Source organism: Actinomadura harenae, assembly GCF_003696215.1.
In the GTDB taxonomy this organism is placed as follows: domain Bacteria; phylum Actinomycetota; class Actinomycetes; order Streptosporangiales; family Streptosporangiaceae; genus Spirillospora; species Spirillospora harenae.
This window is the reverse complement of the sequence record NZ_RFFG01000001.1, coordinates 1-57,307: the sequence shown is the minus strand read 5'-3', so window position 1 is coordinate 57,307 and position 57,307 is coordinate 1. Positions and strand designations below refer to the sequence as shown.

Annotated in this window: 50 protein-coding genes and 2 pseudogenes (1 of these 52 cut by a window edge); 28 read left to right on the top strand and 24 right to left on the bottom strand. The window is 73.1% G+C overall.

From position 1 onward, the window contains the following. Together EBO15_RS00255 and EBO15_RS00250 are read right to left on the bottom strand one after the other, a co-directional pair. A protein-coding gene (locus tag EBO15_RS00255; protein WP_233615823.1) for a GNAT family N-acetyltransferase crosses the window boundary here: on the bottom strand, window positions 1-296 show its 5' portion. 334 nt of this gene lie to the left of the window's left edge; 296 of the gene's 630 nt are visible here — the first part of the coding sequence; the start codon lies at window positions 294-296; its stop codon lies beyond the left edge, outside the window. A 148-nt stretch (window positions 297-444) separates the two neighbouring features. Then, window positions 445-2,808: a DEAD/DEAH box helicase gene (locus EBO15_RS00250; RefSeq protein ID WP_122192227.1), complete on the bottom strand. Its 2,364-nt coding sequence runs from the start codon at window positions 2,806-2,808 to the stop codon at window positions 445-447. Window positions 2,809-3,064: 256 nt separating this feature from the next. Here EBO15_RS00250 and EBO15_RS00245 point away from each other — a divergent pair, with 256 nt between their 5' ends. Together EBO15_RS00245 and EBO15_RS00240 are read left to right on the top strand one after the other, a co-directional pair. After that, complete coding sequence (locus EBO15_RS00245) at window positions 3,065-3,418, top strand: STAS domain-containing protein (protein WP_026412268.1); 354 nt, start codon at window positions 3,065-3,067, stop codon at window positions 3,416-3,418. 16 nt (window positions 3,419-3,434) lie between these two features. Continuing rightward, entirely contained in the window at window positions 3,435-3,881 is a 447-nt protein-coding gene (locus EBO15_RS00240; protein WP_122192226.1) for an ATP-binding protein, read from the top strand. 125 nt (window positions 3,882-4,006) lie between these two features. On the opposite strand, the gene EBO15_RS00235 is transcribed toward EBO15_RS00240, so the two are convergent. From EBO15_RS00235 to EBO15_RS00220, 4 genes are read right to left on the bottom strand one after another with little or no spacing between them, the layout of a single operon-like run. Next, window positions 4,007-5,272, bottom strand: coding sequence for an ABC transporter permease (locus tag EBO15_RS00235; protein WP_122192225.1), 1,266 nt, complete (start codon window positions 5,270-5,272; stop codon window positions 4,007-4,009). Further along, entirely contained in the window at window positions 5,269-6,081 is an 813-nt protein-coding gene (locus EBO15_RS00230; protein WP_122192224.1) for an ABC transporter ATP-binding protein, read from the bottom strand. The genes EBO15_RS00235 and EBO15_RS00230 overlap by 4 nt, the downstream gene beginning before the upstream one ends. Continuing rightward, window positions 6,078-7,214: a peptidoglycan-binding protein gene (locus EBO15_RS46695; RefSeq protein WP_199744244.1), complete on the bottom strand. Its 1,137-nt coding sequence runs from the start codon at window positions 7,212-7,214 to the stop codon at window positions 6,078-6,080. The genes EBO15_RS00230 and EBO15_RS46695 overlap by 4 nt, the downstream gene beginning before the upstream one ends. Continuing rightward, window positions 7,211-7,735 (bottom strand): hypothetical protein, encoded by a 525-nt coding sequence (locus EBO15_RS00220; protein WP_122192222.1) that lies wholly within the window; start codon window positions 7,733-7,735, stop codon window positions 7,211-7,213. Before EBO15_RS00220 ends, EBO15_RS46695 begins: the two co-directional genes overlap by 4 nt. Before the next feature lie 162 nt (window positions 7,736-7,897). Between EBO15_RS00220 and EBO15_RS00215 the strand changes: the two genes are divergently transcribed. From EBO15_RS00215 to EBO15_RS00200, 4 genes are all read left to right on the top strand, one after another. Next, a complete protein-coding gene (locus tag EBO15_RS00215; RefSeq protein ID WP_199744243.1) occupies window positions 7,898-8,554 on the top strand; it encodes a response regulator transcription factor in 657 nt (218 codons plus the stop codon). Window positions 8,555-8,568: 14 nt separating this feature from the next. After that, window positions 8,569-9,927 (top strand): sensor histidine kinase, encoded by a 1,359-nt coding sequence (locus tag EBO15_RS00210; protein WP_233615822.1) that lies wholly within the window; start codon window positions 8,569-8,571, stop codon window positions 9,925-9,927. Window positions 9,928-10,408: 481 nt separating this feature from the next. Continuing rightward, entirely contained in the window at window positions 10,409-12,934 is a 2,526-nt protein-coding gene (locus EBO15_RS00205) for a sodium-translocating pyrophosphatase (RefSeq protein WP_122192220.1), read from the top strand. 359 nt (window positions 12,935-13,293) lie between these two features. Further along, window positions 13,294-13,764 (top strand): SixA phosphatase family protein, encoded by a 471-nt coding sequence (locus EBO15_RS00200; RefSeq protein WP_122192219.1) that lies wholly within the window; start codon window positions 13,294-13,296, stop codon window positions 13,762-13,764. 28 nt (window positions 13,765-13,792) lie between these two features. On the opposite strand, the gene EBO15_RS00195 is transcribed toward EBO15_RS00200, so the two are convergent. The 6 genes from EBO15_RS00195 to EBO15_RS00170 form a co-directional block, all read right to left on the bottom strand. After that, window positions 13,793-16,159 (bottom strand): FUSC family protein, encoded by a 2,367-nt coding sequence (locus EBO15_RS00195; protein ID WP_122192218.1) that lies wholly within the window; start codon window positions 16,157-16,159, stop codon window positions 13,793-13,795. A 118-nt stretch (window positions 16,160-16,277) separates the two neighbouring features. Continuing rightward, a complete protein-coding gene (serB, locus tag EBO15_RS00190) occupies window positions 16,278-17,483 on the bottom strand; it encodes a phosphoserine phosphatase SerB (RefSeq protein ID WP_122192350.1) in 1,206 nt (401 codons plus the stop codon). A gap of 96 nt (window positions 17,484-17,579) precedes the next feature. After that, on the bottom strand, window positions 17,580-18,608 hold the full coding sequence (locus EBO15_RS00185) for an S-adenosylmethionine:tRNA ribosyltransferase-isomerase (protein WP_122192217.1): 1,029 nt from the start codon (window positions 18,606-18,608) through the stop codon (window positions 17,580-17,582). Between the two features lie 80 nt (window positions 18,609-18,688). After that, on the bottom strand, window positions 18,689-20,140 hold the full coding sequence (locus EBO15_RS00180) for an MFS transporter (protein WP_233615821.1): 1,452 nt from the start codon (window positions 20,138-20,140) through the stop codon (window positions 18,689-18,691). 5 nt (window positions 20,141-20,145) lie between these two features. After that, window positions 20,146-20,850 (bottom strand): SDR family oxidoreductase, encoded by a 705-nt coding sequence (locus EBO15_RS00175; protein ID WP_122192349.1) that lies wholly within the window; start codon window positions 20,848-20,850, stop codon window positions 20,146-20,148. 90 nt (window positions 20,851-20,940) lie between these two features. Continuing rightward, window positions 20,941-22,116, bottom strand: coding sequence for a hypothetical protein (locus tag EBO15_RS00170; protein WP_122192215.1), 1,176 nt, complete (start codon window positions 22,114-22,116; stop codon window positions 20,941-20,943). A 197-nt stretch (window positions 22,117-22,313) separates the two neighbouring features. Between EBO15_RS00170 and EBO15_RS00165 the strand changes: the two genes are divergently transcribed. From EBO15_RS00165 to EBO15_RS00145, 5 genes are all read left to right on the top strand, one after another. Further along, window positions 22,314-23,678 (top strand): GAF domain-containing sensor histidine kinase, encoded by a 1,365-nt coding sequence (locus EBO15_RS00165; protein ID WP_233615820.1) that lies wholly within the window; start codon window positions 22,314-22,316, stop codon window positions 23,676-23,678. A gap of 59 nt (window positions 23,679-23,737) precedes the next feature. Continuing rightward, window positions 23,738-24,379 carry a response regulator gene (locus EBO15_RS00160; protein ID WP_158628092.1) on the top strand — a complete coding sequence of 214 codons (642 nt, stop codon included), beginning with the start codon at window positions 23,738-23,740 and terminating at the stop codon, window positions 24,377-24,379. Between the two features lie 40 nt (window positions 24,380-24,419). Then, window positions 24,420-25,211, top strand: coding sequence for a PP2C family protein-serine/threonine phosphatase (locus tag EBO15_RS00155; protein WP_122192213.1), 792 nt, complete (start codon window positions 24,420-24,422; stop codon window positions 25,209-25,211). A gap of 723 nt (window positions 25,212-25,934) precedes the next feature. Next, entirely contained in the window at window positions 25,935-26,384 is a 450-nt protein-coding gene (locus EBO15_RS00150) for a DUF2752 domain-containing protein (protein WP_233615819.1), read from the top strand. 89 nt (window positions 26,385-26,473) lie between these two features. Continuing rightward, window positions 26,474-27,172 (top strand): RDD family protein, encoded by a 699-nt coding sequence (locus EBO15_RS00145; protein ID WP_122192212.1) that lies wholly within the window; start codon window positions 26,474-26,476, stop codon window positions 27,170-27,172. A 70-nt stretch (window positions 27,173-27,242) separates the two neighbouring features. Here EBO15_RS00145 and EBO15_RS00140 read toward each other — a convergent pair whose 3' ends face one another. Beyond that, window positions 27,243-28,079, bottom strand: a complete 837-nt coding sequence (locus tag EBO15_RS00140) for a hypothetical protein (RefSeq protein WP_122192346.1) — start codon at window positions 28,077-28,079, stop codon at window positions 27,243-27,245. An 88-nt stretch (window positions 28,080-28,167) separates the two neighbouring features. Here EBO15_RS00140 and EBO15_RS00135 point away from each other — a divergent pair, with 88 nt between their 5' ends. From EBO15_RS00135 to EBO15_RS00120, 4 genes are all read left to right on the top strand, one after another. After that, the gene (locus EBO15_RS00135) at window positions 28,168-28,956 is read left to right on the top strand and encodes an ABC transporter ATP-binding protein (protein ID WP_122192211.1); all 789 of its coding nucleotides are present in this window, start codon (window positions 28,168-28,170) and stop codon (window positions 28,954-28,956) included. Between the two features lie 202 nt (window positions 28,957-29,158). Next, a complete protein-coding gene (locus tag EBO15_RS00130; RefSeq protein ID WP_122192210.1) occupies window positions 29,159-30,229 on the top strand; it encodes an SPFH domain-containing protein in 1,071 nt (356 codons plus the stop codon). 105 nt (window positions 30,230-30,334) lie between these two features. Further along, on the top strand, window positions 30,335-31,099 hold the full coding sequence (locus EBO15_RS00125; protein ID WP_122192209.1) for a sulfite exporter TauE/SafE family protein: 765 nt from the start codon (window positions 30,335-30,337) through the stop codon (window positions 31,097-31,099). 169 nt (window positions 31,100-31,268) lie between these two features. Continuing rightward, window positions 31,269-31,520, top strand: a complete 252-nt coding sequence (locus EBO15_RS00120; RefSeq protein WP_122192208.1) for a hypothetical protein — start codon at window positions 31,269-31,271, stop codon at window positions 31,518-31,520. Window positions 31,521-31,654: 134 nt separating this feature from the next. Here EBO15_RS00120 and EBO15_RS45035 read toward each other — a convergent pair whose 3' ends face one another. Further along, window positions 31,655-32,398, bottom strand: a complete 744-nt coding sequence (locus EBO15_RS45035; RefSeq protein WP_199744241.1) for a MarR family winged helix-turn-helix transcriptional regulator — start codon at window positions 32,396-32,398, stop codon at window positions 31,655-31,657. 75 nt (window positions 32,399-32,473) lie between these two features. Between EBO15_RS45035 and EBO15_RS00110 the strand changes: the two genes are divergently transcribed. After that, a complete protein-coding gene (locus tag EBO15_RS00110) occupies window positions 32,474-33,160 on the top strand; it encodes a DUF4386 family protein (RefSeq protein WP_122192207.1) in 687 nt (228 codons plus the stop codon). Window positions 33,161-33,185: 25 nt separating this feature from the next. Here the strand turns inward: EBO15_RS00110 and EBO15_RS00105 are convergent, their stop codons facing one another. Both EBO15_RS00105 and EBO15_RS00100 read right to left on the bottom strand, forming a co-directional pair. Further along, window positions 33,186-34,109, bottom strand: a complete 924-nt coding sequence (locus EBO15_RS00105; RefSeq protein ID WP_122192206.1) for a Rieske 2Fe-2S domain-containing protein — start codon at window positions 34,107-34,109, stop codon at window positions 33,186-33,188. Window positions 34,110-34,548: 439 nt separating this feature from the next. Then, window positions 34,549-36,768 carry a molybdopterin oxidoreductase family protein gene (locus tag EBO15_RS00100; protein ID WP_122192205.1) on the bottom strand — a complete coding sequence of 740 codons (2,220 nt, stop codon included), beginning with the start codon at window positions 36,766-36,768 and terminating at the stop codon, window positions 34,549-34,551. Between the two features lie 620 nt (window positions 36,769-37,388). Between EBO15_RS00100 and EBO15_RS00095 the strand changes: the two genes are divergently transcribed. Continuing rightward, window positions 37,389-37,847, top strand: coding sequence for an NfeD family protein (locus EBO15_RS00095; protein ID WP_122192344.1), 459 nt, complete (start codon window positions 37,389-37,391; stop codon window positions 37,845-37,847). After that, complete coding sequence (locus EBO15_RS00090) at window positions 37,844-38,803, top strand: SPFH domain-containing protein (RefSeq protein WP_122192204.1); 960 nt, start codon at window positions 37,844-37,846, stop codon at window positions 38,801-38,803. The genes EBO15_RS00095 and EBO15_RS00090 overlap by 4 nt, the downstream gene beginning before the upstream one ends. Window positions 38,804-38,820: 17 nt before the next feature. Here EBO15_RS00090 and EBO15_RS00085 read toward each other — a convergent pair whose 3' ends face one another. Then, window positions 38,821-40,269 (bottom strand): catalase, encoded by a 1,449-nt coding sequence (locus EBO15_RS00085; RefSeq protein ID WP_122192203.1) that lies wholly within the window; start codon window positions 40,267-40,269, stop codon window positions 38,821-38,823. A 244-nt stretch (window positions 40,270-40,513) separates the two neighbouring features. Here EBO15_RS00085 and EBO15_RS00080 point away from each other — a divergent pair, with 244 nt between their 5' ends. The 5 genes and pseudogenes from EBO15_RS00080 (at window position 40,514) to EBO15_RS00065 (ending at window position 45,012) form a co-directional block, all read left to right on the top strand. Beyond that, window positions 40,514-41,677 carry a CapA family protein gene (locus EBO15_RS00080; protein WP_233615818.1) on the top strand — a complete coding sequence of 388 codons (1,164 nt, stop codon included), beginning with the start codon at window positions 40,514-40,516 and terminating at the stop codon, window positions 41,675-41,677. 16 nt (window positions 41,678-41,693) lie between these two features. Further along, a pseudogene (locus tag EBO15_RS45670) lies at window positions 41,694-41,879 on the top strand (MerR family DNA-binding transcriptional regulator); the annotation flags it as partial. A 449-nt stretch (window positions 41,880-42,328) separates the two neighbouring features. Next, complete coding sequence (locus EBO15_RS45665) at window positions 42,329-42,502, top strand: GyrI-like domain-containing protein (RefSeq protein WP_325051855.1); 174 nt, start codon at window positions 42,329-42,331, stop codon at window positions 42,500-42,502. Window positions 42,503-42,518: 16 nt separating this feature from the next. Next, a complete protein-coding gene (locus tag EBO15_RS00070; RefSeq protein WP_122192201.1) occupies window positions 42,519-43,067 on the top strand; it encodes a GyrI-like domain-containing protein in 549 nt (182 codons plus the stop codon). A 103-nt stretch (window positions 43,068-43,170) separates the two neighbouring features. After that, the gene (locus EBO15_RS00065) at window positions 43,171-45,012 is read left to right on the top strand and encodes an SDR family oxidoreductase (protein ID WP_122192200.1); all 1,842 of its coding nucleotides are present in this window, start codon (window positions 43,171-43,173) and stop codon (window positions 45,010-45,012) included. A gap of 36 nt (window positions 45,013-45,048) precedes the next feature. Here EBO15_RS00065 and EBO15_RS00060 read toward each other — a convergent pair whose 3' ends face one another. Next, entirely contained in the window at window positions 45,049-45,282 is a 234-nt protein-coding gene (locus EBO15_RS00060; protein WP_122192199.1) for a hypothetical protein, read from the bottom strand. Window positions 45,283-45,594: 312 nt separating this feature from the next. Here EBO15_RS00060 and EBO15_RS00055 point away from each other — a divergent pair, with 312 nt between their 5' ends. Further along, window positions 45,595-46,881 (top strand): LCP family protein, encoded by a 1,287-nt coding sequence (locus tag EBO15_RS00055; protein WP_122192198.1) that lies wholly within the window; start codon window positions 45,595-45,597, stop codon window positions 46,879-46,881. A 5-nt stretch (window positions 46,882-46,886) separates the two neighbouring features. Here the strand turns inward: EBO15_RS00055 and EBO15_RS00050 are convergent, their stop codons facing one another. Beyond that, window positions 46,887-48,329 carry an MFS transporter gene (locus tag EBO15_RS00050; protein ID WP_122192197.1) on the bottom strand — a complete coding sequence of 481 codons (1,443 nt, stop codon included), beginning with the start codon at window positions 48,327-48,329 and terminating at the stop codon, window positions 46,887-46,889. Between the two features lie 71 nt (window positions 48,330-48,400). Here EBO15_RS00050 and EBO15_RS00045 point away from each other — a divergent pair, with 71 nt between their 5' ends. Both EBO15_RS00045 and EBO15_RS00040 read left to right on the top strand, forming a co-directional pair. Further along, window positions 48,401-49,396, top strand: coding sequence for a GlxA family transcriptional regulator (locus EBO15_RS00045; RefSeq protein ID WP_122192196.1), 996 nt, complete (start codon window positions 48,401-48,403; stop codon window positions 49,394-49,396). Between the two features lie 124 nt (window positions 49,397-49,520). Beyond that, complete coding sequence (locus tag EBO15_RS00040; RefSeq protein ID WP_122192195.1) at window positions 49,521-50,144, top strand: TetR/AcrR family transcriptional regulator; 624 nt, start codon at window positions 49,521-49,523, stop codon at window positions 50,142-50,144. A 25-nt stretch (window positions 50,145-50,169) separates the two neighbouring features. On the opposite strand, the gene EBO15_RS00035 is transcribed toward EBO15_RS00040, so the two are convergent. The 5 genes from EBO15_RS00035 to EBO15_RS00015 form a co-directional block, all read right to left on the bottom strand. Next, the gene (locus EBO15_RS00035) at window positions 50,170-51,330 is read right to left on the bottom strand and encodes an alpha/beta hydrolase family esterase (RefSeq protein ID WP_122192194.1); all 1,161 of its coding nucleotides are present in this window, start codon (window positions 51,328-51,330) and stop codon (window positions 50,170-50,172) included. Between the two features lie 146 nt (window positions 51,331-51,476). Beyond that, window positions 51,477-52,082, bottom strand: coding sequence for a response regulator transcription factor (locus tag EBO15_RS00030; protein WP_199744240.1), 606 nt, complete (start codon window positions 52,080-52,082; stop codon window positions 51,477-51,479). Next, entirely contained in the window at window positions 52,079-53,350 is a 1,272-nt protein-coding gene (locus EBO15_RS00025; RefSeq protein ID WP_122192193.1) for a sensor histidine kinase, read from the bottom strand. Before EBO15_RS00025 ends, EBO15_RS00030 begins: the two co-directional genes overlap by 4 nt. Window positions 53,351-53,417: 67 nt before the next feature. Continuing rightward, window positions 53,418-54,158: an ABC transporter permease gene (locus EBO15_RS00020; RefSeq protein WP_122192192.1), complete on the bottom strand. Its 741-nt coding sequence runs from the start codon at window positions 54,156-54,158 to the stop codon at window positions 53,418-53,420. A gap of 39 nt (window positions 54,159-54,197) precedes the next feature. Beyond that, entirely contained in the window at window positions 54,198-55,082 is an 885-nt protein-coding gene (locus tag EBO15_RS00015; protein ID WP_122192191.1) for an ABC transporter ATP-binding protein, read from the bottom strand. A gap of 312 nt (window positions 55,083-55,394) precedes the next feature. Between EBO15_RS00015 and EBO15_RS00010 the strand changes: the two genes are divergently transcribed. Further along, window positions 55,395-56,501: a ferritin-like domain-containing protein gene (locus EBO15_RS00010; RefSeq protein WP_122192190.1), complete on the top strand. Its 1,107-nt coding sequence runs from the start codon at window positions 55,395-55,397 to the stop codon at window positions 56,499-56,501. A 337-nt stretch (window positions 56,502-56,838) separates the two neighbouring features. Next, window positions 56,839-57,307, top strand: a pseudogene (locus EBO15_RS00005) (hypothetical protein); the annotation flags it as partial.

The window sequence follows — 57,307 nt, the reverse complement described above, 5'->3', positions numbered from 1 at the left end:
GGGCCGCGGTTCGCGCCCGGCGGCCAGGCCAGCGGGCCCTGCCAGTAGTCCAGGTCGAGGAAGCGCGTGGAGCCGACGATCCGGTCGTGCTCGACCAGTCGGATGGCGAACGCCAGGGCCCGTCCCGCTTCCTGGTCGCGTAGTGCCGAGCTGACGTACGTCCCCATCGCGTCGGGATCCTGGGGGATCAGGGTGAAGGGCGAGGTCCCCTCTGGTTCGGTGGCGGCCTCCAACAGGGCGCCGATCATCTCGGGGGTCAGGGGTTCCAACTGGACGAGTCTTCCCTGAAGGGTCATCGGAGCGGGCATATCGGGATGATTTCAGTCGCGCTTCGCTCGTGGGAGGTCCGGCGCTCCACGCATCGCGGTAGGTGACTGCGAGTGGATCGGTCTTGGATGGCGGTGCCGTCCACCCGGTGGCCTGCGGCGACTGGTGTGTCGCGGGTCAGGGGGCTTGGGGGAGGAGGTGGGCCAGGAGGGTCAGGGCGCCCTGTTTGTCCAAGGGGTCGTTGCCGTTGCCGCACTTGGGGGACTGGATGCAGGAGGGGCAGCCGGTGTCGCACTCGCAGGCGGCGATGGCGTCGCGGGTGGCGGTGAGCCAGGCTCGGGCGTCGCGGTAGCCGCGTTCGGCGAAGCCGGCGCCTCCCTCGTGGCCGTCGTAGACGAAGACGGTGAGGAGGCCGGTGTCGGGGTGGACGGCGGTGGAGACGCCGCCGATGTCCCAGCGGTCGCAGGTCGCGAAGAGGGGGAGGAGGCCGATGGAGGCGTGCTCGGCGGCGTGGGCGGCGCCCGCGAGGTCGAGGTCGCCGAGGCCGTCCACCTGGTCGGCGGAGAGGGTCCACCAGACGGCGCGGGTGCGGAGGGTGCGCGGGGGGAGGTCGAGGGGCTTCTCGCCGAGCATCTCGCCGGTCTGGACACGGCGCATCTGGTAGGCGACGACCTGGTGGGTGACCTCGACGGTGCCGTAGTGCAGGCGGGCCTCGCCCCACGGGGTGGAGCGGAGCTCCTCGACGATGCGGATGTCGGTGACGTCGCGCGCGGTGGTCGAGTAGTCGGGGGCGGCGGCCTCGACGAGGGCGACCGAGTCGTCCAGGTCGAGGGTCTGGACGATGAAGGACTCGCCCTGGTGGATGTAGACGGCGCCGTCGTGGACGGTGGTGTGCGCGGACGACTCGTCCACGGTGCCGAGGAGGCGTCCGGTGGCGAGCTCGACGACCTGGACGGGGGTGCCGCCCGCGCCGCGGAGGTCGGCGAGGTCGTAGGGGTTGTCGCGGCGTGTCCAGTACCAGCCGGCGGGACGGCGGCGGAGCATGCCGCGGCGGACGAGGTCGGGCAGCAGGTCGTCCGCCGTCGGGCCGAACAGGGCGAGGTCGGCGTCCGTGAGGGGGAGCTCGGCGGCCGCGGCGCACAGGTGCGGGCCGAGGACGTAGGGGTTGTCCGGGTCCAGGACGGTGGCCTCGACGGGGGTGCCGAAGATCGCCTCGGGGTGGTGGACGAGGTAGGTGTCGAGCGGGTCGTCGCGGGCGACGAGGACGGCGAGGGCGGACTGCCCGGCGCGTCCGGCGCGTCCGGCCTGCTGCCAGAGGGAGGCGCGCGTGCCGGGCCAGCCGCAGACGAGGACGGCGTCCAGGCCCGAGACGTCCACGCCGAGTTCGAGGGCGTTCGTGCTGGCCAGGCCGACGAGTTCGCGGGAGCGCAGTGATCGTTCGAGCGCCCGGCGCTCCTCGGGCAGGTAGCCCGCGCGGTAGGCGGCGACCTGGCCGGTCAGCTCGGGGGCCGACTCCTCCAGGGCGCGTTTCGCGCCCAGCGCGACGGACTCCGCGCCGCGCCGGGACCGGACGAACGCCAGCGTCTGGACGTCCTCGACGACGAGGTCGGCGAGGATGTCGGCGGCCTCGGCGGTGGCGGTGCGGCGGACGGGCGCGCCCTGCTCGCCGCGCAGGTCGGTCAGCGGCGGCTCCCACAGCGCGAAGGTCGCGGGGCCGCGCGGGGACGTGTCGTCGTCCACGGCCGTCACGTCCAGGCCGGTGAGGCGGGACGCGGCGGTCGCGGGTTCCGAGGTCGTCGCGGACGCCAGGACGAACGTGGGCGACGCGCCGTACCGCGCGCAGACGCGGCGGAGACGGCGGATGATCTGCGCGACGTGCGAGCCGAACACGCCCCGGTAGCCGTGCGCCTCGTCGATGATCACGTAGCGGAGGCGGCGCAGGAATCCCGACCAGCGGGAGTGGCCGGGCAGGAGCGACCGGTGCAGCATGTCCGGGTTGGTCAGGACGTAGTTGGCGTGCTGCCGGACCCAGCCGCGCTCGTCGCGGGGGGTGTCCCCGTCGTAGGTGGCCGCGCGCACCCGTGGCAGTTTCAGCGCCCGTACCGCTCTGAGCTGGTCCGCCGCGAGCGCCTTCGTCGGGGACAGGTAGAGCACGGTGCCCTCGCCCGCGATCCGCGCCCGGCCTTCGCCCGCGACCGTGGCAGGGGGGTCGGGGGTGCGGGGTGCGGGGACGGGGGCGGAGGGGTGGAGCGCGGTGAGGGCCGGGAGGAGGTAGGCGAGGGACTTGCCCGAGGCGGTGCCGGTGGCGATGATCACAGAGCGGCCGGCGTGGGCGAGTTCGGCGGCCTCGGCCTGGTGCCGCCAGGGGGCCTCGATGCCGGCGGCGGCGAGGCGCTCGAGAAGCTCCGGCGGCGCCCAGGACGGCCAGGCGGCGCGACGGCCCTGACGTGCGGGGACGTTCTGGACGTGCGTGATCCGCCCACGGCGGGTGGGGTCGGCGAGGAGGCGGTCCAGGGGCGCGGGAGATCTTTGGCCGGGCATGAGGTTTTCAGTGTGCCAGCCTGGGGACAACCATTGGAACGCCCCGGCGCCGGAGGCTGGCCTCCCCATGCCATGACCGGCAGATCACCAGGTCAGACGTGATGGCGCGAACTTTCGTCCCAGTAGGCGATAACCTGCCTGTAGGGCGGCGGAGCGTGGTTGAATCTCGACGGAGTTCCGTCGTCCCGAAACCGGCCGTGTCCGGGGGGATCGGGGCGTGCGGAGTGCAAGTTTGCTGCACGGCGCTGGAGGACCTGTGGACCTGAAGGTGAACGACTACACCACCGATGACGGCCTCACCGTCATCACCGTGGAAGGCGAGATCGACGTCTACACGGCCCCCAAGCTTCGCGAGAAGCTGATCGACCTGGTGAACAAGGGCAAGTTCCACCTGCTGGTGGACATGGAGAAGGTCGAGTTCCTCGACTCGACCGGCCTCGGCGTCCTGGTCGGCGGCCTGAAGCGGGTGCGCGCGCACGACGGCTCGCTGGAGCTGGTCTGCACCCAGGAGCGCATCCTCAAGATCTTCCGCATCACCGGGCTGACCAAGGTCTTCGGGATCCACAAGACGATCGCCGAGGCCGAGGAGAAGCGCAAGGGCGCGAAGTAGGCGGCCTGTCAGAGAGATGGCGACCGTCGAACTCTCTTTCAGCGCGCTGCCCGTCCATGTCAGGACGGCCCGTCTGATCGTGACCGCCGTGGCCAGACGCAGTGGCGTCGACGAGGCGATCATGGACGAGGTCCGGCTGGCGGTCGGGGAGGCGTGCTCGCGGGCGGTGGAGGCACACCGTCTGCACTGTCCCGACGAACCCGTACGGCTCGAGCTGAGCGACGCCGGTCACCGGTTCCAGGTGATCGTCAGCGACTCGGTACCCGCGGACGAGGCGGAGGGCGGACCTCCCTCGGCACCGCGGCCGGACGACATCCCGGCCCTGGCCCTCGCCGGGGACGCCGATCTGGGTCTCGCCGTCATCGCCGGACTGGCCGATGACGTGGAGATCTCCAACACCCCCAAGGGCGTTCAGATCCGAATGAGCTGGCCGGCCGAACCGCCGGCGGCTCCGGAGATCTGACCGGCGCTCCCGGAGCCGGTCACGACGCGCGAGACAGGCCCCGCCCTCACCCGAGGGACGGGGCCTTCCGCTGTCCGCGGACGCGTTCAGTGGACGCGTTCGGCGGACGCGTTCGGTGGACGCGTTCAGGCGCTGGTCAGGGCCTCCGTCGGGGGGAGGCGGGCGGCCCGGATCGCGGGGTACAGGCCCGCGATCGCGCCGATGACCAGCGTCGCGGCGAGCCCGCCCGCCATGGCCCAGGGCGGGACGACCGTGGGCCAGTGCTGCGCGACCGCGAAACCGAAGGTGACGAGGGCGCCGAGCGCGACCCCGCCGAGCCCGCCGAGGGCGGCGAGCAGCTGGGACTCGGTGAGGAACTGGAGCCGGATCTGCCCGCGGGTGGCGCCGAGGGCGCGCCGCAGGCCGATCTCGGCGCGGCGCTCCAGGACGGAGATGACCATCGTGTTCGCGACGCCGACGCCGCCGACCAGCAGGGCGACCCCGCCGAGGCCGAGCAGCAGCGCCGTGAACGTCTGGTTCGCGGCGTGCTCGGCGGCCAGCGCGTCGGACGGCCGGGACACCTCGATCTCGTTCGGCGACTCGGGGTTGGCGGTCGGGGCGAGCAGGTCCCGGACGCGTTCGACGGCGTCCTTGGCGGTCCGCGTGTAGATCGTGGTGGCGTGCCCGTCGAAGCCGAGGCGGGAGACCGCCGCGGCCCAGCCGACCAGCGCGGCCGAGTCCAGTTCGGGCGCGAGCGCGTTCGGGGCGAGGACGCCGACGACGGTGAACCAGCGTCCGGCGAGCCACACCTGGCCGCCCGCGCCGGTGACGCCGAGCCGGTCGGCGGCGGCGGACCCGAGGACGACGGCCGGGTAGCGTCCGGTCGCGGCGTTCAGCCAGGTCCCCGAGCGCAGGCTCAGGCCGATCGTGGTGGGGAGGCGCAGGTCGGCCGCCATGACGGCGATCCCGCCGGTCTCCTCGGGGTCGATGTGGTCGTTGCGGTAGACGTGCGCGTCGGCGACCTTGCCGGTGGCGGTGGCGGACTCCACGCCCGGCACCCGCGCGATCATGGCCGGGGCGGTGAACGGAAGCTCCGCGTTCCCGCCGAAGAAGTCGTGGCCGGGGGAGACCGTGAGCAGGTTGGTGCCGAGCCGGTCCAGGGTGGCCTGGAGCTGCGCCCGGCTGGACGTGGAGATCCCGACCACGCCGATCATGGCGGCGATGCCGATCGCGATCCCCAGCGCGGACAGGACGACCCGGAGGGGCCGCGCCCGCAGTCCCGCCGCGCCGACGCGCAGGACGTCCCGTGTTCCGAGCCGTCCGGACCGGTCCACGCGCCGTCCGCGCTTCGGGCGCCGTTCCCGTTCCAGCCGCCGCGGTCTGCGACGGGGAGGCGCTTCGGTGACGCTCATAGGCCGGACCTCGCGCCATCAAGGACCTTGGTGGCATCTGTGCCGCCGAGCTCACCCGCGTCGTCCGCCGTGTCCTGGACGATGCGGCCGTCCCGCATGGTGACCCGGCGGGGGACCTGGGCGGCTATGTCGCGGTCGTGGGTGATGAGGACGACCGTGGTGCCGCCGCCGGACAGCTCGCGCAGCAGATCCAGGACGACCGTGCCGGACGCGGTGTCGAGGGCGCCGGTCGGCTCGTCCGCGAGGAGCAGGCCCGGGTCGCCCACCACGGCGCGGGCGATCGCGACGCGTTGCTTCTCGCCGCCGGAGAGCTGGTGTGGACGGTGTCCGAGCCGGTGTCCGAGGCCGACGCGTTCCAGGGCCTCGCGTGCGCGGGCGCGGCGTTGGGCGATGGGGACGCCCGCGTAGAGCAGGCCGTCCGCGACGTTGTCGACGGCCGGGACGCCCGCCGCGAGGTGGAACTGCTGGAACACGAAGCCGATGCGGCGGGCGCGCAGCCCCGAGAGCCGCCGGTCCGAGAGGCGCGAGACGTCCTGGCCCTCGAACAGGACGGTGCCGGACGCGGGCAGGTCGAGCGTGCCGAGCAGGTTCAGCATCGTGGACTTGCCCGAGCCGGACGGTCCGACGACCGCGACGAACTCGCCCGGCGAGATCGTGAGCGACACGGCGTCCAGCGCGGTCACGCCACCGGGATAGGACTTGGTGACCTCGCGCAGTTCGACCACCGCGAAGCCCGAGCCGCCGGGGGCGGGCTCCTGCGTCAGGGGCACGCCGGGGGGCGTGTCCGCGTTCGGGGTGGGTGTGCTCATGCGGGCACCACGACCTTCATGCCGGCGTTGATGCCCGAGCCGGTGACCTCGACCTGGCCTTGGGCGAACACACCTGTGTCCACCTTGACGGTCCGGACGGGCGCGGACGCGCCGGACAGGACCTGGACGCCGTAGCCGCCGCCCGGCAGGGCGACGAGGGCGCCGACCGGGACGGCCAGCACGGACGCGTGCCGCGACGAGGTGAGGTAGACGTTCACGGGGGCCTTGTCGTAGGAGCCGAGGCTGCGCTGCCGGCCGACCTCCACGGTGACCTTGACCGTGGTGGGCTGGTCGGCGCGGGACTGGGTGGCGACCTTGCCGACCGAGCTGATCGTCCCCTTGGTGGTGCCGCCGTCGGGCAGGTCGATGGTGACGCCGGCGTCGACCTTGGCGAGCTTCTGGTACTTGACGTCCAGGGCGATGGTGACGACGCGCGTGGTGCCGGTGTAGGTGAGCAGCGGCCCGGACGCGCGGTCGCCGGTCTGCGCGCGGCGTTCGGCGACGCGGATCTCGTCGCGTGCGACGACGACGCCTCCCGGGGCGATCTCGCCGGTCTCGGCCATGCCCGTGTCCTCCTGCCACTGCTTGACGGCGGTCGCGGTGGCCGAGGTGTACTTCTCGTCGACGGTGAAGCCGCCGTAGCCGAGCGCGGCGAGGTTCCGTTCGAGCTGGAGGACGTCGCTCCCCTCGACGCCGTCCTTGAGGGTCCGGTAGAGCGGCATCCGGCCGTAGAGGAGCGGCACGGGACGGTTGTCGACGCGGTAGGCGGGCTCGCCGCGTCCGATCTTCGTGCCGGGGGAGGGGAGCCAGGTGACCGTCCCGGCGGACGACCCCCCGCCGCCGCCCCCGCCCCCTCCGCCGCCACCTGATCCGCCGCCCCCGCCCCCGCCGCCTCCTCCGCCTGAGCTGGTCGAGGGGGCCGACAGGGTGGTCGTGTCGCCGTAGCCGAGGGTGCCGTCGACCTTCTGGGTCTCGGTGAGCGTCGTCCGCTCGACGGCGGCGGTCGCGGGGACCTTCGGCCCGCCGGCCGTCCCGGACCCGCCCCCGCCGCCGAGCCCGGCCGTGGCGAGGCCGGCGCCGCCGACCGCCGCCACGGCCAGGACGCCCAGCCCGATCGCGCGGGATCGCCTCACTTCACTCTCCCGGGCTGGAACTGCTTGCACGCCTCCTGCGCGGCCTTGAGCGTCGGGTCGTTCGCGGGGTCCCCGCCGTTCTGCGAGCCCTGGGGCGGTCCGGTCATCCTGATCCTGATCCCGCCGTCCGAGCCGGGGTCCTCCATGCTGATGCCGTGCCCGCGCATGCACTGGGCGTACTTGCGCAGCCTGTCGATGTCCTGCGGGCTCGCCTGCTTCGGCTTGCCGCCGTTCGGCATCAGGTGCTGGCACGCCTTCTGCGCCGCCTGCATCGCCTGCTCGCCGCCGCCGGGCGCGCCCTTCGACTGCATCATCGTGATCCGGCCGTCGTCGCCCGGGTCCTTCATGTCGACGCCGTGCTCCCGCATGCACTTGGCGAAGTTCCGCAGCTTGGTCGCCTCATCGGCCTTCTTGGCCGACTGGGTGGCGAGCTTGTCGCCCCCGCCGCCGTTTCCGCAGGCGGAGAGGCCGAGGGCCAGAACCGGGGCCAGCAGCAGGCCGGCGAGCCGTGGGGTCCGCATCGTCGTCTCCTCGTCCGTGCCGGGGCCGTCCCGGCGATCGAGGAGAAGTCCAGCGGGCGACCGGTAACCCGGCCGTAACCGCTTCGCGTTATGCGGACATTACGGGGGATCCAACAGGCTCGTCCGGGAAGCGGACGAGCGGTGGCGGGGAGGGCGGGGCCTGTGCGGGTTCTGGTGGCCGAGGACGAGCGGATGCTCGCCGACTCGATCGCGGAGGGCCTGCGGGCCGAGGCGATCGCGGTGGACGTGGTGTACGACGGCGACGCCGCGCTGGAGCGGCTCGGTGTGAACGACTACGACGTGCTGCTGCTCGACCGGGACCTGCCGGTCGTGCACGGCGACGAGGTGTGCCGGGCGGTCGCCGGGTCCGGGATGCATGTGCGGGTGCTGATGCTGACCGCCGCGTCGTCCGTGCCCGCGCGCGTGGAGGGGCTGAGCCTCGGCGCGGACGACTACCTGCCCAAGCCGTTCGCGTTCGAGGAGCTGCTCGCGCGCGTGCACGCGTTGGGCCGCCGTGCCCGTCCGGCGGATCCGCCGACGTTCGAGCGCGCGGGGATCCGGCTCGACCCGGCCCATCACGAGGTGTTCCGGGACGGACGGTACGTGCACCTGGCGCGCAAGGAGTTCGCGGTGCTCGCCGAGCTGCTGCGCGCGGACGGCACGGTCGTGTCCGCCGAGCGACTGCTGGAGAAGGCGTGGGACGAGCACACCGACCCGTTCACCAACACCGTCCGGGTGACCCTGATGAAGCTGCGGCGCAAGCTCGGGGAACCCTCCGTCATCGAGACCGTCCCGGGAGTGGGGTACCGGATCCCATGAGACCGAGCATCCACATGAGGTCGACGATCCGCGCGCGGCTGACCCTGTTGTACGGCGGCATGTTCGTCGCGGCGGGGATCGTTCTGCTCACGCTGACGTACGTGCTCGTCCAGAACAACCTGCAAGGGCCGCGCGGGCAGCTGATGAACCAGGTCATCACGTCGGCGCAGATGCCGGACACGCGCGCGGTGCCGGGCGGGACGCCGGATCCGCTGCGGCTCATGCAGGCCCCGGTGGGCCGGACGCCGGATCCGCTGGCGCTCCTGCAGGGCGCGGCGCCGGTCAAGCAGGGCGTGGCGGCCGGCCCGGGTCCGCAGCGGATCGCCAAGGTGGACGGGAAGGTCGACGGCCGGCTGCTGGGGGCGGTCGACAGCGGCGGGAAGGCGGCCTACTTCATCCAGCGGCAGCGGGTCGGCGGCGCGGCCGACGACTTCCAGAAGGCGACGCTCGACTCGGTGCTGACGCAGGGCGCGATCGCGCTCGGCCTGGTGGCGCTGGCGGCGCTGGGGCTCGGCTGGCTGATGGCGGACCGGGCGCTGCGGCCCGTCCAGCGGATCACCGAGACCGCCCGGCGGGTCGCGCGGAGCCACGACCTGACCGAGCGGATCGGGTACGACGGGCCGCGGGACGAGGTGCGTGAGCTGGCCGACACGTTCGACACGATGCTCGGCCGCCTGTCGCGGTCGTTCGACGGGCAGCGCCGGTTCGTCGCGAACGCCTCGCACGAGCTGCGCACCCCGCTCGCGATCAACCGGACGCTCGTGGACGTGGCGGTGCGGCGGCGCGGCGCGTCCGAGGACGTGCGGCGGCTGGGCGAGTCGCTGCTGGTGGTGAACGAGCGGCACGAGCGGCTGATCGACGGGCTGCTCACCCTCGCGGGCGGCGAGAACGAGGTGACCGAGCGGACGCCGCTGGATCTCGCCGACGTCGCCCGGCACGTCGTGGACCTCGCGGCGGCGGAGGGCGGCGAGGCGGCCGAGCGGGACGTGACGGTGCGCGGCGAGCTGTCCCCGGCGCCGGCGGACGGCGACCCGGTGCTGCTGGAGCGGCTCGTCCAGAACCTGGTGGAGAACGCCGTCCGGCACAACCACCGCGGCGGGACGTGCCGGGTGATGACGGGGGTGCACGACGGCTGGACGGAGCTGACGGTGACCAACACCGGGCCGGTCGTCCCGGCCTACGAGACCGAGACGATCTTCGAGCCGTTCCGGCGGCTGGGCGCGGAGCGGGTGCGGTCGGACCGGGGCAGCGGACTGGGGCTGTCGATCGTGCGCGCGGTGGCGGGCGCGCACGGCGGAACGGCGTTCGCGTCGCCGAATCCGGGCGGTGGACTTCGGGTCACGGTGCGCCTGCCGAATTCGGGACGGATGTGATCCGGGGTGTCACTGATGCCCAAGGGAGGAACGGTTATGAGATCGTTCTCTCGTCGATCTTCGCGCCGTTCGAATAACGGTCAAAGATCAATTACCAAATACGGATGTCTATAACTGGGAAGCGTGGGGTCCTCGGGGAGTAAGAGACGCGAATGTGGCTGTGAGGTAAGAGAAGCTTACCCTGTCTGACCAGCCCAGACGGACGGATCGGGGCGGACGCGAGCAAATCCCGGGCCCTCGGGTATTGCCATTGCCGTGCACCCCCGGGAGGTCCCGGACGGTCTTCTCAAATGCGCCGCCACCTGCGTACACTCCCGGCACCCGCGTAGCCGTGCGCAGTGACTGATTCGGCGTTGCCGCCGAGGGGTGCAGGGGGCCCGTCCCTCCTCGGAGACATTGAACCGGCCGCTCGCGGGGTACGCGGTAAAGATCGTCCGACAGGACGATCCGGATCGCCACGCCCCTGTCGAGGAGGACACGGATGTCTGGGCTTTCCCTGTCAAGCCCGGCCGTTGCGAAAGCCGCGGACGTCAGTCTCGGCGGCGGTGACCTCACTTTGGTGGTCGTCGTCGCCGTGGTCGCGCTTCTGGCACTGGCCGTCGCCGCAGGACTGGTAAGGGAGGTCCTGGCCGCGGGCCAGGGCACCGAGAAGATGCAGTCCATCGCGAGGGCCGTCCAGGTGGGCGCGCTCGCCTACCTGAAACGCCAGTTCCGCACGGTCGCCGTCTTCGTGGTCGTCATCCCGTTCCTGCTCCTCCTGCTGCCCGCCGACAGCACGGGCGAGCGGATCGGCCGGTCGGTGTTCTTCGTCGTCGGGGCTCTGTTCTCGGCGGTCACCGGGTTCACCGGCATGTGGCTGGCGGTGCGCGGCAACGTGCGCGTCGCCGCCGCCGCCCGGGACGCCGAGGGCGGCGAGCGCAAGGCCATGCGCATCGCGTTCCGCACCGGCGGGGTCGCGGGCATGTTCACCGTCGGGCTCGGGCTCTTCGGCGCCGCCGTGGTCGTCCTCGCCTACAAGGGCGAGGCGCCGAAGGTGCTCGAGGGCTTCGGCTTCGGCGCCGCGCTGCTCGCCATGTTCATGCGGGTCGGCGGCGGCATCTTCACCAAGGCCGCCGACGTCGGCGCCGACCTGGTCGGCAAGGTCGAGCAGGGCATCCCCGAGGATGACCCGCGCAACGCCGCGACCATCGCCGACAACGTGGGCGACAACGTCGGCGACTGCGCCGGCATGGCCGCCGACCTGTTCGAGTCGTACGCGGTCATGCTGGTCGCGGCGCTCATCCTCGGCACCAACGCGTTCGGCAACGAGGGCCTGGTGTTCCCGCTGATCGTCCCGATGATCGGCGTGATCACCGCGGTGGTCGGGATCTTCGCGGTCGCGCCCCGGGCGTCCGACCGGTCCGGGATGTCGGCGATCAACCGCGGGTTCTTCATCTCCGCGATCTTCTCGGCGGTGCTGGTCGCGATCGCGGCCTTCGCCTACCTGCCGTCCTCGTTCGCCGACCTGCACGGCGTGACCGACGCCAGGATCCGCGGCCTGGACGCCGATCCGCGCTGGGTCGCGCTCGGCGCCGTCCTCATCGGGATCGTGCTGGCCAGCGCGATCCAGCTGCTCACCGGCTACTTCACCGAGACCAACCGCAAGCCGGTCAGGGAGGTCACCGGAAGCGCCCGCACCGGGCCCGCGACCGTGATCCTCTCCGGGATCTCGCTCGGCCTGGAGTCGGCCGTCTACACCGCCCTGGTGATCGCCGCCGCCGTGTACGGCGCGTTCCTGCTCGGGTTCGGCAACACCACGGTCGCGCTGTTCGCCGTGGCGATGGCCGGAACGGGCCTGCTCACCACGGTCGGGGTGATCGTGTCCATGGACACCTTCGGCCCGGTCTCCGACAACGCGCAGGGCATCGCCGAGATGTCCGGCGACGTCCAGGGCGAGGCCGCCGCCGTCCTGGAGCGGCTGGACGCCGTCGGCAACACCACCAAGGCGATCACCAAGGGCATCGCGATCGCGACCGCCGTGCTCGCCGCGACCGCGCTGTTCGGCTCGTTCCGGACGACGGTCGTGAACGCGCTCGGGAACGCCTCGCCGTCGGCGCGCAGCGCGCTCGGCGACTTCAAGGTGTTCTCGCTGTCCATCGACAACCCGAACGTGCTGATCGGCCTGATCATCGGCGCGGCCGTGGTGTTCCTGTTCGCGGGCCTGGCGATCATGGCGGTCGGCCGCGCGGCCGGACGCGTGGTGGTCGAGGTCCGCAACCAGTTCCGGACCCGTCCGGGGATCATGGACGGCACCGAGGTGCCCGACTACGACCGGGTCGTGTCGATCTGCACCCAGGACGCGCAGCGCGAGCTCGCCACGCCCGGACTGCTGGCGATCATGACCCCGATCGCCGTCGGGTTCGCGCTCGGCTACGCGCCGCTCGGCGCCTACCTGGGCGGCGCGATCGCGGCCGGGGTCCTGATGGCGGTGTTCCTCTCCAACTCCGGCGGCGCCTGGGACAACGCCAAGAAGCTGGTCGAGGAGGGCAAGCTCGGCGGCAAGGGTTCCGACGCGCACGCCGCGACCGTGATCGGCGACACCGTCGGCGACCCGTTCAAGGACACCGCCGGTCCCGCGATCAACCCGCTGATCAAGGTGATGAACCTGGTCGCGCTGCTGGTCGCGGACGCCGTGGTGCGCTACGCCGGGAACACCTGGCTGCGCGTGGTGGTCGCCCTCGCCGCGATCGCCGTGGTGGTCGTCGCGATCGTGATCTCCAAGCGCCGGGCCGACCCGATCGGCGAGATGGCCGCGGCGGACGAGTCCCTCGAGAGCGGCGGCGGGTCCGGCGCGTCCGGTCCGTCCGGCGGGTCCGGCGCGTCCGGCGGTTCCGGTGTCTCCGGTGCTTCCGAGGCGGTCTCGGCGTCCGTGACGCCCTCCGTCCCGGGGCCCGCCGCCGAGGCGTCGGTCACCAGGGTCGAGGCCAACGGCGCGGCCCGCGCCGGCGACCCCACCGCCCAGGAGTGACCGGCTGACACCCGTTCCGCGCCCGGGGCCGAAGCTCCCCGGGTGATCGGTTCGAGGCTCGCTCCGCGCCCCCGTCCGGCCCGTCCGGACGGGGGCGCGTGTGCTCGGCGCCGGATGGACCGGGCGGGGGACGAGGCGGGGGGCGAGGCGGGGCGTGGGGCGGGGCTGGATCCGGGGCACGGGGGTCCGGCCGTACGCTTGTACGACATCACACCGAAACGCGGGAGGCGCGGCCTTGAGCGGCGAGAAGTCCACCCTGTCCGGCCCGAAGGGGTTCACCCTCGTCTTCACCGGGATGCTGGCGATCATCGGCGTGCTCTTCCTGCTCGCCTACCTGGTCGCGCCCTAGGGTCCGGGGCATGCCCACATTGATCGTGCTGCGGCACGCCAAGGCCGAGGACGGCTTCGGGAAGGACGACGCGGACCGGGAGCTCACCGGCCGGGGACGGCGCGACGCGTCCGCCGCCGGGGACTGGCTCCGCGCGGGCGGCCACGCGCCCGACCTCGTGCTGTGCTCGCCCGCCGTCCGCACCCGGCAGACCCTGGACGCGCTGGGCGTCGACACCGACGTCCGGTTCGAGCCGATGATCTACGCCAACGACGCGGACGAGCTGCTCCGGCTCGTCCGGGAGAACGGCGGCGACGTGGACACGCTGCTGCTCGTCGGGCACAACCCCTCGGTGCACCAGTTCGTCCACGACCTGGTCCCGGACGGGGCGCCCGCCGGCTTCCCGACCTGCTCGCTCGCCGTCATCGGCCTCCCGGACGCCTGGGACGCCGTCCGCCCCGGAACCGGCGACCTGATCGTCTACCGCGACCCCAAGAGCTGACCCCCGCCCCGAGACCGGCCGAGCCCGCTCAGCCGGTCTCCTGGAGCCGGTCGTCCGGCTTGGGCCCGGCGGCCGGGGACGGCTCCGGTCCGCTCGGCCCGCTCGGCTCGGCCGCGCTCGGCACGACGGCGCCGAGGGTGCTGTCGACGAGGGCGTCGGTGTCCCGGCGCAGGGACCGCAGCGCGTAGCGGGTGCCGGAGACCTCGAGCAGGGTGTGCCGCAGCGGCGTGAAATCGTCCGGCCCGACGCCCCCCTTGACCTCCTCGCGGCGGCGGCGGGCGATCGCGGCCAGATGGTCGTCGAGGTCGGCGAACTCCTCGTCCAGCCGCTCCTCGGTGGACGGCCCCTCGGCCGCCGCGGGATCGGGGGCCGGGTCGGCCATCATCGCGGCCGACTCCTCCATCAGGTCGGCGATCCGGTCCAGGATCTCCGGGACGGGCCCGGCGTCGACCTCCTGCTCCCGGGTCATCCGGCCGATCGCGATCAGATGGTCGCGGATCCGGTGCGCGGCGGCGATCGCGGCGCGCAGCTCGCGGATCCGCCGCTCGTCCGGGACCCGCTCACGGCCGAGCCGGGTGCGCGTCTCGGACACCTCCTCGGCGCTCCGCTCGGCGGTGACGATCTTGTCGTGCGGTAGCTGCTCGCGCTCCCCGACGACCACCTCGGCCGTCGCCCGGACCAGGTCGGCGTGCGTGCGGAGCAGTTCGCGGAGCTGGCGGGGCAGCCGCTCGGCGTGCCCCATCGGCCACAGCAGCCGGACGGCGAGGACGGTCAGCACCCCGCCGAACAGGGTGAGCGCGATCCGCTCCCCGGCCGCCACCCAGTTGGACGGCGTGGAGAAGTCCAGCAGCATCAGACCGAGCGGCGTGCCGAACAGGAACCAGTAGGTGATGGTGATCTGCCGCACCGTGAACGCGATCAGCGCGAACACGAACACGATCACCGCCGTGGAGATCTGGTCGGGGGCGAGCGTGAGCAGCAGCGCCGCGATCGCCGACCCGACCCCGGTGCCGATCACGCGCTCGATGACCCGGTCGATGGTCTCGCCGTAGGTGCCGCGCAGGCTGAGCATGGCGGTGATCACCATCCACTGCCCGTGCTCCAGCTTCAGCGCGGCCGAGATCGACATGGCCGCGAACGCGGTGACGGAGACCCGGGAGACCTGCCGGAACGCCGGCGACCGGGTGCGGACGGCCCGGCTGATCCGGTCCCAGAGCGACACCGGGTCGGGCGTCGGGAGCTGCGGCGGGCCGAACCCGAGCCGCAGCCCGGCCTTGACCAGCCGCCGCGCGGAGTCCACGCCGCCCGCGATCCGGTCGGTGGAGCGCAGGATCTGGTCGATCAGCGCGACCGCGACCAGGTCCTCCTCGCCGGTCATCCCGGCGCGGCGGATCCGGTCGCTCTGCCGGGCCAGCCGCCGGATCGCCGCCGAGTCCAGGTCGCCGAGCGGCGCGCCCAGCGGGGACGCCCCGGCGGTGCGGACCGCGCCCGACAGCAGCCGCAGCCGGGCCGCGAGCGCGGAGATCGCGACGTGCGCCTCCAGCTCCCACTCGCGGTTGCGGTCCGGCGGACGGCCCCGCTCGGCCTCGACGAGGGCGCGCAGCGCGACGGTCTCGTGCAGGATGCGGGACAGGGCGTCCAGCAGCCGTTCCGGACGCGTCGGCTCGTCCCGGTGGTGGCCCGTCCGGTACAGGGCGTAGGTGCCGCGGGCCTCGGTCAGCGCCTCGGAGGCGGCGCGGCGCTGCTCGTCCCAGGCGACGTTGTGGACGACGGCGGCGAGGTCCGGGTTGGTGATCTCGACGGCGTCCAGGGCGGCGGCGTCGGGGGTGCCGATCTCCTGGGCGACCGCGTCGAGCGCCCCGGCCACCTGGTCCGCGGCGTCCGCGATGGCCTCCCGCAGCGGGCGCAGCCGCCGCGCGGGCCAGGGCGCGAGGACGATCAGGCAGAACAGCAGGCCGCCGAGCAGTTCCAGGAACCCGACGTACACGACGTCGTCGGCGCGCGGCCGGACCGCGGCCAGCAGCACCGCCAGGCCCGCCGTCGACCCGATCCAGCTCACCGCCGACCCGAGCGCCACCACGGGCGGGACGACCACGACCGACAGCCAGACGTGCCCGCTGAGCAGCCCGCCGAGGGCCGAGCCGACCGCGACCAGCACGACCGCGCTGCCGAGGTCGCGGGCCTGGGCCCCGTACGGCCCCTCGGGCTCGCGCTGCGCCACCAGGTACGCGCCCAGGGCGATCATCGCGCCCGTCGCCGCGCGTTCGGTCAGCACCCCGATGATCAGCGGCGCGGTCACCGCGAGCGCGGCGGACAGGCCGTAGAAGGGCGTCGCCTCGCTGCCGAACGAGCCGATCGAGGCGTACGCCTGCCGGACGCGCTTCAGACCCGGCACCCGCTCCCCCCAACCCACGACGGACGGAGGGAGGTATACCCCGTCCGACCTGGGTGATCACCAGCCCGCGGCGGGACGGGAGGGACGGCCGGCCGGGGCCGGCGCCCCTACCCGCGGATCAGTCGACGTTCGGGTCGGCGGCGTCGGCCGCCTCGACGTCCTCGCGGCTGATGCCGAGCAGGAACAGGATCGTGTCGAGGTACGGGACGTTCACGGCGGTGTCGGCGGCCTGCCGGACCACCGGCTTGGCGTTGTAGGCGATGCCGAGCCCGGCGGCCTGGAGCATGTCCAGGTCGTTCGCGCCGTCGCCGATCGCGACCGTCTGGCTGACCGGGATCCCGGCCTCGCGCGCGAACCGCTCCAGCGCGGCGGCCTTGCCCGCCCGGTCGATCACCGGCCCGACGACGCGTCCGGTGAGCCGGCCGTCCACGACCTCCAGGGTGTTGGCGTCCGAGTAGTCGATCCCGAGATCGTCCACCAGGGCGTCGGTGACCTGCGTGAATCCGCCGGAGACGATCGCGAACTTGTAGTCCAGCCGCTTCAGCGTGCGGACCATCGTGCGCGCCCCGGCGGCCAGTTCGATCTTCTTCCGGACGATCTCCAGGGCCGAGGCGTCCAGCCCGGCGAGCAGCGCGACCCGCTCCCGCAGCGACCCCTCGAAGTCCAGCTCGCCGCGCATCGCGGCCTCGGTGACCTTGGCGACCTCGTCCAGGCAGCCCGCCTCCTCGGCGAGCAGCTCGATGACCTCGCCCTGGATGAGGGTCGAGTCCACGTCCATGACGATCAGCCGCTTGGCCCGGCGCTGGAGCCCGCCCGGCTGGACGGCCACGTCGACCTGCCGCTCGGCCGCCTCCTGGGCGAGCGCGGCGCGCAGGGTGATCTTGTCGGCGCCCGAGACGTCCATCTCGATGCAGGTCACGGGGTATCCGGCGAGCCGCTCGATGCGGTCGATGTTGGCGCCGTTCGCGGCGATTCGCCCGGCGATCCCGGCCATCGCGGCGGGCAGCAGCGGCGCGCCGAGCACCGTCACGTGCAGCCTTCCGCGGCGCCGGGGAACCGCCCGGTCGCGCCCGGTGGACAGCTCGACCTCCATGTCGAGGTCCGTCGCGACGCGCTCGGCGGCCGACCAGACCCGTCCGATGTCGGCCCCGTCGGCGTAGGAGACCAGGACGCCGAGGACGAGGCGGCCGCGGATCACGACCTGTTCCACGTCGGCGACGGTCACCGGGAACCCGGCGAGAGTGGCGAAGAGCCGCGACGTGACCCCGGGGCGGTCGCGGCCGGTGAGCGTGATGAGGAGCGTGCGCTGTCCTGTCCCGTCCATGCTGTTCACCACGGTACCGGCCGTACTGGGCGCCCGTCTGTGACGTCCACCATGCGGACGCCGAGCGTTCAGCCCGTCCTGCCGGGGGTTCACGGGCTAGTCAGGCAGCAGGAGGTTGAGGTCCCCGAATTCGTGCCAAAGGTAGCGCTCGTCGAGGGCCGCGGCATAGAGGGCCGACAGCAGCGGGCGTCCGGTGATGGCCGACAACATCATCAGATGGGACGACTTGGGCTCGTGCAGGCCGGTGAGCAGGCCGTCCACGGCCCGGACGCCGCGCTCGGGCGTGACGACGTGCTCGGTCCAGCCGGACAGGGGCCCGCCCGCGGCGACCGTCTCCAGGGCGCGGACCACCGTGGTGCCGACGGCGATCACCCGTCCGCCGTGATCGCGGATGTGCCCGACGAGCTCCCAGGTCGGCGCCGGGACGCGGTAGCGCTCGGCGTACGGCGGCTCGTGCGCCTCGGGGGACGCGACGCCGGTGTGCAGGGAGAGCGGCGCGACCAACACGCCCCGCGCGACGAGCCCCGTCACCAGCTCGGGCGTGAAGGGGCGGGCCGCGCTCGGCATCTCGGCCCCGCCGTCGCTCCGGTCGAACGCGAACGCCGTCTGGTAGGCGCCCGCGGGCCAGTCCTGCCGGACGTACCCGTACCTGATCGGAACGCCGTTCCGCCGCAGGTAGGGGACGACGGGGACGCTCAGCCGGGCGAGCCACAGCCGTCCGGTGTGCCGCCGGACGAGGGCCAGCGTCGCGCCGTCCGGCATCGGGATCCACTCGCCCGGACTGCCTCCCTCGTAGGGCAGGCTGCCCATGCCGGACCGCCGCCGCAGCTCGACGAGCCAGTCCCGGTCGTCCACGGTGCCGTCCAGGTCGGGGACGGGGGTGGAGAAGTGCACGGCGAGCCGGTCCAGCCGGACGGCGGCGGGCAGCGTCGCGGACGTGTTGACCACCAGCAGGTCCCCGGGACGCAGGAGGGCGGGCAGGTCGCGGAACGCGTGGTGGGTCACCTCGCCGGTCGCGCCCCGTCCCACGAGCAGCCGGACGCCGTCGCGGGTCCGGCCGCGCGCCTCGGGCGGCTCGTGGGCTTCCAGGTCGGCCGGCAGAACGAAATCCAGGGTTTCGGACATGACGAACTCCAGGGTCGGCCCCCGCTGCCGGGGATCAGGAGAGGGAAGGGGGCGTCCGGGGTCGGGCCGCCGCGCCTCCGTCAGGTGGCGTGACGCGGGGTGAGCCGCAGGGAGGCGAGGATGCCGACGACGGCGAGGGCGCTCAGCAGGACGCCCGAGATCGCGAGGCCGCTCCCGAGGTGGTCGGTGCCGACGGCCGCGACCACGGCGCTCGCCGCGCCCACGAACAGCGAGGACCCGAGGTTGTCGGTGATCTGGAGCGCGGCCGAGTTGACGCCCTGCTCCTCCTCGGGCGACTCGTTGAGCACCAGGACGCTGAGGCTGCCGATCGCGAAGCCCATGCCCGCGCCGCCCACCATCCAGGCGGGCGCGGCGGCCCAGCCGTTGAACTGGACGGCGACCGCGGCGGCCACGATCCCGGCCGTGACCAGCACCGAGCCGAGCCGGACGAAGAACTGCCGCGACCGCTCGGACCGGCCCTGGATCTGCGACGCCCCCGACCAGCCGAGCGCGCCGAGGGTCAGCACGACGCCCGCCTCGGAGGGGCTGAACTTGTGCAGGCTCGTCAGCGCGAGGGGGATGAACACGTCCATCCCGAAGAACGCGCCGGCCAGCAGCCCGCGGACCAGGACGGCGCTCGGCAGGCCGCGGCGGAACCGCAGCGTCCCGGCGGGAAGCATTTTCGGCAGACCGAAACCCAGTCCCGCCAGTCCGATCGCCACGCCGATCGCCATGACGACCCCGGGATGCTGGAAGCCGTACAGGAGCACCCCCGCGCCGCCCGCGACGGCGACCGCCGCCACATACCGGACGGCCGTGGTCCGCTGCGCCGGCCGCTGGGCCTCCCGCTCGCTCGGCCGGACGTCCCGCAGCGCCGGGACCAGCATCGCCGCCGCCGGGACGACCAGCGGGATCAGCCCGAGGAACACCCAGCGCCAGCCCGCGTGCTGCGCGACCAGCCCGCCGATCGCCGGGCCGATCAGCGACGGCAGCACCCACGCCGCCGACAGCGCGGCGAACACGCGCGGCCGCAGCGCCTCGGGGTAGACGCGGGCGATCAGCACGTACACCGCGACCATCGCGACACCGGTGCCGAGGCCCTGGAACATCCGCGCCCCGATGAAGATCCACATGGTGGGCGCGGCCCCGGCCGCCGCGAGGCCGGCGACGAACAGCCCGAGCCCGGTCAGCAGCGGCCGTCCCGGACCGGACCGGTCCACCCAGCCGCCCGCGAGCACCGTGGTCAGCAGGCTCGCGATCAGCGTCGCGCTGAACCCCCAGCCGTACAGCGACAGGCCGTCCAGATCGCGCGCCGTCACCGGCATGACCGTCCCGACGGCCATCGCCTCGAACGCCAGCAGCGTCACGGTCAGCACGATGCCGAGCGTGGGCACCAGCAGGCGCCCGCTCCAGACGCCGCCCACCGGCTCCTCGGCGGCGAGGCCGTCAGGCGACGGGTCCGCAACGGATTCGGGGACGGAATCGACAAGGGGGCCGTCGGACGGCTCGGAGGGGGTTTCGGGATCCAGCACAGTCGTCATTGTGCGGTGCCTTCCGAAATGGTCGGGCTCGCGAGGTCGGCGACGCGCTGGCGGCCGCTGGGACGGCGCTCGGTGATCAGGGTGTGGAGCGCGGCCGCGGCCTCCTCCGGCGGGGGCGCGGCGTCCGCGTCCTCGCCCGAGTCGCGCAGCATGTCGGTGCGCATCTCGCCCGGCTCGACCCACCAGACCGCGACGTCGGGCTCCTCGGCCGCCAGGACGTGCGACAACTGCTCCAGCGCGGCCTTCGTGGAGCCGTAACCGCCCCAGGTCCGGTAGGGCTCCACCGCCGCGTCCGACGAGATGTTGAGGATCGCCCCGCGCCGTTCGCGCAGCCCCGGCAGGAACGCCTGGACGAGCGCCAGCGGCGCGGCGACGTTGGTGCGGAACGCGGCCTCCAGATCGTCCAGAGGCTGGTCGGCGAGGCGCGGCAGCGGCGTCGTGCCGAGCGTGCCCGCGTTGTTCACCAGCAGGTCGATCCCGCCCGCCGCGTCCACGGCGCGGACCAGGTCGTCCCGGTGCGCGGGGTCGGTCACGTCACCGGGGACGGGGACCGCGTTCGGCCCGATCCCGGCGGCGGCCTCGGCCAGCGCCTCCGTCGACCGGGCGTCGACGACGACCGTCCAGCCGTCGCGGGCGAGTTCGACGGCGAGGGCCCGTCCCAGCCCCTTGGACGCCCCGGTGATCACAGCGGTCTTCGTCATGCCGACGACGCTACGGCGCACGCCCGCGCACCACATCGGCCACGCGGGCGCCCACCCCTCAGCCCATGGTCCTAGGGCTTCCGGTCAGCCTCACCGATCCGGCCGGTACACCGCCACGGCGGCGTCCGAAGTGGGGGAGTCGTCGAGGGAACCGCCGACCAGGACCGTGCCGGTCCCGCGCAGCGGAGCGACGTCTTCCCAGGCGGCGAAGCCGCGTCCGGCCAGCTTCTCCGGGACGACGTCCACGTGCCACTTGCCGGTGTTCTTGCGGTGGAACATGATCATGCGCTCGCGGTAGGCGGGCGGGACCTCGTCACCGACCGGCATGGTCATGAACATGACCTCGCCCCGGTCGGTCAGGAAGGGACGGGACACCGGTCCCAGGTGGGACGCGCCGGGAATCCGCTCCCGGTGCCAGCCGCGCCGGTCGCGGACGAAGGCGTAGGCCCGGCCGTTCGGGCCTTCGGCGTCGTCGCCGGTCACCCAGACGCGGTCGCGGTCGGCGGCGATGCCGGAGAAGAACACGCCACCGCTCGGAAGGGGGAGGCGTTCGTTCTTCCAGGATCGTCCGTCGAAGTGCAGGACGCGTTCGTGGCCGTTCCCCGAGTTGTCGAAGCCCGCTGCCCAGATGTCCCGGGACGACCGGACGGCCACGCTGGTGACCATGGTCTTGGGGGTCGTCCGCTTCCAGGTCTTGCCGTTGTAGCGCCACACGACGGGCCTGGCGTCCATCTTGGCCGGCAGCGTGCCGAAGACCCGGACGTCGTGTGGGCCCGCTACGGCGATGGCCGTCACCAAGGTGGCCGGGAGCGACTTCATGGTCGTCCAGGCGTGCCCGTTCCAACGCAGGATGCGAGCCGGGCCGGCCTTGCCCGAGGCCGCGGCCGCGCTCAGATCAGGGCGCCCGGTGCGGAGCCGGTCCGCGGACGCCATGGTCATGGGCAGGCCAAGCGTCGCGGCCCAGACATTGCGGTCGGACGAGGCGGCCGCCTCGATGACCGGGCCGTTCGCCGTGCGCGGCAGCGCGTAGGAGCGCCACTTCCCACCGGACAGGTGGAAGGCGCGGACCTTGTTGCCTGGCTCATTCGCGACGAACGTCCAGGCGGTCTTCTTGCCGGTGGCGACCACCGGGGCCGCCCCTGTTCCGGCGGACGTGCGCAGGGAGACGCGCCAGGTGCCCGAGGCGGCGGCCTGGGGTTCGGACGCGTGGGCGGGGGAGGGGACGACCGTGAGGGCGGTCGCGGCGACGGCGGTGACCGCGGTCACCGGCCGGAGGGAAAGGCGCAAAAGGAACCCCGATCCTGATGATCACAAAAATCGGCGAATCATAGCGAACAGGGCGCATACCGCTGAAGAGGGAGGGGTGGGAAACGGGGCTCGTCCGGGCGGATGACGGGCGCGCGGCGGAGCCCGGTCCAAGGGCTGATTCGCCGTATGCCGTCCAACGAGTACGGTCTTCACAAGTGGGCGCACAGGCGTCCACCGACGACGGTGAAGGGCCGGACGGGACCGGAATGAGCGCATCCGAGGTGGACTGCGGAAACGCGCGCGCGAGTGAGTCCGTGCGCGCGGGCGGGTCCGCGCGCGTGGGTGAGGGCGCGGGCGAGGAGGCCGCGCTGCACGCCGTGAGCTCCGCCGTGCTCGCCGTCACCCGGCACCTGTCGGTCCGCGAGGTGCTCCAGGTGATCGTCCGGGCCGCGGCGCGGCTGCTGGACGCCCGCTACGCCGCGCTCGGCGTCCCCGACGACCAGGGCTCGTTCGCCGAGTTCGTCGTCGAGGGCATCACCTCCGCCCAGTGGGAGCGGATCGGCCCGATGCCCCGGCAGCACGGCATGCTCGCCGCGATGCTCCGCGACAACGAGCCGAAGCGGCTCGCCGACATCCGGCTCGACCCGGAGTTCGAGGGCTGGCCCGCCGCGCATCCCGTCCTGAAGGACTTCCTCGGCGTCCCGATCCGGGACGGCGACGAGGTCCTCGGCATCATCTTCCTCGCCAACCGCCGCAACCCGCCGTCGTCCGCGGCGGGCCGTCCGGAGCCCGATGCGGAGCCCGGGTTCTGCGAGCGCGACGAGGAGCTGCTGACGCTGTTCGCCGCGCACGCCGCGATCGCGATCACCAACGCGCGGCTCTACGAGGCGAACCGCGAGCTGACCGTCGTCGCCGAGCGCACGCGGCTCGCGCGTGAGCTGCACGACGCCGTCGCCCAGAAGCTGTTCTCACTGAGACTCACCGCACGCGCCGCGTCCGCGCTGGCCGAGCGGGACCCGGCGCGCGCCGTCCAGGAGCTCGACCAGGTCGAGAGGCTCGCCGCCGACGCGCTCGCCGAGCTCCGCGCCGTCATCTTCGAGCTGCGTCCGGCCGATCTCGCCGACGGGCTCGCCGCGTCCCTGCGTAAGCACGCCGAGGTCCTCGACCGCGCCTTCGAGGCGCACGTCACCTGCGACGTCGAGGGCGTGCCCGACCTGCCCGAGGAGCACGAACTCGTCCTGTTCCGGATCGCGCAGGAGGCCCTCCACAACGCGCTGCGACACGCCGGGGCCCGCACCGTCCGCGTCCGGCTCGTCTCCCGGGCGGACGCCGTCACCCTGGAGGTCGCGGACGACGGCAGGGGGATCGCGCCGTTCGACACGCCCGCGAACGGCGCGTCAGGCGGCGGGAGGAACGGCGCGGAAACCGGCCCGGGAAAAGGCGACACGCCCGGGAACGGAGGCTCGAACGGTCTCGGACTGGTCTCGATGCGGGACCGGGCGTGCTCGATCGCGGGCACACTGTCGATCGACACCGCGCCCGGCCGGGGCACGGTGATCCGTGTGGAGGTGGCCCTGTGAGCGGCCCTGCGGGCGGCGCCGCGACCGGCGCGGGCGGGGGATCGGCGCGGCGCGCCGCGATCCGCGTGCTCATCGCCGACGACCACCCGGTCGTCCGGCAGGGACTGCGCACCTACCTCGGCATCCAGGACGACATCGAGGTGGTGGGCGAGGCCGCGGACGGCGTCGAGGCGGTGTCCATGGCCGAGCGGCTGGAGCCCGATATCGTGCTCATGGACCTGAAGATGCCGGGCGCGGGCGGCCTGGCCGCGCTCACCGAACTACGCGCGCGCGGGGTCCCGACGAGGGTGCTGGTGCTCACCAGCGTCACCGAGCGGGGCCACGTGCTGCCGGCAGTTCAGGCGGGCGCGGCTGGGTATCTGTACAAGGACGTCGATCCGCAGGCGCTCGTCCAGGCGATCCGGGCGGTCCACGACGGACACGTGCTGTTCGCGCCGGACGCGGCCGAGGCGGTGCTCGGCGCCGAGGCGGCCGGCGGCGGACGGCATGACGACCGCGGCCTGGCCGCGCTGACCGACAGGGAGCGTGAGGTGCTCGTGCAGATCGCGCGGGGCAGGTCCAACCGGGAGATCGCGCGCGTCCTGGCGGTGTCCGAGAAGACGGTCAAGACGCACGTCAGTAATCTGCTCATGAAACTGGGAGTACAGGATCGGACGCAGGCGGCGCTCCATGCCGTCCGGCACGGACTCGTCGCGGACTGATAGAACAACTTCCACTGACAGGATCGTCATCGAAATCGGTATGAACGTAGCAATCAGGTACGCAGCAGGCAGCGACATCGGCTGCAGCCGGGAGAACAACGAGGACTCCGGGTACGCCGGGGCACGTCTCATCGCGGTGGCCGACGGGATGGGCGGCTACGCCGGCGGCGAGGTGGCGTCCTCGACCGTCATCGGATCCCTGCGCTCACTCGACGCCGAGGCCCCCGTCGAGGACCTCGTCGGGGTGCTCGGCCGCGCGGTCGCCGAGGCCAACGAGAAGCTCCGCATCGTCCGCGAGGAACGCCCCGACCTGTCCCGCATGGGCACCACGCTCACCGCCATGCTGTGGGACGGCACCCGCGTCGCCCTCGCCCACATCGGCGACTCGCGCGGCTACCTCCTGCGCGACAACGAGCTGTTCCAGATCACGCAGGACCACACGATGGACGAGCTGCTCAAGGCCGAGGCCGAGCAGGCCGGCCAGACCGCGGACCCGGCCGAGACGTCCCGGCTCTCGCACGTCCTCTACCGCGTCCTCGACGGACGCGAGGACCGCGAGCCCGACCTGCGCCTGCGCGAGGCCCGCCTCGGCGACCGCTACCTGCTGTGCTCGGACGGCCTGTCCAACGTCGTGGACCCGCAGACCGCCTACGAGGTCCTCGCGGCCGAACCCGACCCGGCCCGCGCCGTCCACCGGCTCATCGGCCTGGCCAGGGACGGCGGCGGCCCCGACAACATCACCGCCGTCGTCGCCGACGTCGTCGAGGCCGACCACCTCGCCGCCGCCCCGCCGACCGCCCCCCTGACGGTGGGCGCCGCAGCCAACGCCTGACGCCGCGCGCCCACCACCCCCCCAAGCCCCGTCCCCTCCCGGCTCCCACCAACGACCAGAAAGCCCGTCCAGCACACCCTCAACTCCCACCACGCGCACCCGCACACACTTCTCACCCCGAGCCCGCGCTCCGCATCGGCACCCCTCGTGCCCACGCCGCGGCCCCCCTCGCGCTCGCGCCCCGATCACGCCTCGCGCCCTTTCGCGCCCACGCACGCCTTGATGCCTTCACACTCCCGCGTCGGTGCCTCCGCGTCTGCGTACCCACCCGCGCCCTGAACGTGTGCTGTTCGTGTTCTGCACGTCCGCATTGGCGTCAGCTCATTCGTGCGTGTTCCGCACCTCGCGCATGCGCCCAGCCGGCGCGCTCCGCTTCCGCATATCCACCGCGTTCTGCGCGGGGCGGGTTCATGGGATGGACCGCTGGGAGTGGGGTGGGGGCCATGTGGGCTCTACCTGGGGGTTTCAGGGTCTTGGGTGCCAGGTGTGGCGGATGCGCACGTTCTGTTACGCTGTCCGACCGGTTGCGGGCTGACCTGCTACGTCCCATCCCGTTAATCGCGCACTCCATTGAGGTGGAATGTCCTACCCTGCTGCCAGGGTGAGACCGGTCATGCGCCAGATAACGGTCGCATCGCGGATAACCGTGTCGACTTGACCCACCGTGGGGTGGACCCGCTATATGGGTCAGTTGGACGAAGTGTCACTGAGGCGGAGGAATCGGTGGGGGGAACGACCGGACCGACGGTCGCGGGCGGGCCGCACGGCACGCTCCGTGGCGTCGTCGACCGGAGCCTCTACGCCGCGCGACGCGGCCCCCTGGGCGTTGCCCTGCGGGTCGCCGCCATGGCCACGGCGGCGGTCGCCGCGGCCTGGGTTCACCGCGTCCAGGACCCCGGCGTGCTCTGTCCCCTCCGGACGGTCACCGGGATCCCCTGTCCCCTGTGCGGGGGCACCACCGTGTTCCTCGAGCTCGGTGCCGGCCGTCCCGGCCAGGCCGTGCTCGCCAACCCGGTGGCGCTCACCGGAGCCGTGGCGTTGGCCGTGGCTCCGCTCGGACTGGGAGCCCGCTGGTGGGGGTCGTCCCCGAAGGCCCGTGGCGGGGTCCTCGTGGCCGCACTCGTCGCTTCGGAGCTCTGGCAGCTCGTCAGGCTCGGCGTCCTGCGGGTCTGAGCAGGCGTCCGTCGTCGGCCGAATCCGTGGAGCCCTCCCGGTCCGGCGGACGTCACAACACCACAGGGTCAATCAATCAAGGAGCGAGTGTGGGCAACCCCTACGACCCGTACGGCCAGCAGCAGCCGGGGTACGGACAGCAGCCCGGTTACGGTCAGCAGCCCCCGGCGCAGCCGGGCTACGGCCAGCAGCAGCCCGGGTACGGACAGCAGCCTCCGGCGCAGCAGCCGGGCTATGGCCAGCAGCCCGGTTACGGTCAGCAGCCTGGCTATGGCCAGCAGCCCGGCTACGGCCAGCAGCCCGGTTACCAGCAGCCTCCGGTGCAGCCGGCCTACGGCCAGCAGCCGGGGTACCACGTGCATGGCGGCGGCCAGCTCGCCGAGTGGGGGACCCGCGTCGGTGGTTACTTCATCGACGGCCTGATCGCCGGCGCCCCGGCCGGAGTGCTCTACTTCCTCGGTTCCGCCATCGCGTCGAGCGGCGGCGGCGCGGCCCTGTTCGGCGTCCTGCTGATGCTCGTCGGCGCGGTCATCGGCGGCGGCCTCGGCCTGTGGCTGCTCTACCAGGAGGGCACGACCGGCCAGACGATCGGCAAGCGCCAGATGGGCATCAAGCTCGTCAGCGCCGAGACCGGTCACCCGATCGGCTTCGGCATGGCCTTCCTGCGCAAGATCTGCCACGCCGCCGACAGCTTCGCCTGCTACCTCGGCTGGCTCTGGCCGCTGTGGGACGAGCGCAAGCAGACGTTCGCCGACAAGATCGTCAACACCATCGTGGTCCGCGCCTGACAAGACCACTCTTCGTGACGGGGCGTCCTCCCTCCCAGGGAGACGCCCCGTTTCGCGTTCCCGGACCAGGTCAGCGGTCGGGGACGGGGTCGAAGACGCTGCCGCAGGCGGACACGACGGCCCGCCGGACGGCGCGGTCGAGCAGCCGCAGGGCCTCGTCGCGGCGGCGCATCTGCGGGGCGGAGAGGCCGCGCGCCTCCATCCGCCGCGCCAGCCGGACGACGGTCGCGAGGTGGACGGCGCGGGCCGCGGTCCGCTGCGCGCGCGGCGGATAGCCGGGAGCGAGCGGCGGCTCGTCCGCCCCGCCCGAGCGCAGGTTCATCAGCTCGTCGGCGATCTCCCGGGGAACGGCCACGACGTCGTTCACCGTGACCAGCGCCTCGGTGGCCTCGCGCATCGCCATCGTCAGGTCCCGGTCGGCCTCGGGCAGGGACGGCACGTCGGGCCGTCCGTCCGACGCCGCGGACACCTCCCAGCGGACGCCCGCGTAGGACGATCCGCGCAGGTCCTCACGCGGGACGAGCCCGACCGCCCGGTCGGCGAGGACCGCGACGACGGCGCATCCCGCGTCGATCGCCGCACGGTTGAACAGGGCCGGGCCGGTCAGCCCGAGCGGGTCGCCGGCCACGGGCAGGGCCAGGCGCAGCGAGGTCATCCCCTCGGCCCGGAGCAGGGCGAGGGCGCGCCGGAGCGGCACGTCCCCGCCGGTCCCGGGCAGGACGAACCCGGTGGGCGACGCGTCCGGACGGTCCGGGGAGACGCCCGCGATCTGCGGTCCCGCGGCCTTCTCGACCGCGTCGGCGGCCTCGTCGAGGCCCACGTGCCCGGCCAGCCAGGCGTTCCCCCATGCGCACAGCGCGGTCGCCGCGTCGCACGTCGAGACCGTTCTGTCAGCGCCTGCGTCCATGCCGACCACCATAAGCGCTGCGAATCGCATAGGTTCTCTCTTGCGAATCGGATCACCTGAGAAGTCGGATTGGGGACAAAGGCGCGCGATGGCCGGCGAGGTACTGCGACTCCGGGGAGTCGGCGTGAAGCGCGAGGGGGCCTCCCTGCTGCGCGACGTCACATGGACGGTGGACGAGGGCGACCGATGGGTGGTCGTGGGGCCGAACGGGGCGGGCAAGACGACGCTGCTCCAGATCGCCGCCGCGCTGCTGCATCCCAGCGAGGGGTCGGTGGAGATCCTCGAGGAGGAGATCGGGCGCACCGACGTGTTCGAGCTGCGTCCCCGCATCGGGATCGCGAGCTCGGCGGTCGCGCGGAAGGTCCCGGCGGGGGAGACCGTCCTCGACGTCGTGCTGACCGGCTCCTACGCGATCCTCGGCCGCTGGCAGGAGGAGTACGAGTCCACGGACCTGGCGCGCGCGCTCGGGCTGCTGGAGGCGCTCGGCTGCTCCGACCTGGTCAAGCGGCGGTTCGTGACGCTGTCGGAGGGCGAGCGCAAGCGGGTCCAGATCGCGCGTGCGCTGATGCCGGACCCCGAACTGCTCCTGCTGGACGAGCCCGCCGCCGGTCTCGACCTCGGCGGACGCGAGGACCTGGTGCGCCGCCTGAGCGTCCTCGCGAACGACCCGGCCGCGCCGACGAGCGTGATGGTCACCCATCACGTCGAGGAGGTCCCGGAGGGCTTCACGCACGCGCTGCTGCTGCGCAAGGGCGAGATCGTCGCCGCCGGGAAGGTGGACGAGGTGTTCACCTCCGACCACCTGACCGCCTGCTTCGGCATCCCTCTCGCCATCGACCGCCAGAACGGCCGCTGGTACGCACGCGCCGCCTACTGACGCGCTGGTCCGCACGGGCGGCCTGCTGAGGCGGCCGGTCGGCGCGGGCGGCCTGTTGAGGCGGGCGTCTTGTCGAGGTGGCCCGTGCGGGCCGCCGGCCGGCGGGCTGGTGGCGTGGGCGGCTCAGTGACGGGCCCGGGGGTTCGGGAAACGGGCGGTGGGGGCTCTGGTCGGGCGTGGTGGCCCGGCCTACGCTCCAGGAGTGAGCGCCACGCTGATCCTGGCCGCCGTCGTCATCGTGGTGGGCGGACTGCTCCTGTACCGGTCGGTGCGGATCGTCCCGCAGGCCATGGCGTACATCGTCGAGCGGCTGGGCCGGTACGACCGGACGCTGCCCGCCGGGCTCAGCCTGGTCGTGCCGTTCATGGACCAGGTCCGCAGCCGCGTCGACCTGCGCGAGCAGGTCGTCCCGTTCTCGCCGCAGGCGGTGATCACCTCGGAGAACCTCGTGGTGAGCATCGACACGGTGCTGTACTACCAGGTCACCGACCCCAAGGCCGCGACGTACGAGGTGGCCGACTTCCTGATCGCGATCGAGCAGCTCACGGCCACGACGCTGCGCAACATCATCGGCGGCATGGACCTCGAGCGGACGCTGACGTCCCGCGAGGAGATCAACTCCGAGCTGCGGGGCGTGCTGGACGAGGCGACCGGCAAGTGGGGCATCCGGGTCAACCGGGTCGAGTTGAAGGCGGTCGACCCGCCCGACTCGATCAAGGACGCGATGGAGAAGCAGACCCGCGCGGACCGGGACAAGCGCGCGTCCATCCTCACCGCCGAGGGGCAGAAGCAGGCCGCGATCCTGACCGCGGAGGGCGAGCGGACCTCGGCCGTCCTGCGGGCGCGGGGCGAGGCGGAGGCGGTCGTCCTGTCGGCCGAGGCGGACGCGAAGGCGCAGGCCACGCGGGCGCGCGGGCAGGCGCAGGCCATCTCGACGGTGTTCAAGGCCATCCACGACGGACGTCCCGACCGGCGGCTCCTCGCCTACCAGTACCTCCAGGTCCTGCCGAAGATCGCCGAGGGGAGCGCGAACAAGGTCTGGGTCGTCCCGGCGGAGATGGCCCGCGCGCTGGAGGGGCTCGGCGGCGTCTTCGGCGGACGCCCGGACGCGGACGATCCGGGCATCGACGCGCCCGGTGGCGACGCCCCCGGCAGCGGCGTGCGAGGGGCTGACGTAGGCGCGCCCGGAAGTGGGCTTTCTCCTGTTCCGTGGAGTGAGGGGGGCTTGGCGCCGCGTCCGCCTGACGACGAGTACCGTCCGTTCGACCGCTGACGCGCGTCTCAGCATGTGGGCGGACGACCCCGACCTATCCGGTGAACTCGCTTTTCCCTAGCATCGGGGGACTGCAAGACGCTCGGATCACGGGACGGGACGATCGTGAACTTGTTCGACGCGGCCGCGGTCTTCGCCGCGGGGATCGCCGCGGGTGGGATCAACACCGTGGTGGGCTCCGGCTCGCTCATCACCTTCCCGACCATGGTGGCCCTCGGTTTCCCGCCCGTGACCGCGAACGTGTCGAACAACATCGGCCTCGTCCCCGGCTCGGTGACCGGCGCCTACGGCTACCGGGACAAGCTCAAGGGGCAGCGGGCCCGGCTGCTGCGGCTCGGCAGCGCGTCCATGCTGGGCGCGGCGCTGGGGTCGCTGCTTCTGCTGGAACTGCCCGCGTCGGCGTTCGACGTGATCGTCCCGGTTCTGATCGTCATCGCGCTGGTGCTGGTGATCGTCCAGCCGAGGCTCCAGGCGTACCTGCGGGGACGTCCGAAGCGGAGGGAGCACGGCGGGCCGGGGCTGTGGTCCGGGGTGTTCGGGGCGGGCGTCTACGGCGGGTACTTCGGGGCGGCGCAGGGGATCATCCTCATCGGTCTGCTCGGCACCTCGCTCGACGAGGACCTGCAACGCGTCAACGCCGCCAAGAACGTGCTGTCCGCGCTGGTCAACGGCACGGCGGCGGTCGTGTTCATCGGCTCGTGGGCGATCGGGCGGACCGGGATCGACTGGACGGCCGTCCTGCTCATCGCGGCGGGATCCACACTCGGCGGGCTGCTCGGGGCGAAGGTCGGGCAGCGCATCCCGTCGAACGTCCTGCGCGGGGTGATCGTGGTCGTCGGGCTCGTCGCGCTGTACAGATTCCTGGCCTAGCCTGCGTTCCGGCCTGGCCTGCGTTCCCTGTCCGGGCCGCGTTCCCGGCCTGGCCCGCGTTCTCGGTCTGACCTGTGTTCTTCCTGGTCTGAGCTGCGTTTTCGGCGGTTGCCGACCCCTTGATCTGGGTATGAGTCGAATATACGTTCGACGGTGCGAGGGGTGCTGCATGAAGGGCGACAGGGTCGAGATCGTCATCGACGCGGGCGGCGAGGGCGTCCGCACCTACGAGGTCACCGCCACCCGCGCCGGACGCCGCGTGGAGGTCGACACGCGGCGCGGCGTCGTCGAGGTCAGCGAGGTCACCCGCACCGGAACCCCCGTCCGCACCGCCCGCTTCATGGCCAGCCGCGTCCTCGCCCTGGTCGAGTACCCGATCTCGGACGAGCTGCCCGAGGGGGCGGAGCCGTCCGGGGGCTGACCCTCGGACTGGTCGGCAGGCTGGACATCTGTCACCGGCGGGTCGGTGATCTGTGGCCGTTCGGTCCGGCGGTCCGGCGGACCGGCGGGCTGACGGACTGGCGATCGGGCGGACGCGGTGTCTCGCGGGGCGGGTCAGCGGGGGCGGACGGAGCGGAAGCCGGGATGGACGCCCGGCGTCAGGTTCTTGTCGGCCGCCATGCGCTGGAGCAGGCCTTTGAGCTGCCGATACTCCTCGGGGGACAGGGTTGAGGTCAGGTCCGCCTCGTGCGCCATCGCGAGGGGGCGCAGCTCGTCCAGGAGGGACTCGCCCGCCTCGGTGAGGTAGAGCGCGTGCAGGCGGCGATCGTCGGGGTTGCGGCGACGCTCGACCAGTCCGCGCTCTTCCATCGTGTCCACGAACGGGACGAACCGGCTCGGCGGCATGCCCAGGCGGTCGGCGAGTTCACGCTGGCTGCATCCCGGGCTCCCCTTCAGCATCCGCAGCAGGCCCGCCTGCGGCGGGGTCAGGTCGAGCGCCGCGACCCGCTCCGCGAACAGGCCCGCCGCATGCGAGCCCAGCTGTGCCAGGAGGAACGCGACCCCCACCGGCGGACCACCCGCCCCGTCCGGCCGTCCTGCCGCCTCCGTGCCGGTCCGTCCGGCGGCCCGGCCGCCGGCCTGCGTGTCCGCCTGCTTGCCGGCCGGGGTGGGGGGCTTCGGGGTGTTGGGGTGGGGACGCGTGGGTTCGGCGGGGTGGGGGTCCGCCTCGTCTACTGGGGGCGCGGCTGAGGGGGCCGCCTTGTCCGCCGGGGGCGTGGCTGAGGGGGACGGACCGTCCGTGTCGTCTGCGGACGCGGGCGGGGTGGCCTGCGCGGGGTGGGGCTGGTCCGTGGTCATGCTCCGGATCGTACCCGGTTGACAATCGTTCTAAGTTGTAATCATTATCCAAGTGGAACGATTTGAGGAGCTGACATGACCACCGCGTCCCCACAGGCCGCCCCGGCCGCTTCACGTCGCAGCGTTCACCAAGGACCGCCGCTGCTCGTCCCCGTCCTCGTCTATGTGGCTCTGACCATCGCGTACATCGCGGTCAACGCGTCCACGCCGCAGCCGACGGCGTCCGGCGCGGACGTGCTCCGGCACAACCTGGACCACGGTGGGCAGGTCAAGGTCGGCGCCTTCCTGCTGATCGCCTCGGCGACGCCGCTCGCCGTGACCGCCGCGTTCCTCTACCGGAGGCTGCGGACCCTCGCCGTCAACGCGCCGGGCAACGCGATCGCGCTGGCGGGCGGCGTCCTCGCGGCGTCCGCGCTGACCCTGTCCGGAATGTTCGCCTGGACGGGCGCGCGCCTCGCCTCCGACGCGAGTCCCGCGCTCGCCCGCGCCCTCGCGGACCTCTCGTTCGCCACCGGAGGACCGGGCTTCGCCCTCGCGTTCGGCCTGTTCGTCGCGGGTGTCGCCCTGCCCGGACTGATCGGACGCCTCCTGCCGCGCCCGGTCGCGGCGCTCGGGCTGGTGATCGCCGTCGTCGGCGTCGTGTCCTCGCTGACATTCGCCGTCTACGGGTTCACGTACCTGGTTCCGGTCGTCCGATTCGGCGGGACACTGTGGCTCATCGCGACCGCCGCTCTCCTCCCGCGCACCCGTTCCCGGGCCTGACCAGGGGATCCGCCTGGGCGGCCGATCAGGAGAGGGGACGGACCTGGACCATGCCGTCCTCGCTGACGCGGGTCTCGAACGCGGGCTGGCGGCCGGTCGCGGGACCGTGGACGACGGAACCGTCCGTCACGCGGAACGTGCTGCCGTGCCACGGGCAGACGACGCAGGTGTCGCCGTCCTCGTCGACGGTGATCCGGCCCTGGTGAAGGGGGCCGGCGAGGTGGCTGCAGCGGTCGGTGAGGACGTGGATCCCGTCCTCACCGCGCAGGACGAACAGGCTGATGTAGCCCAGCGTGCGGCGGACGGGCCAGCCGTCCGGAAGGTCGGCGGCGGGACACAGGTCGTGCCAGCCGAGCGGGACGAGGTGGGAGACCTGGTCGGCGTGGCTGGCGCCCGCGGCCTGCCGGAACGCGAGGTGCCCGCCGAGGTAGCCGCCCGCGAACAGGGCGCCGAGCCCGGCGAGGCCCAGCGTGCGTCCCGCGGCGTCCCGGCCGCGCAGGCGGGCGACCAGCGACGCGCCGTACAGGGTGCTCGCGGCGGCGGTGCCCAGCGCGTGGACGAGTCCGACCCGCTGCTGCTCGCGGTGCAGGGCGGACCAGTCGGCGAAGCCCGTCAGCGCGGTCGGCACGGCCCCGGCGAGACCGACCGCGACCAGCGCGGACGACGCGCGCCGCGTGCCCGGCACCAGGTCGAGGACGGCCGAGGAGACCCAGCAGCCCATCGGCAGGTCGGTGAGCGGCGGGTGCGCGGGATGCCCGATCGGGACACCGTGCAGCGCGTCCTTGACCGGGCTGCCCGCGGGGAGCGCCCGCTTGACGCCCGCGGAGACCACGCGGATGGCGCGGTCCAGGAACCCCGCCTGTTCCAGGTTCTCGGCCACGTCCGCCGGACGCGGCCCGACCTGCGGCCGGGGGCCGCGCCGGAAGATGCTGCTCGCCCGTCGGTTCAAGGTCGTCCCCTCCTCGGGTGCGTGCCTCGCGTTCCGGCTCCCGGACGGATCCCGCTCCGGACGGATCCCGCTCCGGAGGAATCCGGCTCCGGGCGGCTCCGATCTCTGACGGCTCGTTCCGGACCCGACTCTGTCGGCCCCGGCAGCGGTCCTCGTGGTTCCTTACCGGGCCACCTTGGGCGGGCCCGATGCCCGGTCGGCTTCAGACCCGGCCGCCGATATCCCGTCCGCTTCGCTTCGCTTCGGCTCTGGCCTCGGCGGCCGGAACGGATGCCGCCTGGACGGACCATCCATGCCGAGGGGATTCCTACCAGCGGGTATGGGCCCCTAAACCCGGTATCGACCACCCACTACCAGCGCAAAACCAATCAATCACCGCAGGTTGGACATCTAAAAGATCTTGGTCGGCGGCCCCAACGTTCTCCGCGGGCCGGACGTTTTACAGGGGTGAGGGCAGCGGGGTGAGGGTGACCGGGACGCCGTTGAAGGCGGCGTTTCCAGAGAGGGGGTCGATGAGCTGATCATCGGTGATGGCGTTGACGTTCACGCCCGGACGGGCCGTGGCGACCCGGGTGCGGGTGCCGGGGAGGTCGTGGCCCCAGCCGTGGGGGAGGCTGACGACACCGGGCATGACGGTGTCGGTCGGTGAGGCGACGGCCTCGACGTCGCCGGTTCGGGACGTCACGCGGACGCGGGCGCCCTCGGTGATCCCGAGGCGCTGGGCGTCGGCCGGGTTCAGGTGCAGGGTGCAGGTGTTGGAGCCGCCGAGTAGTTCCGGAACGTTGTGCAGCCAGCTGTTGTTCGAGCGGAGCTGCCTGCGCCCGATCAGGACGAGGTCGGGGCGCGGGGCGTCCAGGGCGGCGGCGAGCCGGTCGGTGTCGGCGGCGAACGCGGGCGGGCACAGCTCGATCCGTCCGGACGCGGTGCACAGCACCTCGTCCAGGCGCGGCTTGAGGGGGCCGAGGTCGACGCCGTGCGGATGCTCGTCGCGGAGCCGGGCGAGGGTGAGGCCGTTCGGGTCCGCGCCGAAGCCCTCGCCGTAGGGGCCGAGCCGCAGCATCATGTCCAGCCGCTGCTCGGTGGGGGACGCGCCGTCCGCGAGCACCTTGCGCAGCTCGGCGGGGTTCCGGCCGTGGACGGGCGAGCCGAGCGCGGCGACCGCCTTGCCGAGCGTGGACATGATGACGAGTTCGTCCAGGTCGGCGGGGGTGGCGTCGGTTCCGGCGGCGAGCGTCGCCAGTCGCGCGAGGATCTCCGTCTCCGCCGGGCGGCCGTCCGGCAGCGGCACGACGGGCGGCGAGTAGCGGGCGTAGTCGCGCACGGTGAACGCCAGCAGCGCCAGGTCGTAGTGCGGGGTCTGCGCCGGGCGCGGCGGCGGCAGCACGACGTGCGCGTGCCGGGTCGTCTCGTTCAGGTACGGGTCGACGCTGATCACGAGGTCGAGTGAGGGAAGGAGGCGATCGAGACGGGCACCGTCGGGAGCGGACAGCACGGGGTTGCCGCCCACCGTGACCAGCGCGCGGATCTGGCCCTCGCCGGGCGTCTCGATCTCGTCCGCGAGCGTCGCGACCGGGAGTTCGCCCATGGCCTCGGGCAGCCCGCGCACCCGGCTGCGCCACCGGCCCGTGGTGAACGGGCGCCGCCGCCGGTACACGGGCATGTGCGCGGCCCGCGGGAACATCGCGCCGCCGGGGCTGTCGAGGTTGCCGGTGAGGACGTTCAGCACGTCCACGAGCCAGCTCGCGAGCGTCCCGAACTCCTGCGTGCACGTCCCGATGCGGCCGTACACGGCGGCACGCTCCGCGGCGGCGAGCTCGCGCGCGGTCCGCCGGATCACCTCCGCCGGCACGCCCGTGACCGGCGCGACCCGCTCGGGCGTGAACCCGACGACCAGCGCGCGCAGCTCGTCCAGCCCGTTCAGCGGCAACCGGTCGGGCACCGCCGTGAGCTCCTCGGCGAACAGCGTGTGGACGAGCGCCATCAGCAGATGCGCGTCCGTCCCGGGCCGGACGAACAGGTGCTCGTCGGCGAGCGCGGCCGTCCGCGTGCGGCGCGGATCCACGACGACGACGCGTCCGCCGCGCGCCCGGATCGCCTTCAGCCGTCCGCCGAAGTCGGGCGCCGAGCACAGCGACCCGTTCGACTCCAGCGGGTTCGCGCCGAGCATCAGCAGATGATCGGTCCGGTCGAGGTCCGGCACCGGGATCGCCAGCGGATCCCCGAACAGATGCCCGCAGCTCACATGCTTCGGCATCTGGTCGGCGGTGCTGGCCGTGTACACGTTCCGCGTGCCCAGCGCCTTGATCAGCGCGGACCCGTACAAGGGGCCCGCCACCGAATGCGCGGTCGGGTTCCCCACGTAGATCGCGACCGCGTCCCGCCCGTACCGCGCGATCACGCCGGCCAGCTCGTCCCGGACGGCCTCGAACGCCTCGTCCCACCCGACTGGAACTCCGCGCACCAGCGGCCCGTCCAGCCGGTCCGGATCACTGTCGAGCCGTCCCAGCGTCGCGCCCTTGGGACACAGGAACCCCGCGCTCAGCGGGTCGTCCCGGTCCCCCCGCACCGACGTGACCGCCCCCGCCCCGTCCACCGTCAGCTCCAACCCACAGAGCGCCTCACAAAGCGGACAAGTCCGATACGCCACGCGGCCGCCCATGACCGATACTCCTTGTCGCCAGCACCCCGCCCCCATGATGCTCCGCCCCCCGACCCCACCGCCACCACCTCCCAGGCCCCCACCCCCCGCGCCCGCGTCTTGGCCCCGCACTCTGTGTCGCGCGTCCGCGTCGGCGTCTGGCGTCGGCGTTTCGCGGGTTGTGGCTCCGTGCTGCGTCCGCACGCTGCGTCTCCGCGTCATACCCGGCGTCGCGTCTCCGGGCTCTCTGAGCTGCGCCTCGCGCCGTGTCCCTGTGCTGGGTCCGTGGGTTGCGCCTCGCGCGGCGTCCGCGTGCCGTGTCTCCGCGGCATAGGCCGCGACGCGTCTGCGTGCCCTTTGCGTTGCGCCTTGCGCGTCCCCGCGCAGCGTTTCGGCGCTGCGCCTTGCAGGCCGCGTTGGGTGTCTGGGTGCGTCTTGGGCTGCGGGTTCGCCGTGTGATGGGGGCTTGGGGGTGGTGTTTTGGCGTGTTCGTTTGGTTGTGGGTTTGCCTGTGGTTGGGGAGGGGGCGGGGGTGAGCTTTGGGGGTTGGTGGGGGTGGCCGGGTGGGGGCTTTTGGGTGGGGGGTGGGGGCGAGTTAACGTGAAAGGGAGGACATCGGCCGCCTCTGGGAGATGACGCGGATGGAGGCGTGGATCGCCTGGTTGCTGCTCGCGGCGTTGCTCGGTGTGGCGGAGCTGCTGACGTTGACGCTAGCGCTCGGGTTGCTGGCGGTGGCGGCGCTGGCGGCTGGGCTGACGGCCGCGGCGGGGCTTCCGGTCGGGCTTCAGGCGGCGGTGTTCGCGCTGGTCGCGGTCGGTGGGATCGGGGTGGTGCGGCCGATCGCGCGGCGGCACGTCCGGCAGCCGCCGAAGATGCGGTCCGGGACGGCCGCCCTGGTGGGGCGGGAGGCCGTGACGCTCACCGAGGTCAGCCGCGCGGGCGGGCGCGTGCGGATCGGCGGTGAGGAGTGGACGGCCCGTCCCTACGACCCCGACCTGGTCATCCCCGCCGGGGCGACCGTCGACGTGCTCGCCATCGAGGGCGCGACGGCGCTGCTGTACCCGGTGGGACCGGCCCGGATCCCGGAGGGGGAGCCATGACGAACGTCGCCATCGCACTGCTGGTGGTGCTGCTCGCGGGGATCGCGGTGCTGGTCATCGCGACCGTGCGGACGGTCTGGATCATCCCGCAGGCGCGTGCCCGGAACGTGGAGCGGCTGGGGCGGTACCACCGGACGCTGGAACCGGGGATCACCTTCGTCGTGCCGTTCGTGGACCGGGTGAAGGCGCTGATCGACCTGCGTGAACAGGTCGTGTCGTTCAAGGCGCAGCCGGTGATCACCGAGGACAACGTGGTGGTGCACATCGACACCGTGCTGTTCTTCCAGGTCACCGACCCGCGGGCGGCGGACTACGAGATCGTGAACTACATCCAGGCGATCGAGCAGCTGACCGCCACCACGCTGCGTAACGTGATCGGCACGCTGGACCTGGAGGCCACGCTGACCTCGCGTGACCGGATCAACACCGCGTTGCGCGGTGTGCTGGACGACGCGTCCGGCAAGTGGGGGATCCGCGTGACGCGCGTGGAGATCAAGGCCATCGAGCCGCCGCCGTCCATCAAGGACGCGATGGAGAAGCAGATGCGGGCCGAGCGGGAGAAGCGGGCGGCGATCCTGACGGCGGAGGGCGCCCGGCAGTCCAAGATCCTCACGGCGGAGGGGGAGAAGCAGGCGGCGATCCTGCGCGCCGAGGGCGGCAAGCGGTCGGCGATCCTGGAGGCGGAGGGCCAGGCCACGGCCGTCGACAAGGTGTTCACGGCCGTCCACAGGGCCGATCCGGATCCGAAGCTGCTCGCCTACCAGTACCTGCAGACGCTGCCGAAGCTGGCCGAAGGGCAGAACAGCACGTTCTGGGTCATTCCGAGCGAGGTCACGTCCGCGTTGGAGGCGATCACGAAGGCCTTCGGCGGTGACATCGCGTCCGCCGTCCACCGTGCCGCGATCGAGGACGGTGGACGGGGCTCCGAGGAGCGGCGGGCGCTGGCGCATCACTGAGGCGCCGTGGCCTCCCGTCAGGCGCCCAGGCCCTTGGCGACGCGGTCGCCGAGGTCCTTGTGGACGTTGCGCCAGTACTCGACGACGCGTTTCTTCATGTCGGCGGTGACCTCCGGGGTGGAGGCGTGGCCGACGATGTTGGAGACGAGGTGGTCGCGGTCGGACGGGGAGAGGACCTTCTCCCAGAGGGCGCGCGGCTGCGAGAAGTCGTCGTCGTCGCGGTGGAGTTCGTAGGCGTGCCGGATGATCTCGCCCGCGACCTCGTAGGACTCGCCCGACCAGGTGTCGGGCGGGGCGGCGACGGGGCCGCCCATGGAGTTCGGCGCGTAGACCGGGTCGGTGGGGTTCCGGTAGGTCATCGGGCCGTCGTAGTTGTAGGTGTCGACCTTGTTCCGCGGCTGGTTGACCGGGAGCTGGAGGTAGTTCGGGCCGATTCGGTAGCGGTGGGTGTCGGGGTAGGAGAACAGGCGTCCCTGGAGCATCTTGTCCGGGGACGGGCCGATGCCCGGCACGAAGTTGGACGGCTCGAACGACGCCTGTTCGATCTCGGCGAAGTAGTTCTCCGGGTTCCGGTTGAGGGTCCAGCGGCCGATGGTGATCTCCGGGTAGTCCTCGTGCGGCCAGACCTTGGTGAGGTCGAACGGGTTGTAGCGGTAGTCGGCGGCGTCCTCGAACGCCATGATCTGCACGTTCACCGTCCAGGACGGGTGGTCGCCGCGCCGGATCGCCTCGTGGAGGTCGCGGATATGGGAGTCGGGGTCGGTGGCCTGGATCTGGGCGGCCTCGGCGTCGGTGAAGTTCTTGATGCCCTGGTCGGTCTTGAAGTGGTACTTGACCCAGAACTTCTCGCCGGAGGCGTTGTACCAGAGGAAGGTGTGCGATCCGAAGCCGTGCATGTTCCGCCACGAGGCGGGGGTGCCGCGGTCGCTCATGAGGAAGGTGACCTGGTGGGCGGACTCGGGTGACAGCGTCCAGAAGTCCCACTGCATGTTGTGGTCGCGCAGGTGGTTGTCGGCGCGGCGTTTCTGGCTGTGGATGAAGTCGCTGAACTTCTGCGGGTCGCGGATGAAGAAGACCGGGGTGTTGTTGCCGACGAGGTCGTAGTTGCCGTCCTCGGTGTAGAACTTCATCGCGAAGCCGCGCGGGTCGCGGGCGGAGTCGGCGGAGCCGAGCTCGCCGGCGACGGTGGAGAAGCGGACGAACGAGTCGGTGCGGGCGCCCTTCTGGAAGAGCCCGGCCTTGGTGAACTGGCTGACGTCCTCGGTGATCTCCAGGACGCCGTAGGCGCCGCCGCCCTTGGCGTGGACGACCCGTTCGGGCACCCGTTCGCGGTTGAAGCGGGCCATCTTCTGGACGAGGTACTGGTCCTGGAACAGCAGCGGGCCGTTCGGGCCGACGGACTGGGAGTGCTCGAGGCTCGGCGCCGCGGCGCCGGCGTCGGTGGTCGCGATGCGCTTGTCGGACATGGGCGCGTTCCTCCGTGCTCGTGGCACGATCGTTTCAAGGAAACGACTCATCCAGGTTTCGTGGCTCTATCACCTGGTTGTATGCCCGCACGGTGTGGTCGGTACGGGTCGGCACCCCTGATGTTTCATGTGGAACCAGGTAAAGGAAGGGTCGGGGCGTCCCGGATCGGTCTGGCGAAATTCCCTATTTTGTCCGTGTTTTCTTGGCATCCTGGGGTCAGCCGATCAAGGAGGTACGGACCCCGTGCGCGACGGACACCCCGCGTTCAGCCCCTCGGGGAACCACCGGACGAGGCCGTGGCGCCGTCGGCGTACGCGGGCGTTCGCGCTGGTGGCGGCGGGTGCCGCGGTGGCGCTCAGCGCGGCGGCCTGCGGGGGCGACGGGAAGAAGGGGGACGCGTCCGGCGACCCGAAGCGGAAGGCGCCCGGCGCGTCCAAGGGCGGAGACGGGAACGGACGCCGGCCGATCACGATCGCGTTCGGCGGCGACACCCACTTCCAGGGGAAGAGGCTGCGCGGACGCCTGGCCTCGCCCGGCACCGCGCTCGGCCCGATCGCCTCCACGCTGCGCGCCGCCGACTTCACCATGCTCAACCTGGAGACGGCGATCACGACCGGCGGGACGAAGGCGCCGAACAAGGAGTACACCTTCCGCTCCCCGCCGTCGGCGTTCACCGCGCTGAAGGCGGCCGGGGTGGACGTGGTGTCCATGGCCAACAACCACGGCATGGACTACATGGAGACCGGCCTCCGCGACTCGCTCAGCGCGATCAGGAAGAGCGGGTTCCCTGTCGTCGGGATCGGCAAGGACGAGGACGAGGCGTTCCGCCCGCGCCGCTTCACCGTGAAGGGCAACAGGATCGCCGTCGTCGGCGCGACGCAGGTGCTCGACGACCATCTCGCCAAGGCGTGGACGGCGACGCCGGGCAAGGGCGGGCTCGCGTCCGCGAAGGACGTCCCCCGGCTGGTCCAGGCGGTGAGGGAGGCCAGGAAGGGCTCCGACTACGTGATCGTCCACCTGCACTGGGGGCAGGAGATGCGCGAATGCCCGCTGCCCCGGCAGAAGGACCTCGCGAAGACGCTGGTCGACGCCGGCGCGGACGTCGTGGTCGGCGGGCACGCGCACGTCCCGCTGGGCGGCGGCTTCATGAAGGGCAGGTACGTCCACTACGGGATGGGCAACTTCGTGTTCAACGGAGTGTCCGGGCAGCCCGACACGACCGGGCGGACCCGCCTGTCGGGCGTCCTGCTGCTGCGCCTGGACGGCGGCAAGGTCACCAACGCGACGTGGAAGCCCGCGCACCTCTCCGGCGGCCTCCCGACCCTGATGACCGGGGCGGCGGGCGCCGCCGAGCTCAAGCGCTGGAACGCCCTGCGCGGCTGCACGGGCCTCACCGCCCGCCCCTGAGGTGGACTCTCCCACCATGGGAGAGGCCACAGTGGGGGACGTGAGCGAAGATCTCCTTCCGATCGGGCGGTTCGCGCGGCTGTGCCGGTTGAGCGTGAAGCGGCTCCGGCACTACGACGACCTCGGGCTGCTGGCGCCCGCGCACGTCGACCCCGTGTCCGGCTACCGGTACTACCGGGCGGACCAGGCGCGCGACGCCCTCGCGATCGGGCTGCTGCGGACCCTGGACGTCCCGCTGCCGATGATCGCGCGGACCCTGGCGGAGGACGACCCGACCGGTCCGCTGACCGAGGTCCGGGACCGGCAGGCCGCCGAGCTGGCGCGCCGCCGCCGTGCCCTGGACGTGCTGGAACGCCTCCTCACCGAGGGGCTTCCGGCGCCGCGGGTCACGGTCGTGGACGAGCCCGCCCGCACCGTCGCGATCGCCCGGGACGTCGCGTCCCTGGACGAGATCGCCCCGGCGATGGGGCGTTGCGCGGCGCGGCTGACGACGGGCGTCGCGTTCGCCGAGCCCCTGATCGGCGTGTTCCCGCTGGACCCCGCCGAGGAGTTCCCCGTGGCGCTCGCCGCCGTCCTGCCGGACGGAGCCGAGCCGCCCCGGGGACGCGGCGGGACGTCCTGCCGGGCGGGCCGTTCGCGACGGCCGTCCACGTGGGGCCGTACGACCAGGTGGGGCTGGTGGTGCACGGGCTGCTCGCCTGGTGCGCCGACCACGGCCACACCCCCGGCGGGACGACCCGGGAGACCTACCTCGCCGACCCCGAACGCACCCCGCCGGAGGCGCTGGTGACGCGGGTGCAGATCCGACTGGAGGACGAACGATGAACCTGGAGGACGAACGATGAACGACGCCTGGTACGCCGCGGCCGACGAGCCCGCGCTCGTCGAGCTGGACGCCGTCCGCGGCCTGTCCGTGAGCGGCCTCGGCGACCCCGAGGGGCCCGAGTACGGCGCCGCGGTCGAGGCCCTGTACGCGGTCGCCGGGGCGATGGGGACGCCCGGCATGCCGCCCGAGGCCCGCTGGTGGGTGGAGGACGAGCGTCCGCCGCTGGAGGTCCCGCGCGCCGAGTGGCGGTGGCACCTGTTCCTCAAGGCGGGCGGGGAGATCACGGCCGGGCAGGTGGAACGCGCCCGGGACGCCGTCCGGGCGAAGGTCCCGGCGGCGGCGCGCGTGCAGCTCGCCGAGTTCGACGAGGGGACGTCCGTGCAGATCCTGCACCACGGCGACTACGCGGGCGAGCCCGCCACGCTCGCCCGCATGCACGCCTTCATGGCCGACCGGAACCTCGTCCCGCGCGGGCTGCACCACGAGATCTACCTCAGCCTCGGCGAGCTGACCGTTCTTCGCCAGCCGGTCATGAGGGTCGATCCCGGCGGGCTCGAGGCGTAGGTTCGCGGAGAGGCCGAGGTCCGCGGGAACGCGCCGGTCCGCGGAACGCGGGGACGCGCGGGTCCGGGCGGAGCGGCACCCTCCGACGGAGAGGCGGTTCGCGGTGCGGGATCACAAGGTGAGGTCGGGCGACGTCGAGCTGGCCGTGCGCGAGCGGGGCGAGGGGCGCCGGCCCACCGTCCTGCTCGTCCACGGCTACCCCGACACCGGCGCGGTGTGGGACGAGGTCGCCGGGCTCCTCGCGGAGCGGTACCGGGTCCTCACCTACGACGTGCGCGGGGCCGGGGCGTCCACCGCGCCCGCGGACCCGGGGGACTACGCGATCCCCGCGCTGGTGGGCGACCTCGCCGCCGTCCTCGACGCGGTCGGCGGCGACGCGCCCGTCCACCTCGTCGGGCACGACTGGGGATCCGTCCAGTGCTGGGCCGCCGTGACGGACGGCCCGGACGGGCGTCCCCTCCGCGGCCGGATCGCGTCCTTCACGTCCATCTCCGGGCCCGACTGGCGCCACGTCGCCGCATGGGCCCGCCGCGAGACCCTCGGCCTCCACGACGACTCCGCGGACGCCGAGGCGGATCGGGTGCGGGTGCGCGCCCGGCGGGCGGGGCGGGTGCTCGGCCAGGCGCGCCGGAGCGTGTACATGCCGGTGTTCGCGGCGCCCAAGGCGGGCGAGATGCTCGCCCGGGTCGTCGCGGCGACGTTCGCGCGCGGGCTGAAGCACGCCGAGGGCGGTGAGCCGAGGCCCGGGCACCCCGCGCCCACGCTCGCCGGGGACGCGCGCAACGGGCTCGGGCTGTACCGCGCCAACCTGCGGAGACTTCCTGATGGGGACGCGACGGCACTGGTCCCGGTGCAGGTGATCGTCCCCACCCGGGACCGGTACGCCCTGCCCGACGCGCTGCTCTCGGCGCGCGGCCACGCCGACCCGCTGTACGTCCGGCGCATTCCGGCGGGGCACTGGGTCGCCCGCACCCATCCGGACCGTGTCGCGCACTGGATCACCGAGTTCGTCGACCATCTCGAGGGCGGCCCGGACACGCCCGACCTCGTGCGCGCGCGGGCCGCCGGACGTCCCGGCGGCGAGTACGCCGGACGGCTCGTCGTGGTGACCGGCGCGGGCAGCGGCATCGGCCGCGCGACGGCCCGCGCCTTCGCCGCCGAGGGCGCGTCGGTCGTGGTCGCCGACATCGACGAGGGCGCCGCCAAACGCGTCGCCGACGAGATCACCGGCTCCGTGGACGGGGGCCCGTCGTGGGGCGCCGCCCACCCGTACGGCGTGGACGTCGCGGACGCCGAGGCCATGGAGCGTTTCGCCGACCACGTCACCGAGACCTTCGGCGTCCCGGACGTGGTCGTCAACAACGCGGGCATCGGGGTCGCCGGGCCGCTGCTGGAGACCGGCGAGGCCGACTGGGCGCGGATCCGGGCCGTCAACCTGGACGGCGTGTACCGGGGCTGCCGCCTGTTCGGCACGCGGATGGTCGCGCGCGGCGAGGGCGGGCACCTGGTGAACGTCGCGTCCATGGCGGCGTACGCGCCCGGCGCGCAGGTCGCCGCGTACTCGGCGACCAAGGCGGCCGTGCTCCGGTTCAGCGAGTGCCTGCGCCTGGAGCTGGCGGACGAGGGCGTCGGCGTCTCCGCGATCTGCCCGGGAGTGATCGACACCGGGATCATGCACCGCACCCGCTACGTCGGGCTCTCCGGGGCCGCGGCGGACGAGATGCGCGACGGTCTGGCGAAGGTGTTCGCGCGGCGCGGCTACCCGCCCGAGCGCGTGGCGCAGGCCATTCTCCGGGCCGTCCGGGCGAACCGTCCGCTCGTGCCGGTGGCCCCCGAGGCGCACCTCGCGCTCGCCCTCGACCGGTACGCGCCGCCGGTGAACCGGGCCGTGGGCCGCATGATCCGCCGTGCGGGCGAGCGGTACCGGGGCGCCCTGCCGGAGTAGTCCGGGCCGAGCGGCCAGGCGTCCGGGGCCGAGTGGTCAGGCGTCCGGGAAGCGGCGCTTCTTGGCCGTGTCGAGCACCACCAGGAGGACGGCGGCGGTCACGAGGGCCGCCGCCGCCACGATCCACCATGCCGGGGCGGGCATCCGGGACGGCAGCGACAGCAGCGGCGTCCAGCCGAAGTACTTGGCGGGGAACGGCAGCAGCCCCTCGTAGAAACCGGCGAAGAACACGATCGCCTGCAACCCGTCGTAGGTCTTCGGATCGTCCATGTCCCCAGTGTCCGGGCCGGGGCGGACGGCCACCAGCGACCAAGGTCGATGCCCGCGCCTCCAAGGGTGCTTTCCGGACGTTTCCGGCCCTTCCGATCCCGTGCGCATCGGGAGGAACAGTAGAGATGTCCGGTTCGTTAGCAGGCTGAGCGGTGCCGGGCACCGCTGTCCGGAGCGGCGCCTCGCGGGGGCGGGCGCCGGCCGGGCCGTCACCGCGGCAGCGCCGCGGACCCCGCCCGAGAAGGGGACGAGACGACGCCAAACGCCCTCTGACCAGTGCGTTTCGGCAACCTGAAGACGAGAAGGACAGCGATGAGCAGCCACGGGGACGGGCGGGAGCGCCCAGAGCAGAACGTCCCGTCCTCCCGGGGCGACCGCTCCCCGCTCCGCTCCGAGACCGGCGCCTGGGCCGTCCCGCCCCGCCCGGAGGAACCCACCGCCCGCCCGGACGTCGCACGCTCCGACGTTCCGCCCGCGACCGCTCCGTACCCGGACGCCGTCCGCCCCGACGCCCCGCGCTCCGACGGCCCGCGTCCGGACGGCCCGCCTTCCGACGGCCCGCGTCCGGATGGCGCGAGCTCTGAGGGTTCGGGGGCGTTCGCCGAGTCGCGGAGTCCCTCGTCCGGGGGTGGGAGCCGGAACTCGGGCGGGTATCGGACGCGGAGGTTGCGGCGGCGCCGGCGGATCCGGCGGCTGGTGCCGGTCGCGGTGGTCGCCGTGATGGCGGTCCCGATCGCCGGGTACGGGCTGTACTCGCAGGTCGAGGGCAACATCCGGCATGTCAGCGCCGAGGATCTCGGGCCACGTCCGGCCAAGCGGACGCAGGCGGAGAACGTCCTGGTCGTCGGGTCGGACAGCAGGCAGGGCGCGAACGCCGCGTACGGCAAGGACGAGGGCGCCCGCACCGACACGATGATCCTGTTCCACATCCCGGCGGACGGGAGGAACGTGCGGGGGATCAGCCTGCCGCGCGACTCCATGGTCCGGATCCCCGCGTGCCGGACGTCCGGCGGCGCGACCGTCGCGGCCCGCACCGGGATGATCAACTCGGCGTTCAACGAGGCCGGGCTGGCCTGCGCGTGGAAGACCGTCGAGGGGGCGACCGGCGTCCGCCTCGACCACGTGGTGCAGATCGACTTCACCGGCTTCAAGTCCATGGTGGACGCGCTGGGCGGGGTCGAGCTGAACGTCCCGGAGAAGATCGACGACGCGAAGGCCGGGCTGCACCTGGCCGCCGGGCGGCAGAAGCTGAACGGCGAGCAGGCCCTCGGGTACGCGCGCGTCCGGTACAGCCTCGGCGACGGCTCCGACCTGGGGCGGATCAAGCGGCAGCAGCAGCTCATGACGGCGATGGCCGGGAAGGCGCGCGGCCAGCTCACCAACCCGGCGCGGCTCTACTCGTTCCTGCGCGCCGCGTCCAAGTCGGTCGTGACGGACAAGGGGCTCGGGCTGAAGGAGATGTTCGACCTGTCGTCGAGCGTCGGCGACACCGGGAGCATCCGGTTCGGGACCGTTCCGGTCGGGCCGTATCCGGCCGACAAGAACCGGCTCCAATGGACGCAGCCCGCGGCCGGGCAGCTCTTCGACTCGCTTCGCTGACGGCATCAGCCGCGCCGGAAGCGCAGGCAGGCGAGAGCGGAGGCGATGCCCGCGCCGGCCATCAGGTACCAGCCGAAACGGTAGTCCGCGATCATCGGCGCACCGCCCAGCACGAGGGTCAGCACGGCGACGCCCAGCGCGGACGCGATCTGCCGCGTGGTCATGAGCACCGCCGATCCGAGGGAGATCCGGTCGCCGGGCAGGGCGGTGGACGCGCCGAACAGCGGCGGCTGGAGCAGGGCCGTGCTCGCGCCGAACAGCACCGCGCCGGGGAGGTAGCCGACCGTGTAGCCGTGCTCGATGCCGATCGCCCACCAGGCGGCTCCGGCGGCGAGGGTGAGCCCGCCGGCGACGGCGGAGGCGCGTTCGCCGATGCGCCCGACGACGCGTCCGGACAGCGGGGAGAGGATCATGCACGCCAGCGGGACGGGTGCCAGCGCGAGCGCCGCCGTGACCGGTGACCAGTGGGCGACCTGCGTGTAGTACAGCGTGGTCGCGAGGAGTCCCGCCGCGAGCGCCAGGTAGTAGAGGCCGACTCCGGTGACCGCGACGGCGAACGTCCGGTTCCGGAACAGCGCCGGGTCGATGATCGGGTCGCGCGCCCGCATCAGCCGCGCGGCCAGCAGCGGGATCAGCACGGTCGCCAGCACCCCGCAGAGGATCGTCGGGACGCTCGGGTACCCCCATCCCGGGCCCTGTGTGAGCAGCGCGGTCAGCGTCCCGGCGGTCGCGAGCAGCAGGCCCGCGCCCTGGAGGTCGAGCCCCTTGCGTGCCCGCTCCGCGGATCCGCGCGGCCCGTCGGGGGCGAGGAGGCGGCGGCCGGCGAGGACGGCGGCGATCGTGATGGGCACGTTGATGAGGAAGATCCAGCGCCATCCGGCGAGGAGCAGCAGCCCGCCGAGGACGGGCCCGCACCCGGCCCCGGACGCCGCGACGGCCGTCCAGATGCCCATGACCGTGGGGTGCTCGCGGCGCGGGAACACGGGCAGCGCCAGCCCCAGGGACGTCGGGATCAGCAGCGCCCCGCCCGTCGCCTGGACGACCCGGGCCGCCACGAGGAGCCCGAGCGTCGGGGCCGCCGCGCAGGCGACCGACGCGACGCCGAACAGCGCCATCCCCATCAGGAAGACGCGCCGCCGCCCGGCGTCGTCGGCGACGCGTCCGGCGGGCACGAGCAGCGCGGCCAGCACGATCGTGTACGCGTTCAGCACCCAGGACACGTCGGCGAGCGAGGCCCCGCCGAAGCTCTCCCGCAGCGAGGGGAAGGCGATGTTGACGGCGAACAGGTCGAGGATCGCGAGGAACTGCGCGGCCGAGGCCACCCCGAGGACCCACCACCTGCGCGAATCCGCGACGTCCCTGGCGGAGGCGCCGACGGCGAGGGCGGCGGGGGCGGGCGCGGCGGGCGGGGCGGGCGGGGGCGCCGCGGAACGGATCGTGGTGTTCATGCGCCCAGCCTCCGCGAACCAGGCCATCCCGGACGAGTGGCAGAAATGACGCGATGCGCTAGATTCCTGCCATGCACACGCTCGCGGTCGTCGTCATGGACGAGATGCCGGTCTTCGAGGTCACCCTCCCGTGCCAGCTGTTCGGCTCGCCCCCGCCCGGGCACACCGGACCCTGGTACGACCTGCGGATATGCGCCGAGGACGGCCCCCGGCACGTGCCGCTGCGCGGCTCGTCCGGGCACGGCGACCTGCCCGGCCTGTTCGGCGTCAACGCCGGTCACGGGCTGGACGGGCTCCGCGACGCCGACACGATCGTCGTCCCGGCGTCCGCCGACGTGAGCCGCGATCCGTCCGCTCCGCTCCTCGACGCGCTGCGCGAGGCGCACGAGCGCGGCGCCCGGATCGTGTCCCTGTGCTCCGGCGCGTTCGTCCTCGCCGCCGCGGACCTGCTCGACGGCCGCGCCTCCGCCGTCCACTGGAAGCACGCCGAGACCCTCGCCCGCCGGTTCCCGCGCGTCCCGGTCGACCCGGCCGTCCTGTACCACGACCACGGCGACCTGCTCACGGGCGCGGGCTGCACCGCCGGGATCGACCTGTGCCTGCACCTGATCAGGCACGATCTCGGCGCGGAGGCGGCGACCGCCGTCGCGCGGCACATGATCGTCCCGCCGCACCGGTCGGGCGGCCAGGCGCAGTACGTCGCCTCGCCGATGCCGCGCCCGGGGCGCGGCGACGGGCTCGGGCCCGTCCTGGACTGGGGCGTCGAGCGCCTGCACGAGCCGCTGACGGTCGCGGACCTCGCGTCCCGCGCCGGGCTGACCGTCCGCACCCTGCACCGGCGCTTCCACACCGAGCTGGGCGTGACGCCGCTCCGCTGGCTGCTGACCCAGCGCGTCCTGCGCGCCCGTGAGCTGCTCGAACGCACCGACCTCCCGGTCGACGCCGTCGCCGTCCGGTGCGGGCTCGGCAGCGCGCCGAACCTCCGCGCCCACTTCTCCCGCGAGATGGGCGTGTCCCCGAGCGAGTACCGGCGCGCCCACCGCACCCGCGAGCCCGCCCCCGCATGAGGCGGGCGCTCCGGGCCTGTTCTCGGTCATTCTGTGCGGGAGTCCGGAAAGTCACGCCGAGGGCGGGGTGTGATCTCCGCGTCGTCATGTCCCAGGACGGCGCGGAGGAGTGACAATAGGGGGTGTGACCGACATCCGAACCCCGCTCCGCCGCCGTCCCGCGCAGCGCCGCAGCGCCGAACGCGTGCAGCGGATGCTGGACGCCTGCGCGGACATCCTGGAGGAGGACGGCTACGACGGCCTCACCACGACCCGGATCGCGCAGCGTGCCGAGGTCGCGATCGGCTCGGTCTACCAGTTCTTCCCGGACAAGCGCGCCGTGGCTCAGGCGCTGGCGCTGCGGAACCTGGAGCAGTTCGAGCAGACGGTGTCCGAGCGCATCGGCGGCGGCCGCTTCGACGACTGGTCGGACACCGTCGGCGCGATCATCGAGATCTTCGTGGAGATGCACCGGTCCGTCCCCGGGTTCCGGGTGCTGCGGTTCGGCGACGTCGCCGACGTCCGGCTGCTGGACGAGGGCGCCGAGAACAACTCGGTCGTCGCCGACCGGCTGCGCGAGCTGATCGTGGACACCTTCGACATCACCGAGACGCCCGCCCTGGAGCGCGCCCTCGCGATCGCCGTCGAGGCCGCCGACGCCGTCCTCCAGTTGGCCTTCCGCCGTGACCCGCAGGGCGATCCGGACATCCTCGCCGAGGCCGAGCGGCTCATCCACGGCTATCTCGCCGACCACATCTCGACCGCCTGACGGACAGGGTTCCAGCGCCCGGCGGTCAGGGGGTGGCGGCCGTCCAGGGCGGCTCCCCGGCACCGCCGGGACCGGAACCGGGGCCGGGGCCGGGCCCCGCGCCGTGCGGCCCGTCGCCGTCGCCGTCGCCGTCCCAGTCGCGCCCGCCGGCGCCGTGCAGGTCGTCCGCGCCGGTGAACCCGCTGCTCGGGCGGCCGCGCTGCGCCCGCCAGCGCGGGGCGTCGCCCGCGAACACGTCCAGTGTCACCGAGGTCGCGTCGATCTTCTTCGTGGACGCGCCCGCCCCCACGGCCGGTGAGCCCGGCCAGGCGTGGCCCACGCCGCCGACGGTGTAGAGGTCCACGCGGGCGTCGCGGCGGCAGCCCGTCCAGGTGCGGCGCCGGACGCCGTCGGCGGGCTCCGCCGAGGTGGTCTTCCCGCAGCTGAACGCGTGTCCCCAGGCCGCAGCCGCGGCCGACACCGACGGCAGGTCGAACGACCCGTCCGCCGGGATCATCCAGGACGGCACGCGCGACCGGTTCCCGCCGAACGGCTCGCCGCCCTCATACGGGACGACCGGGTCGGACGTGCCGTGGAAGGCGACGATCGTGGTGGGCTCGGGCCGCGGGCAGGGCCGGGCCAGGTTGAGCCCGGAGACGGCGGCGACCCCGGCGAGCCGTCCGCCGAGGCCGCAGACCAGGGCGGTCGCGAGGCCGGCGCCGTTGGAGAAGCCCGCGGCGAACTCGCGCCGCCGGTCCAGGCAGAGGCCCTTCTCCAGATGGTCGAGCAGGGCGCCGACGTAGCCGATGTCGGCGTCGCCGTCCGGCATGCCGGGCAGCTTCCAGCCGCCGCGCTCGGCCGCGCTGTCGGGTTCGACGACGACGAATCCGCGCGCGGCGCCCGCGTCGGCGAGCCGTCCGTAGATGGCCTGTTCGAGCCCGGACGAGTTCAGTCCGTGCAGGTCGAGGATGAGCGGCAGGGGGCCGGTGTCGCGCGGGTCCTGCCCCCGGTCGGGGACCTTGACGATGAAGCCGCGCCCGCGGAACAGGTGCTGCCCGGTCGTGATCGTCCCGCCGGTGCAGCCGATGCTGGCCCAGCGGGGGAGGACGGGGGCTGGCCCGGCCGGCCTGGCCTTGACCGTTCCCGGGTCGCCGCTGTGGCAGGCCGCGGCGAGCGTCCCGGCGAGGAGCAGCGCCCCGATCCGCACCGCGCCGATCCGTAGCGCCCCGATCCGCAGCGCGCCGATCCGTAGCGCCCCGAGCTGCAGCCGACGGCGCTGCCGCGGGGGACGGCGACCGGGTGCGGCCGCCGCTCGGCCGGGCCCCCGCCGCGGGGGCCGGGGATCACCGGGGCTCAGAGCCATCCCTGCGCCCGTGCGGTGTGGACGGCCTCGATGCGGTTGCGCGCCCCCACCTTGTTGATCGCGGAGGAGAGGTAGTTGCGGACGGTGCCCTCCGACAGGTGCAGCCGCCCGGCGATGTCGGCGATGGTCGAGCCGTCCGCGCCCGCGGTCAGGACGTCCCGCTCGCGCGGGGAGAGCGGGTTCGGTCCCGCGCTGAGCGCGGCGGCGGCGAGGTTCGGGTCGATCACGCGCTCGCCCGCGGCCACGCGGCGGATCGCGGCGGCGAGCTCCCGCGCCGGGCTGTCCTTCACCAGGAACGCCGAGGCGCCGGCCTCCATGGCGCGGCGCAGGTACCCGGGACGGCCGAATGTGGTCAAGATCATGACCCGGCAGGACGGGACGGCGTCCCGGATCTCCGCCGCGGCGGCCAGGCCGTCCTTGCCGGGCATCTCGATGTCCAGGAGGGCGACGTCGGGCCGTTCACGCCGGGCGAGCAGCACCGCCTCGGCCCCGCCCGCGGCCTCGGCGACCACGTCCAGGTCGTCCTCGAGACCGAGCAGCGTGGCGAGGGCGCCGCGCACCATGCCCTGGTCTTCGGCCAGCATCACCCGGATCACGACGCAGACCCTACTGCCGGCCGCGCGTCCCCGCCTTCCCCCGGGCGGCCGGTCCCGGCCCCGGGCGGGCCGCAGCCGGACGGCGATGACCCACCGGACGACCCACCGGACGACCCACCGGACGAGGTGAGCGGAAGCCGCGCGGTCACCGCGAAGCCGCCCGACGGACGAGGCCGGGCCGTCACCGTTCCGCCCGCCGCGTCGAAGCGCTCGGCGAGTCCGGTGAGGCCGTTGCCGGGCGTGAAGTCCGCCCCGGACGCCGTCCCGTCGTCGGTGATCGTCAGGACGGCGCATCCGGGTTCGCGCCGCGTGCCCGGCTCGCGGCGGACGTCGATCTCGCAGCGGTTCGCGCGGGAGTGCCGGACGACGTTGGTGACGGCCTCGCGGACGGCCCAGCCGAACAGGACGTCGGCCTCGTCCGGGAGCGGGGTGCCGGAGGTCCGGACGACCGGCTCGATCCCGGCGGCGGTGAGGACGGCGCGGGCCCCGTCCAGCTCGCCGGTCAGGTCGCGGCGCCGGTAGCCGGAGATCGTCTCGCGGACGTCGCGCAGCGCCTCCCGCGCCACCGACTCGATGTCGCCGACCTCGGCGAGCGCCCGGTCGACGTCGCGGGCGGCCATCCGCCGGGCGACCTCGCTCTTCAGGACGATCAGGGACAGGCTGTGCCCGAGCAGGTCGTGCAGGTCGCGGGCGATGCGCAGCCGCTCGTTGGCGGCGGCGAGCCGGGTCGCCTCGGCGCGGGCCTCGCGGAGCTGGTGGACGAGCGTCCGGGCGTGCCGGAACGCGAACATGAACAGGCCGAGCGACAGCGCCGACATCGTGATCGTCAGCAGCCCGCCCCGGCCGACGCCGAGCAGCCAGCACTGGAGGGCGCCGAGCGCGGCGGCGGCGATCACGGTGGAGGGGACGGCCCGCAGCGGCAGCGTCATCGCGGCGATGATGGACAGGTAGATCGGCATCCCCGCCCAGTCGGAGCCGAACGCGAACGGGAGCCCCACGCAGAGCGCCGCGAACACGGCGAACAGGACGTAGGAGTGGCCGCGCAGGGGTTCCAGCCAGCTCGCCCGGGTGAGTGGCGTCGCCATGTACACCGTGACGAACAGGACCAGGGCGAGCACCGCCAGGACGAGCCGCGGGCCGTGGTACCCGCTCACGACCTTGATCACCGGGATGAGGTAGATCAGCCCGAAGGCGGCCCAGAACGCCCGGCGCCGCCGGGACGTCTCCGGGTCGTCGTCGGTGATCGTCTCCTTGAACAGCCCGCCCATGGCCCGCTTCCGTCGTTCCGCCGCTCCGTGGTCCGCGCCCAGTATTTCCTGTCGTGTCCTCTTCCGCTCAGCGCGCCCGCAGGGTCCGGCGGTAGGCCGGGATCGCGAGGGCGCCCAGGCCGGCCGTCCAGGCCACCAGGACCAGGGCCGTGGTGGCCGTCGGGGCGTGCCCGGACACCAGCGTCCAGCCGAGGTTCCCGAACCGGTTGGACGGCGTCCAGACCGCGATCGTCCGCAGCGCGGACGGCAGCTGGCTGACCGGCATCCAGAGTCCGCCGAGGATGGACAGCGCGAAGTAGGCGCCGAGCGTGATCGGCTGGGCCGAGTCCGGTCCGGCCAGGCAGCCGATCAGGATGCCGAGCGCGGCGAACGGCAGCGAGGCGATCCACATGAGCACGACCATCAGGACCCAGTGCAGCGGGTCGACGCGCACCCCCTCGACGGCGACGGCGACCAGGCTGACCAGCAGGATCGCGGGCAGTGCCAGGACCATCGAGGCCACCGTCCGGCCGGTCACGACGGCCCACGGACGCAGCGGCGTGGTCTGGAGCTGGCGCAGCCACCCGGACGCGCGCTCGGCCGCGAACCGCTGCCCGGTCGTCGACAGCGAGGCCCCGATCGCGCCGAACGACGCCATCGACACCATCAGGTAGGTCTGGATGTCCAGGCCGGTCTTGGGCTCGGTGCCGTTGCCCTTGAAGACGCTCGCCCACAGCAGGTAGAAGGCGACCGGGACGGCGAGGGTGAAGAACGTGAAGCGCCGGTCGCGGAACATCCGCACGACCTCGAGGCGCAGATAGGTGGGCATGGGAAGCCTCCGGGGGACGAGATGCCGGGTCAGGTCAGGTCAGGACTGGTCGGTGGTGAGGTTGAGGAACGCCTCCTCGAGGTCGGCGCCGCGGACCTCCAGGTCCCGGACGGTCAGCCCGGTCCGGTACAGCCCGGCGGTCGTGGCGTCCGCGTCGGTGCTGGTCAGGATGGCCGTGGTGCCGCGGATCTCGATGCCGGTGACGCCCTCCAGGAGGTCCAGCCCGGCGGCGGACTGATCGCCGAGGGTGAACCGGACGGTCCGGGTCCCGGACCTCGACTTGATCTCGGCGGCGGAGCCGTCGGCGACGATCCGGCCGCCCGCCATGACGACGATCCGGTCGGCGTTCTCGTCCGCCTCCTCCATGTAGTGGGTGGCGAACAGGATCGTCCGGCCGCCCGCCGCGTAGGCGCGCATGCTGGCCCAGAAGGTGCGGCGCGACTCGACGTCCATCGCGGCGGTCGGCTCGTCGAGGACGAGCAGCTTCGGCGCGCCCGCGATGGCCAGCGCGAACCGGACCCGCTGCCGCTGCCCGCCGGACAGCTTGTCGGCGCGGCGGCCCGCGAGGTCGGTGAGGTCGGCGGTCGCGAGGATCTCGGCGAGCGGCAGCGGCTCCGGGTACAGCCCCCGGACGAACCCGACGACCTCCTTGACGGTCAGGCCCTCGACGAGCGCGCCGTCCTGGAGCATCGCCCCGACGCGTCCGCGGGCGACGGCGGTGGCCGGGTCGTCGCCGAAGACCTCGACCGCGCCGGCGTCCGGGCGGGCGAGCCCGACCAGCATGGAGATCGTCGTGCTCTTGCCCGCGCCGTTCGGGCCGAGCAGCGCGAGGGTCTGCCCGGCCGGGATCGTCAGGTCGAGTGAGGCGACCGCGCGGACCGTTCCGTAGCTCTTCGCGACGTTGGTGACGGTGATGGCGTCCATGGGTTCAACGGTAGGAACGCACAGGTCAGCGAGTTAGTGAAGGTTGTCGCGGCCCCACGATGACTTTTGTCATGGGTGCGGGGGCACGCTCGCCCCGCGGTCGCCCCGCGGTCGCCCCGCGGTCGCCCCGCGCTCGCCCCGCGGTCGCCTCGCGGCCGGGCGGGTTCCGGGCGGGGTTCCGGGCGGCCGTGAATGGGTCTGTTCGCGGGCAGCTTTACATGTTACGAAGGGATGTAAAGCGGTGGGCGGCACCACCCCGCGCCGACCCGCGGTCGCCGAGGCTCGCGGGAGGCCGCGTCCCAGGAGGCTGGCATGACCTCGTACGACTTCTACGTCTCGCCCGTCCCCAAGGAGACCTGGGACGTCCCGATGTCCGGTGACGCCCGTTTCACCTGGGAGTACGACGACGGCCGCGACCGGCTGCTGAACCTGTACCAGAAGGGCAAGGACAAGCAGTGGGACGCGCAGAAGCGCATCGACTGGGACATCGAGGTCGACCCGAACAACGTGGCCGGGCTGCCCGAGCAGTTCAACCCGCTGGTCGGCTCCGCCATCTGGGACAAGATGTCGCAGGCCGACCGGGACGAGTTCGGACGGCACCAGGGCGCGTGGCTGTTCAGCCAGTTTCTGCACGGTGAGCAGGGCGCGCTGAACGTGTCGGCGCGGATCGTCCAGTCCGTCCCCGACCTGGACTCCAAGTTCTACGCGGCCACCCAGACGATGGACGAGGCGCGGCACGTGGAGCTGTACTCCAAGTTCCTGCGCGAGAAGATCGGCATGTACTACCCGATCAACCAGGACCTGGCGAAGCTGCTGGCCGAGTCCCTCGAGGACTCCCGCTGGGACCTGCCCTACCTCGGCATGCAGGTGCTGATCGAGGGCCTCGCGCTCGCCGCGTTCGGGCTGTACCGGGACATGTCGACCAATCCGCTGGTCAAGCAGCTCCTCGCGTACGTCATGCAGGACGAGGCGCGGCATGTCGCGTTCGGCCGGCTCGCGCTGCGCGACTACTACGCCGAGCTGACCGAGAAGGAGCGCGCCGAGCGCGAGGAGTTCGTGGTCGAGGGCTGTTATCTGATGCGCGACCGGTTCAAGGGCCGGGAGGTCTTCGAAACGCTCGGCATGCCGATGGCCGAGTGCATGGAGTACGTCGACAACTCCGATATGTACACGCTCTACCAGTCGCTGCTGTTCTCCCGGATCGTGCCGTGCGTGAAGGATGTCGGCCTGTGGGGCGAGAAGGTGCAGGCGGCCTATCTCGACATGGGCGTCCTCGACAACGCCAAGGCCGACCTCGAGGCGCTCATGAAGCAGGACGAGGACATCGCCGAGGCGGTGGACCGCGAGCGCTACGAGGCCGAGCTCGCCGCCCGGCACGCCGAGGTGGACGAGGCGATCGCCCTCGGCGAGGGCGCCTGACCCCCGGGAAGGGCAGCGCCGGGGTAAGGACGGTAAAAAGCGGGGACGCCGGATCGGCGTCCCCGCTCCTGTTTGTTCACAACGGATCCGTAAAATCTCCTTGGCATATCGGGTGGATATGCCGGTGAATGTCATTTCATGGCGGACGCGGCTGAAGCGGTCCAGTCCCTTCCAATGATCATTCCCATGCCGATGCATTTCCTTCGGGAAAGGGCTGTGCGCGGCCATCGGCTGTACTAACGTCCCCGACCGGAAAGCCGGTGCACACCACCGGACGGCTCACAGGGGCGGACGCGCCCCGGCCGTGCAGGATCAATCCGACAACCGGGGGGAAAGCATGAACCGTTCCGCGCGGAACCTGATCAGGGCCGCCGCCATCGCGCCGCTCTGCGTCGCCATGGCGGGCCTGTCCGGACCGGCCTTCGCCGCAGGCGGCCCGCTCGCGGGGCAGGGCGCCGCGGCCGGCCTCCAGGGCACCGTCTCGAACGTGACCCGCACGGTCGGCCAGGGCGGCGACGCCTTCGGCCTCCAGAGCCGGGAGCGGGTCGTCACTCCCGTGCCCGTCCCGGGCGAGCACGGCGTCAACCGGCCCCACCCCGGCGGGCACGCGCCCGGCCGTCCGGCCGCCCACGGCGGTTCGATCGGGGTGCGGGTCCACCCGACCCACGCGGGCCCCTCTGGCCCGACGGGCCCGCGTGGCCCGGTCCCGTCGCCCGGCCACAAGCGGCCCGGCAAGCGCACCGGCAAGGCCCGTCCGACCGCCCCGCACGCCCCGGCGAAGCACGCCCCGGCGAAGCGCGCCGGGC

Coding starts and splice junctions, on each gene's coding strand:
- EBO15_RS00250 (WP_122192227.1), bottom strand. CDS start 2,808: ATGCCCGGCCAAAGATCTCCCGCGCCCCTGGACCGCCTCCTCGCCGAC.
- EBO15_RS00240 (WP_122192226.1), top strand. CDS start 3,435: ATGGCGACCGTCGAACTCTCTTTCAGCGCGCTGCCCGTCCATGTCAGG.
- EBO15_RS00235 (WP_122192225.1), bottom strand. CDS start 5,272: ATGAGCGTCACCGAAGCGCCTCCCCGTCGCAGACCGCGGCGGCTGGAA.
- EBO15_RS00230 (WP_122192224.1), bottom strand. CDS start 6,081: ATGAGCACACCCACCCCGAACGCGGACACGCCCCCCGGCGTGCCCCTG.
- EBO15_RS00220 (WP_122192222.1), bottom strand. CDS start 7,735: ATGCGGACCCCACGGCTCGCCGGCCTGCTGCTGGCCCCGGTTCTGGCC.
- EBO15_RS00210 (WP_233615822.1), top strand. CDS start 8,569: ATGAGGTCGACGATCCGCGCGCGGCTGACCCTGTTGTACGGCGGCATG.
- EBO15_RS00205 (WP_122192220.1), top strand. CDS start 10,409: ATGTCTGGGCTTTCCCTGTCAAGCCCGGCCGTTGCGAAAGCCGCGGAC.
- EBO15_RS00200 (WP_122192219.1), top strand. CDS start 13,294: ATGCCCACATTGATCGTGCTGCGGCACGCCAAGGCCGAGGACGGCTTC.
- serB (WP_122192350.1), bottom strand. CDS start 17,483: ATGGACGGGACAGGACAGCGCACGCTCCTCATCACGCTCACCGGCCGC.
- EBO15_RS00185 (WP_122192217.1), bottom strand. CDS start 18,608: ATGTCCGAAACCCTGGATTTCGTTCTGCCGGCCGACCTGGAAGCCCAC.
- EBO15_RS00175 (WP_122192349.1), bottom strand. CDS start 20,850: ATGACGAAGACCGCTGTGATCACCGGGGCGTCCAAGGGGCTGGGACGG.
- EBO15_RS00155 (WP_122192213.1), top strand. CDS start 24,420: ATGAACGTAGCAATCAGGTACGCAGCAGGCAGCGACATCGGCTGCAGC.
- EBO15_RS00140 (WP_122192346.1), bottom strand. CDS start 28,079: ATGGACGCAGGCGCTGACAGAACGGTCTCGACGTGCGACGCGGCGACC.
- EBO15_RS00135 (WP_122192211.1), top strand. CDS start 28,168: ATGGCCGGCGAGGTACTGCGACTCCGGGGAGTCGGCGTGAAGCGCGAG.
- EBO15_RS00120 (WP_122192208.1), top strand. CDS start 31,269: ATGAAGGGCGACAGGGTCGAGATCGTCATCGACGCGGGCGGCGAGGGC.
- EBO15_RS45035 (WP_199744241.1), bottom strand. CDS start 32,398: ATGACCACGGACCAGCCCCACCCCGCGCAGGCCACCCCGCCCGCGTCC.
- EBO15_RS00110 (WP_122192207.1), top strand. CDS start 32,474: ATGACCACCGCGTCCCCACAGGCCGCCCCGGCCGCTTCACGTCGCAGC.
- EBO15_RS00100 (WP_122192205.1), bottom strand. CDS start 36,768: ATGGGCGGCCGCGTGGCGTATCGGACTTGTCCGCTTTGTGAGGCGCTC.
- EBO15_RS00095 (WP_122192344.1), top strand. CDS start 37,389: ATGGAGGCGTGGATCGCCTGGTTGCTGCTCGCGGCGTTGCTCGGTGTG.
- EBO15_RS00090 (WP_122192204.1), top strand. CDS start 37,844: ATGACGAACGTCGCCATCGCACTGCTGGTGGTGCTGCTCGCGGGGATC.
- EBO15_RS00085 (WP_122192203.1), bottom strand. CDS start 40,269: ATGTCCGACAAGCGCATCGCGACCACCGACGCCGGCGCCGCGGCGCCG.
- EBO15_RS00070 (WP_122192201.1), top strand. CDS start 42,519: ATGAACGACGCCTGGTACGCCGCGGCCGACGAGCCCGCGCTCGTCGAG.
- EBO15_RS00060 (WP_122192199.1), bottom strand. CDS start 45,282: ATGGACGATCCGAAGACCTACGACGGGTTGCAGGCGATCGTGTTCTTC.
- EBO15_RS00055 (WP_122192198.1), top strand. CDS start 45,595: ATGAGCAGCCACGGGGACGGGCGGGAGCGCCCAGAGCAGAACGTCCCG.
- EBO15_RS00050 (WP_122192197.1), bottom strand. CDS start 48,329: ATGAACACCACGATCCGTTCCGCGGCGCCCCCGCCCGCCCCGCCCGCC.
- EBO15_RS00045 (WP_122192196.1), top strand. CDS start 48,401: ATGCACACGCTCGCGGTCGTCGTCATGGACGAGATGCCGGTCTTCGAG.
- EBO15_RS00025 (WP_122192193.1), bottom strand. CDS start 53,350: ATGGGCGGGCTGTTCAAGGAGACGATCACCGACGACGACCCGGAGACG.
- EBO15_RS00020 (WP_122192192.1), bottom strand. CDS start 54,158: ATGCCCACCTATCTGCGCCTCGAGGTCGTGCGGATGTTCCGCGACCGG.
- EBO15_RS00015 (WP_122192191.1), bottom strand. CDS start 55,082: ATGGACGCCATCACCGTCACCAACGTCGCGAAGAGCTACGGAACGGTC.
- EBO15_RS00010 (WP_122192190.1), top strand. CDS start 55,395: ATGACCTCGTACGACTTCTACGTCTCGCCCGTCCCCAAGGAGACCTGG.